The sequence below is a fragment of the Geminisphaera colitermitum TAV2 genome, assembly GCF_000171235.2.
GTDB classification, from domain to species: domain Bacteria; phylum Verrucomicrobiota; class Verrucomicrobiia; order Opitutales; family Opitutaceae; genus Geminisphaera; species Geminisphaera colitermitum.
Genome location: NZ_ABEA03000149.1, coordinates 1 through 44,778 on the forward strand (window position 1 = coordinate 1; position 44,778 = coordinate 44,778).

38 protein-coding genes are annotated in these 44,778 nt (G+C 60.9%); 22 read left to right on the forward strand and 16 right to left on the reverse strand.

The window, feature by feature from the left end; translation table 11 throughout:
- The 4 genes from OBACDRAFT_RS16680 to OBACDRAFT_RS26825 form a co-directional block, all read left to right on the forward strand.
- A partial coding sequence (locus OBACDRAFT_RS16680) for a glycosyl hydrolase 115 family protein (protein WP_043587610.1) occupies positions 1-1,476 on the forward strand: 1,476 nt, incomplete at its 5' end.
- A gap of 37 nt (positions 1,477-1,513) precedes the next feature.
- On the forward strand, positions 1,514-2,731 hold the full coding sequence (locus OBACDRAFT_RS28430) for a TolB-like translocation protein (RefSeq protein WP_157837145.1): 1,218 nt from the start codon (positions 1,514-1,516) through the stop codon (positions 2,729-2,731).
- A 482-nt stretch (positions 2,732-3,213) separates the two neighbouring features.
- On the forward strand, positions 3,214-4,236 hold the full coding sequence (locus OBACDRAFT_RS16700) for an AraC family transcriptional regulator (protein WP_081722136.1): 1,023 nt from the start codon (positions 3,214-3,216) through the stop codon (positions 4,234-4,236).
- Between the two features lie 106 nt (positions 4,237-4,342).
- Positions 4,343-6,073 carry a carbohydrate binding domain-containing protein gene (locus OBACDRAFT_RS26825; RefSeq protein ID WP_157837146.1) on the forward strand — a complete coding sequence of 577 codons (1,731 nt, stop codon included), beginning with the start codon at positions 4,343-4,345 and terminating at the stop codon, positions 6,071-6,073.
- Here the strand turns inward: OBACDRAFT_RS26825 and OBACDRAFT_RS16710 are convergent.
- On the reverse strand, positions 5,954-8,770 hold the full coding sequence (locus tag OBACDRAFT_RS16710) for a hypothetical protein (protein WP_043587618.1): 2,817 nt from the start codon (positions 8,768-8,770) through the stop codon (positions 5,954-5,956). The two genes, OBACDRAFT_RS26825 and OBACDRAFT_RS16710, sit on opposite strands and share 120 nt — an antisense overlap.
- Positions 8,771-9,093: 323 nt before the next feature.
- Between OBACDRAFT_RS16710 and OBACDRAFT_RS16715 the strand changes: the two genes are divergently transcribed.
- The gene (locus tag OBACDRAFT_RS16715; protein WP_043587620.1) at positions 9,094-10,434 is read left to right on the forward strand and encodes a hemolysin family protein; all 1,341 of its coding nucleotides are present in this window, start codon (positions 9,094-9,096) and stop codon (positions 10,432-10,434) included.
- Positions 10,435-10,790: 356 nt separating this feature from the next.
- Here the strand turns inward: OBACDRAFT_RS16715 and OBACDRAFT_RS28435 are convergent, their stop codons facing one another.
- Entirely contained in the window at positions 10,791-11,219 is a 429-nt protein-coding gene (locus OBACDRAFT_RS28435; RefSeq protein ID WP_157837147.1) for a hypothetical protein, read from the reverse strand.
- A 319-nt stretch (positions 11,220-11,538) separates the two neighbouring features.
- Between OBACDRAFT_RS28435 and OBACDRAFT_RS16720 the strand changes: the two genes are divergently transcribed.
- Complete coding sequence (locus OBACDRAFT_RS16720; RefSeq protein WP_043587622.1) at positions 11,539-12,420, forward strand: tRNA threonylcarbamoyladenosine dehydratase; 882 nt, start codon at positions 11,539-11,541, stop codon at positions 12,418-12,420.
- A 19-nt stretch (positions 12,421-12,439) separates the two neighbouring features.
- On the opposite strand, the gene OBACDRAFT_RS16725 is transcribed toward OBACDRAFT_RS16720, so the two are convergent.
- The 6 genes from OBACDRAFT_RS16725 to OBACDRAFT_RS16750 all read right to left on the reverse strand — a co-directional run bounded on the left by OBACDRAFT_RS16725 (position 12,440) and on the right by OBACDRAFT_RS16750 (position 18,473).
- Entirely contained in the window at positions 12,440-14,200 is a 1,761-nt protein-coding gene (locus OBACDRAFT_RS16725; RefSeq protein WP_081722137.1) for a TolC family protein, read from the reverse strand.
- Positions 14,197-14,445: an FmdB family zinc ribbon protein gene (locus OBACDRAFT_RS16730; RefSeq protein WP_043587654.1), complete on the reverse strand. Its 249-nt coding sequence runs from the start codon at positions 14,443-14,445 to the stop codon at positions 14,197-14,199. Before OBACDRAFT_RS16730 ends, OBACDRAFT_RS16725 begins: the two co-directional genes overlap by 4 nt.
- A 156-nt stretch (positions 14,446-14,601) precedes the next feature.
- Positions 14,602-16,410 carry a phosphoenolpyruvate--protein phosphotransferase gene (gene ptsP, locus OBACDRAFT_RS16735; RefSeq protein WP_052362160.1) on the reverse strand — a complete coding sequence of 603 codons (1,809 nt, stop codon included), beginning with the start codon at positions 16,408-16,410 and terminating at the stop codon, positions 14,602-14,604.
- Positions 16,411-16,535: 125 nt separating this feature from the next.
- Positions 16,536-17,342 carry a 4-(cytidine 5'-diphospho)-2-C-methyl-D-erythritol kinase gene (locus tag OBACDRAFT_RS25655; RefSeq protein WP_232767286.1) on the reverse strand — a complete coding sequence of 269 codons (807 nt, stop codon included), beginning with the start codon at positions 17,340-17,342 and terminating at the stop codon, positions 16,536-16,538.
- Positions 17,260-17,496: a hypothetical protein gene (locus tag OBACDRAFT_RS30035; protein WP_052362162.1), complete on the reverse strand. Its 237-nt coding sequence runs from the start codon at positions 17,494-17,496 to the stop codon at positions 17,260-17,262. Before OBACDRAFT_RS30035 ends, OBACDRAFT_RS25655 begins: the two co-directional genes overlap by 83 nt.
- 62 nt (positions 17,497-17,558) lie before the next feature.
- Positions 17,559-18,473: a diaminopimelate dehydrogenase gene (locus tag OBACDRAFT_RS16750; RefSeq protein WP_043587623.1), complete on the reverse strand. Its 915-nt coding sequence runs from the start codon at positions 18,471-18,473 to the stop codon at positions 17,559-17,561.
- A 299-nt stretch (positions 18,474-18,772) separates the two neighbouring features.
- Between OBACDRAFT_RS16750 and OBACDRAFT_RS16755 the strand changes: the two genes are divergently transcribed.
- On the forward strand, positions 18,773-19,906 hold the full coding sequence (locus OBACDRAFT_RS16755) for a LacI family DNA-binding transcriptional regulator (protein ID WP_052362169.1): 1,134 nt from the start codon (positions 18,773-18,775) through the stop codon (positions 19,904-19,906).
- Positions 19,907-19,916: 10 nt separating this feature from the next.
- Here the strand turns inward: OBACDRAFT_RS16755 and OBACDRAFT_RS16760 are convergent, their stop codons facing one another.
- Positions 19,917-20,471: a Uma2 family endonuclease gene (locus tag OBACDRAFT_RS16760; RefSeq protein ID WP_043587625.1), complete on the reverse strand. Its 555-nt coding sequence runs from the start codon at positions 20,469-20,471 to the stop codon at positions 19,917-19,919.
- 326 nt (positions 20,472-20,797) lie between these two features.
- Here OBACDRAFT_RS16760 and OBACDRAFT_RS16765 point away from each other — a divergent pair, with 326 nt between their 5' ends.
- The 6 genes from OBACDRAFT_RS16765 (at position 20,798) to OBACDRAFT_RS16790 (ending at position 27,555) form a co-directional block, all read left to right on the forward strand.
- Entirely contained in the window at positions 20,798-21,697 is a 900-nt protein-coding gene (locus OBACDRAFT_RS16765; protein ID WP_043587627.1) for a hypothetical protein, read from the forward strand.
- Between the two features lie 41 nt (positions 21,698-21,738).
- Positions 21,739-22,467, forward strand: a complete 729-nt coding sequence (locus OBACDRAFT_RS16770) for a type II secretion system protein (protein ID WP_043587629.1) — start codon at positions 21,739-21,741, stop codon at positions 22,465-22,467.
- Positions 22,464-24,320, forward strand: a complete 1,857-nt coding sequence (locus OBACDRAFT_RS16775; RefSeq protein ID WP_232767287.1) for a right-handed parallel beta-helix repeat-containing protein — start codon at positions 22,464-22,466, stop codon at positions 24,318-24,320. Before OBACDRAFT_RS16770 ends, OBACDRAFT_RS16775 begins: the two co-directional genes overlap by 4 nt.
- Positions 24,321-24,531: 211 nt before the next feature.
- Positions 24,532-26,496, forward strand: a complete 1,965-nt coding sequence (locus tag OBACDRAFT_RS16780) for a DUF1565 domain-containing protein (RefSeq protein WP_232767288.1) — start codon at positions 24,532-24,534, stop codon at positions 26,494-26,496.
- Between the two features lie 122 nt (positions 26,497-26,618).
- Positions 26,619-26,978: a hypothetical protein gene (locus tag OBACDRAFT_RS16785; RefSeq protein ID WP_043587632.1), complete on the forward strand. Its 360-nt coding sequence runs from the start codon at positions 26,619-26,621 to the stop codon at positions 26,976-26,978.
- Complete coding sequence (locus OBACDRAFT_RS16790) at positions 26,944-27,555, forward strand: DUF6036 family nucleotidyltransferase (RefSeq protein ID WP_052362163.1); 612 nt, start codon at positions 26,944-26,946, stop codon at positions 27,553-27,555. The genes OBACDRAFT_RS16785 and OBACDRAFT_RS16790 overlap by 35 nt, the downstream gene beginning before the upstream one ends.
- A gap of 351 nt (positions 27,556-27,906) precedes the next feature.
- On the opposite strand, the gene OBACDRAFT_RS16795 is transcribed toward OBACDRAFT_RS16790, so the two are convergent.
- Positions 27,907-29,442, reverse strand: coding sequence for a glycoside hydrolase family 88 protein (locus OBACDRAFT_RS16795; protein ID WP_043587633.1), 1,536 nt, complete (start codon positions 29,440-29,442; stop codon positions 27,907-27,909).
- Positions 29,443-29,478: 36 nt separating this feature from the next.
- Positions 29,479-30,702, reverse strand: coding sequence for a nucleoside monophosphate kinase (locus OBACDRAFT_RS16800; protein ID WP_043587634.1), 1,224 nt, complete (start codon positions 30,700-30,702; stop codon positions 29,479-29,481).
- A 454-nt stretch (positions 30,703-31,156) separates the two neighbouring features.
- On the opposite strand from OBACDRAFT_RS16800, the gene OBACDRAFT_RS16805 reads away from it, so the two are divergent.
- On the forward strand, positions 31,157-32,278 hold the full coding sequence (locus OBACDRAFT_RS16805) for an FtsX-like permease family protein (RefSeq protein ID WP_043587665.1): 1,122 nt from the start codon (positions 31,157-31,159) through the stop codon (positions 32,276-32,278).
- Between the two features lie 253 nt (positions 32,279-32,531).
- A complete protein-coding gene (locus OBACDRAFT_RS16810; protein WP_081722138.1) occupies positions 32,532-33,302 on the forward strand; it encodes an ABC transporter ATP-binding protein in 771 nt (256 codons plus the stop codon).
- Between the two features lie 24 nt (positions 33,303-33,326).
- On the opposite strand, the gene OBACDRAFT_RS16815 is transcribed toward OBACDRAFT_RS16810, so the two are convergent.
- A complete protein-coding gene (locus OBACDRAFT_RS16815; protein WP_043587635.1) occupies positions 33,327-34,799 on the reverse strand; it encodes a phytoene desaturase family protein in 1,473 nt (490 codons plus the stop codon).
- A 248-nt stretch (positions 34,800-35,047) separates the two neighbouring features.
- Here OBACDRAFT_RS16815 and OBACDRAFT_RS16825 point away from each other — a divergent pair, with 248 nt between their 5' ends.
- On the forward strand, positions 35,048-35,248 hold the full coding sequence (locus OBACDRAFT_RS16825) for a hypothetical protein (protein WP_052362164.1): 201 nt from the start codon (positions 35,048-35,050) through the stop codon (positions 35,246-35,248).
- 115 nt (positions 35,249-35,363) lie between these two features.
- Entirely contained in the window at positions 35,364-36,773 is a 1,410-nt protein-coding gene (locus tag OBACDRAFT_RS16830; protein WP_043587638.1) for an FAD-dependent oxidoreductase, read from the forward strand.
- Positions 36,774-36,961: 188 nt separating this feature from the next.
- Here OBACDRAFT_RS16830 and OBACDRAFT_RS26830 read toward each other — a convergent pair.
- Positions 36,962-37,725, reverse strand: a protein-coding gene (locus tag OBACDRAFT_RS26830) for an IS5 family transposase (protein ID WP_088179262.1) whose coding sequence is annotated in 2 segments (ribosomal slippage) — positions 36,962-37,353 and positions 37,353-37,725 — 765 coding nt in all. Because the reading frame shifts where the segments join, the coding sequence is not laid out codon by codon here.
- A gap of 185 nt (positions 37,726-37,910) precedes the next feature.
- Between OBACDRAFT_RS26830 and OBACDRAFT_RS16845 the strand changes: the two genes are divergently transcribed.
- The 3 genes from OBACDRAFT_RS16845 (at position 37,911) to accC (ending at position 40,761) form a co-directional block, all read left to right on the forward strand.
- Positions 37,911-38,414, forward strand: coding sequence for a thioredoxin family protein (locus tag OBACDRAFT_RS16845; protein ID WP_052362165.1), 504 nt, complete (start codon positions 37,911-37,913; stop codon positions 38,412-38,414).
- A 362-nt stretch (positions 38,415-38,776) separates the two neighbouring features.
- Positions 38,777-39,274, forward strand: a complete 498-nt coding sequence (gene accB / locus OBACDRAFT_RS16850; RefSeq protein WP_043587640.1) for an acetyl-CoA carboxylase biotin carboxyl carrier protein — start codon at positions 38,777-38,779, stop codon at positions 39,272-39,274.
- Positions 39,275-39,396: 122 nt separating this feature from the next.
- Positions 39,397-40,761, forward strand: coding sequence for an acetyl-CoA carboxylase biotin carboxylase subunit (gene accC, locus OBACDRAFT_RS16855; protein WP_043587642.1), 1,365 nt, complete (start codon positions 39,397-39,399; stop codon positions 40,759-40,761).
- 31 nt (positions 40,762-40,792) lie between these two features.
- Here accC and OBACDRAFT_RS16860 read toward each other — a convergent pair whose 3' ends face one another.
- Together OBACDRAFT_RS16860 and OBACDRAFT_RS16865 are read right to left on the reverse strand one after the other, a co-directional pair.
- Complete coding sequence (locus OBACDRAFT_RS16860; RefSeq protein WP_125068189.1) at positions 40,793-41,602, reverse strand: HAD family acid phosphatase; 810 nt, start codon at positions 41,600-41,602, stop codon at positions 40,793-40,795.
- Positions 41,603-41,705: 103 nt separating this feature from the next.
- Positions 41,706-43,151: an amino acid permease gene (locus OBACDRAFT_RS16865; protein WP_043587644.1), complete on the reverse strand. Its 1,446-nt coding sequence runs from the start codon at positions 43,149-43,151 to the stop codon at positions 41,706-41,708.
- A 141-nt stretch (positions 43,152-43,292) separates the two neighbouring features.
- Between OBACDRAFT_RS16865 and OBACDRAFT_RS16870 the strand changes: the two genes are divergently transcribed.
- A complete protein-coding gene (locus OBACDRAFT_RS16870; protein WP_043587646.1) occupies positions 43,293-43,610 on the forward strand; it encodes a HesB/IscA family protein in 318 nt (105 codons plus the stop codon).
- Positions 43,611-43,649: 39 nt separating this feature from the next.
- Here the strand turns inward: OBACDRAFT_RS16870 and OBACDRAFT_RS16875 are convergent, their stop codons facing one another.
- Positions 43,650-44,324, reverse strand: coding sequence for an HAD-IC family P-type ATPase (locus OBACDRAFT_RS16875; protein WP_332835129.1), 675 nt, complete (start codon positions 44,322-44,324; stop codon positions 43,650-43,652).
- On the opposite strand from OBACDRAFT_RS16875, the gene OBACDRAFT_RS16880 reads away from it, so the two are divergent.
- A partial coding sequence (locus OBACDRAFT_RS16880) for a metal-dependent transcriptional regulator (RefSeq protein WP_332835128.1) occupies positions 44,255-44,778 on the forward strand: 524 nt, incomplete at its 3' end. The two genes, OBACDRAFT_RS16875 and OBACDRAFT_RS16880, sit on opposite strands and share 70 nt — an antisense overlap.

Sequence of the window (44,778 nt, forward strand, 5' to 3'; positions counted from 1 at the left end):
GAGACCCTCCTCCGACTCCGCGGCAACCTCATCATCCCCACCTCCTTCAACGACCTCACCAACCCCGCCGAAGCCGCCATCATACGCGCCGCCATCCGCCGCGGGCTCTACGTCTCGCACCACCACGTCGAACCCCTCGGCGTCTCCCATTTCGCCTACGAAACCTGGTGTTTAAAAAACAACTACACCGACGCCCCCTTCTCCTACCGCGAAGCCCCCGACGTGATGCGAGCCTGCTGGCGCGCCCACGCCCAACACTGGCGCGACATCGCGGGCGACCGCGTCATCTGGCAAGTCGGCCTCCGCGGACGCGGCGACCGCCCCCTCTGGAGCCACGACCCCGACGCCCAAGCCCGCGCCGCCGAATTCATTGCCGCCGCCCTCGCCGACCAACTCGACATCATCCGCTCCATCGACCCCCGTCCCATCCCCCCCGCCACCCTCACCCTCTGGCTCGAAGGCGCCAGACTTGTAGCCAACGGACAACTACAAGTCCCCTCCGGCGTCACCTGTGTCTTTGCCGACGACCACATCACTCAGGAACTCCAACGCGATTTCAACGTCCTCCCGCGCAACCCCCACGAAACCCGGGGAGTCTATTATCACGCCGCCGTCTGGCCCTTTGGCCCCCACCTTGTCCAAGGCCCCCCCCCCTCCAAAATCGCCCGCATCATCCGTCAACTCCTCGACCAAGGCGACACCCACTACGCCCTCCTCAACGTATCCAACATCCGCGAACACGTCATGGCCGCGCAGTGCTTCATGGAACAAATCAGCGCGCCTTCGGCGGCGAACATCCAACATCCAACATCGAACAACAAAAACCAACCCGCAGACAACAAAGACCAAAGCGCGGACGCCCCCCATTCAGCTTCGAAGATTCGGGGGTCGGAATTGGATGTTCGATGTTCGATGTTGGACGTTGGATGTTCGTCGCACAGCGACGCCGCTTATCTCGCCAGTTGGTCCCCCCCCGACCTCGCTCCCTTTCACGCCAAACTCCTTGCAGCCATCCCTGACGTCTCCCCCGGCTTCCGCCTCTACGACGGCGCCGCTCGACGCTTCATCTACGACGAAGTCCACGCCCTCTCCACCAACACCCCCTGTGCTCGCAGATACTTCTCGCCCGACATTCTTGAACGACTCGACAACGCCACGCAAAACCTCGCCACACTCCTCGACGAACTCCACGCCCACACACCAAACGTTGCTCCACGCTACCGATCCTTCTTCGCAACCAACCTCCTCGCCCAAACCACAATCCTCCTCGGCCTCTACCGCGCTCTGACCGCGCTCCTGCAACCCAACTCGCCCGATTTCGACGCCGCTGCCGATTCACTCCGCTTTGCACTCACCGCATTCCCCATTGGCGAAACCGGACGCTGGCGCGGCTGGTATCGTGGCGACACCAAAATGGCCCTCGCCCACCTTCTCTCCCGCATCGAGTCACTCGCCACCTCCGCTCTCCCCGCCTGACCGGATGAAACCAGAACCAAAATCAGACTCGAAACAAATGGACGACGATCCGCTCGCTCCTGAAAACATCGCCGCCCGTTTTCCAAGGATTGAGGTGCCAAGCACCAACCGGGCAGCCTATCAGCTGACATCAGGCAACGCGACGAATTACCCGCTTTATTATTTTATCCCGTCGCTTAGCCGTGATTCGCGCTATCTTGTTCACCACCGGGCAGGCGACGGTCAGGTGCAGTTGCACCGGCTCGATCTTCTCACGGGCGAAAATCTCGCCCTGACTGCCGCCGACGACCCCAACGCCGGCTGGATGCCTTGGGACAACGATCCCGGCAAAGGAATCCTCGATCACCGCAGTGTTCTGAATGTCGCGCGTAACGAGGTGATTTATTTCGCGCACGGCGAGGCTCACGCAGTGCATCTGGATACATTGGTGGACCGCTTCCTTTTCCGTCTCCCGGCAGGACGCATTGCCACTGGCCAGAACTGTGTATCCCCCGACGGACGCTTCTTCTTTTACATCCATCACGACGCCAGGCTTGAGGCGCTGATTCATGCCACCAAACCTCATGCCCGTCATTTGTCTGTGGGCACTGAACTCGTCCGTTATGATCTGGACTCGGGCGAAAGCCACCTAGTCATTCGCCTGAACAGCCCCTTTCACCATGTCCATCCCTGCGGTGACCATCACCTGGTCTTTTCCAGTCCTGCGCTTGAGAAGGCTCCCCTCATGACCGATTATGACGGTGGCTGGTTCACCCAATTGAGAACACAGGATGGTGAAGGCCGCACTACATGCCATTATGCTGCCACCCAAAGAGGCCTTCACTATGAGCTGACAGGCCATTCGCCCACAAAAACAGGTTTGCTATGCCCAAGCACCCATCGGCGTTGCGAATTTTCCTGTCCACCGATGGAAAGCCTGCACGTCGGCTTTGACCCTCAGGGCCTTCGCTTCACCGTTGACGGACTGCAAGGCGATTCCGGGCGGGCCTTGTATAGCCTGGCCAATCTGTCGCCGAAAGGTGAACCCGAATGGTCACTGCTATGCGGCCCATGGATCAACTACGGAACATCCGGCCAAAAAACCCACAGCCATCCACGCTTCACTCCCTGTGGACGCTGGATACAAATGGTCGCCGGCGACCCCGCCAGCAAAACCAACCATATTTTTCTCCTCAACGTCAGCGACGTGCCGCCATCGCGTGGTTTACCCGCTTATGCCGCCGAGTCGGATATCTCGAACATAAATCAAAAATAATCTGCCGCAACCTGACCTGCTGAAACCACCGCCGCCAAACACTCCCGAATTACGACCATAGTTAAATCGGAAGTCCCCGAACAAGACCGCGCACCCATCAGACAAAAACCCGCCTACGGACTCGGCGGACAACTCGAAGGCACTGCCGTCTGGATTTCTAAAAACAACCTCACTCCCATATTCAACATCGGACTCGGTCTCGACCCTGTATTCATAAGTGCGATACTGATGATCTGGCGCATATGGGTAACTGTTGAAATGGCGGCAGGATGCCGGCGCTCCCAAGAACCGTCTGTCAAACAACGGGAAATGACACCCCTTTCCTGAAGGGATGCAGCTTATTACCCCAAGGCTCCAGAACGGTTTTTGGATTGTCCCTTTGGAAATCCCGCAACATGCCGTGTTCGACACACACGCCAAATCCTGGCCGGCACCTGTGCAGTCGCGAGACCAGACACACATCACCCTACACTCCCCCCCCCATGGGTCGCATCCTTTACACCATTGACCGCCTTCCACCGCCGCTCCTCCTCGCTGAAGAACGCCTCACCACCATCCCTCGCGGCGAACGCCTCGTCATCCCCAATCTCCACATTGCTCCCGATCGCCGCGCCAAGATTATCTTCTTTCTTCAAGCCGATTTTGAAACATCCGTTGTCGGACGCCCCCCCTTGCATATTCGCACTGGCGACATCCTCTTCGTGCCCCTGCGCGTCATGCAGACCTACCGTGCCATGCGAAACGTCGAAACCACCACCCGCACACTCCGCCTCGTTCTCTCTCCCGCCTCCACGACGAGTACCGACTCCACCCTCGCCGACGCCTTCCGCGACATCCGCCACCTCCCGCACGGCATGACCCCGCGCCACCACGAACTCATCCATCAATTCCGTTCCGAGATCGAAAATACACGCCCCGCCCGCCGCCTCATGACCGGCGCCCTTGCCCTCGAACTCCTCGTCGAATCCCTCCGCTGTATCCATGAATTCATCACAAACAAACACCCCGGCACCACCGACCTCCCGATCGACATCCACATCCGCCGCGCCAAAGAGTATATCCTCGAAAACTATGAAAAACCGCTGACCCTTGCCGACATCGCCCGGAGCACCCGGCTCAGCCGCGAACATCTCGCCCGCCTCTTTCACCAGACCACCGGCCACACCGTGTTCGACTACCTCACGCGAATTCGCATTGAGGCCGCCAAAAGCCTCCTTTGCGACACCACCCACTTCGCCAACCAAATCGCCACCCTCTCCGGTTTCAGTTCCGAGCCCCTCTTTTACCGCACGTTCAAGAAGCATACCGGATTCACTCCCTCGGTCTGGCGCCGCAACATTCTCAAAAACTCCGAATTTGAGCCCGGCCTGCGCTATCAACCTGCCCGCATCACCGAAGCCACTCCTGACAAAGAGGAAGTCGGAAATGAATTGGACCGGGCCAAAGCCATTGCCCGTCGCGCCGAGTCCCCCCCTCCCCCCCTGCCTCGCCGCAACATTGCGTGATTGCCTTCCCGCGCCGCGCGCCGCGCATCCAAGGTATATCAACCACAGTTAGTAATTCCAACCTCTGGTTAGTGACACTCCGCCACGAAACTGATATAGTCGGGGCATGATCCCCCTCGTTGGACCCAGACTGTTAGCCTTTCTCGTTTCCACCCTTTCCATCGCCTCCGCCGCCACTCTCTCCGTGGCTGCTCCCGCGTCCGACGGCGCGACGGCAGACGAGTTCCCCTTCCACGGCGGTTTTCCCTTTCACATCCCCGCCACCGGCACTCAACCCGGCACCGCGCCCTACGACCTCATACACCCCGCCCCACCCGCTCAGGCCGACACCCCCATAAAAATTTACGGCGACCAATTCATCCGCGCCGACACCGGCAAACCCTTCCGCTTTTGGGGCACAAACCTTAACTTTTCCGGCTGTTTTCCCGAACACGAAATTGCCGACCGCATTGCTGCGCGCATGGCCACCCTCGGCATCAACATCGTTCGCTTTACCCATATGGACCAACGCCGCTTCCCCGGCGGCATCTGGCACCGCGACTCCCCCGGCGCCTCCAACGCTTGGAACGAAAATAACATCGCCCACGAAACCTTCGACCCCGAAGCCGTTGACCGCCTCGACTACTTCATCGCCTCCCTCAAAAAACGCGGCATCTACACCAACCTAAACCTCAAGGTCTCGCGCTATATCACCCCGGATTACGACGGCCCCGACTTCCCTCAACCCGGCCCAAACGAAACCTATCACAAAAAAAGCAAAGGCTTTGACCAATTCTACACGCCCGCCATCGCCGCGCAAAAAGACTACGCTCGCCGCCTTCTCACTCATCGCAATCCCTATACCGGCCTGACCTACACCGAGGACCCCGCCGTCGCCATCGTCGAAATCAACAACGAAAACGGCATCCTCTGGGCGTGGAATTACAAAATCCTCGATAGCATCCCCTCCCGCTTCATCGGCGAACTCGCCGCCCGCTGGAACACCTGGCTCCGCAACCAATATTCCACTACCGAAGCACTCCGCGCCGCATGGAATCCGGCGAGTGGCGGGAGTGGCGCAGGCGTCTCGCCCGCTGGGAACGCCGAGCCCCAGCTCGGCACCCATAGCGCAAGCAACCTCTTAGAAAACATCCCCCCTACCCTCTTCACTGCCCAAAAAGCCCGCGCCACGCTCGTCCCGCTCTCGGCTGCCGATGACACCGACGATTCCGTCCCAACCTCCCGCCGCCTCACTGTCACCGACCTACCCGGCGCCACCGCATGGCACATCCGCTGCAACTATCCCGTCACGCTTTCGCCCGGCGCCACCTACTCGGCAACACTCCGCCTCCGCGCCAATTCCCCGCAAAAAATCAAACTCCGCCTCCGCGCACCGGGAGACAGCAAGGATATTGTCCCCGCCCGCACCCTCAATCTCGCCACCGAATGGAAAAACCACGCAGTCACTTTTAGTGTTCCTAAAAACGCGGACACATCTGCCGACATCAACGCGAACCTTTATCTTGAAGCAGGCATCTCCGGCCTCGTTCTCGACATCGACTCCGCCTCCCTCACGCCGGGCTCCGGTGACGCTCACCTCGTCGGATTACCTCCAGGCCAAGGGCTCATCTCCGAAAGTGGCGCGGGCGTCCCGCCCGCAGTCCCTGAAGCGGGCGAGACGCCCGCTTCGGAACAGAATGCGGGCGGGAGGCGTGCGCCATTCCGACCACAAACTCGCTCACCGCAGGGTCGCCAGATAGGCTTCGAGGGCGCGGATAAATTCGTGCCGGACGAGATAGGTGGACGGAGAGAGACGCGCGGCGTTCGAAAAATGCTCGGAAACCGTGTCGCCGGGTGACTTGGCAAGGTGTTCACGCGCGGCCTTGAGAGGCCACACGGTTTCGGGAGCGGCGATGGCGGCAAGACGGCGGTTGGTTTTGTCGAGTTGGCGCCAGAGGCGGGCAAGGTCGTTGACGCGGGAAAAGTCGGGCTGGGTGTAGAGCCCGGCAGGATCGAGTTCGCTGATCTGCATGACCACGTCGTCGCACTCGCGCGCGCTGAGGTCGAGGTAGTCGAGGAGCGGAGCCAGACGGTGCCAGGCACCGAGTTGCAGGGGGTCGATGCGCACGGTGTGCTGATAGAGCTGGCCGGCCTCGGCGAGCTGGCCCTGCTCTTCGCGGAGGATGCCCATGAGAAGGGAGATTTGCGGGCGGTTGGGTTGCACGAGCGCGATGCGGTCAAAGGTCTGCTCGGCGATGCGTTGCATGGCGGGATCACCAAACAGGCGGACGTTGGGCGCGCACGGGGTGCCAAGCCGGTTGATGCTGTCGGGCATGAACTCGCAAGCGCGGCGAAAGGTCGAAAGCGCCTCGTCGTTGCGGCCCTGCAAACCGAGTTCCAGCGCGGTGCGCCAGAGGGTCGGGTAGCTCTTGGGGAAGAGTTGCAGCGACTCTTGATAAATATCCAAGGCGCGGCGTTCGAGACCGGCCTCGCGCCAGCGGTCGGCAGTCTCGGAGAGGCGCGCGGCCTTGACCACTTTGTCCATCAACTCGGCGGTCGGCAGGTCGTCCTTGCGCCGCAGGGCCTCGGCCACGAATCCGTAAACTCTCATGCGGTCGCCGGGGGGCTGGCCGCAATCGGCGGGATCAATGCCCACGGCCTGGCGCAGCGTGGCAAGCGCGGCCTCGGTGTCGCCGAGCATCATCTCGACCTGCGATTTCCAGACGAGGGGACGCGATTCGTAGCGGTCTTGCCGGGCGAGTTGGTCGAGCAGGGGCCGGGCTTCAATGCCGGCGAGGGCGAGCCAGCTTTCGTAAACGGCGTCGATGGACGGCGTGACGGGCAACTGCGCTTCAAGGATACGGCGCGCGGCGGCTTTGTTATTCTGACCGTCTTGGGCAACGAGCACGCGGGCCACATACCAAGCGGCGGGCTTGCCCGCAGAGGTCGCGCCGGTGCGGATGAGGCCGGCGACGTCCGCCACGCCCCAGCCCGGATCGTTGGTGAGAAGGGCGGCGGCCTCGCTCCACTTTTCGAGCGCGACGAGGGCCGCGAGGCGGTCGGTGAGGAGTTGCTGGCGTTCGGCGGCGGTGAGCGTGATGGGGGGGGAACCGTCATCGAGTGCCTTCTTGGCCACGGCAAACGCCTCGGCGGGGCGTTTAAGTGCGAGCAAGCGCTGGGCGAGGGCACTGGACGCGGCGGCGTAATTCACCGGGTAAACCCAAGGGTCGGCACCGCGGCGCAGGTCGGTGAGGCGGCGAGCGGCGGCGAGAGCTTCGTCAAAGAGCGCGTTGTCCCCTTGCAGATCGGCGATGGCGAGGAGTTGGTCGGCCACGGCGGCTTGCTCGATCCGGACATCGGAGAGGGCTTGTTTTTCCTGGAGCAAGGCACGAAGGCGTGCGATGCCGGGGGCGGGATCGGCGGCGGCCAACTCCGTCGCGGCCAACTGGCGGCGGGCCAGAAAACGCGCGATGGCGGGCAGTGTCTCGTCATCGGACACCTGGCGGGCCGCCACCACAAAGGCGGGCACGCGGCCAAGCTGCACGGAGGCGCGGTAAAAATAGTCCCAAACCACAGGCGATGGCGTGCGACGGACGATGCTTTGCAATGTCAGCCACCAAGCGTCCAGGCGGTTGGAGCGGACGATCTCGTCGCGCAAGGGCGCGGGAATTTCGATCACGGCATCGCGCGGCAGGCTGGCGACAAACTTGATGGCATCGTCGGTGCGGTTGCCCAGCACCAAGGCTGCCAGATAATAAGAGCGGGCGGCGGCATAGCCGGTCTGGTTTTCGTTGTTGTCCGGGAAACGATTTTTCAGCGCTTCAAACAGCGCCACTCCCTTTTGGTCACGATCCCGATCCGCCACCAGCTTCCACTGGGGGACGGGCAGCGTGGCGACGTTTTCCAGCGCGAGCCGCCGGGCCAGCGCGGCGGTTTCCTCGCCGCGGGGCGTGTTGAGGACGACGGGGAGCTTGAGGCCGCGTGTGAGCAGGGCTTCGGCGGTGCCGGGGGAGAGGAGTTTGACGAGGTCGGGCACGTCCACGACAGGCGGAGTGTCCGGGCGCACGGTGCGCCCTTCGGCGTCGGACAGGGCTTGGTTGAAGCGCCGGGCGCGGTCACGCGGGGAGAGTTCGGCGGCGGGGATGGCGGCGCGTTGCAGGGTGCGCAGGGCGGGGGCGGAAGCGAGGGGTTCGCGGGGAAGGCGATCCTGAATGTCGTTGGCGATGGAGGCGCGGTCACCATTGAGATAGGCGAACAGCCACACGCCGGCCTGCAAACGACGTTGCGCGACCGAACCCGTCTCGGCCCGCGCGCTGGTCTCCGCCATGGACTGCCAGAGGATGGGCCAGCGCGTCGGTTCGGGCAGTCGCTGCAAGAGCACGGAAAACTCGGGCGACACCCCGCCGGGCTCGGAGGGCTCGGAGACCCGCCCCCCCGCGTAACGCTCAAACTGGCGCAGCCACGCGGAATCGTCTCCGGAGGTCTGGGACCTGGCGACGGAGGCGGCAAACGGCATTGCAATAAAAACAATAACAACAGGAACGACCCATTTCATAGCGCGATAGCAGCAGGGGTGAACGTGGGGGGACTTGAAGAGGGCAACAAGGAGAAGTTTTGGATTTATTGCCTGAATGGCAAAAGGAGGAGAAGATGGAGGTGCGACCGCTGGCAAGTGACAGTTAATGATTAACAAGACTACACCTCTACGACACTTTTCTTACAAAGTTAAAAGGAGCGGCGGAGGTCGGGGATGCGACTCAAGGTAATGTCAGCGGACAGCGTTATTGGTGGAGGGCGGGTCTGACATCACTTCGGCGGTCTGCCTCCTTATTCAGCACTGGACGAGCGGGCAATCCCCCGCACGCTGACGGCGTCGCAATGCATACATTTTTAGGAATCACCCTGGAGGTGATCGTCGTTCTCGCTCTCGTCGCTGCCAATGGCTTCTTCGTCGCCGCCGAGTTTGCCCTCGTCAAAGTGCGCACCAGCCAACTCCGCCCCATGATCAAAACCGGCGGCTGGCGCGTGAAACTCGCCATCGCCGCCACCGAAAAACTCGATGCCGCCCTCTCCGCCACCCAACTCGGCATCACCCTCGCCAGCCTCGGCCTCGGCTGGGTCGGCGAACCGTTCATCGCCCACCGCATCGCCCCTCTGCTCGGTCACTTCGGCATCACCTCGCCCGCCTCCGTCAGTTCGGTGTCCATTGCCATCGCGTTTTTTGCCATCACCTTTCTGCACATTATTTTTGGCGAACTGGCGCCCAAGTCGCTCGCCATCCAGCGCCCCAAGGCTGTGTCGCTCTTCACCGCCGCGCCGCTCATTGGCTTCTATTACCTGCTGTTCCCCTTCATCTGGCTGCTCAACGGCACCGCCAACCTCTTCCTGCGCTGGGCGGGGCTCGACCCGGCGGGCGAGGGCGAACACGCCTTCAGCCGCGAAGAACTCGAATACGTGCTCAGCCACGCCCGCCATTCGCATCCGGGGGATACGCTGATTAACAAACTCATGATCCGCTCCCTGCGCCTGCGCGAAGTCCAGGCCCAGCAGATCATGCGTCCGCGCGAACAGATCGCCGCCCTCTGGTACGACAAGAGCAACGAGGAAAACCTGCGCATTGCCCAGGTCAACGGACATAGCCGTTTCCCTGTTTGCCGCGGCACGCTGGACGACGTCGATGGCATTCTCCTCGTCCGCGAATGGCTCTGGCAAATTCACGCCCTCGGCATTGATGCGTCCTTTGAACCCTTGGTGAGACCCGCGCTCACGTTCACGTTGCAGACGCCGATTCACACCATGCTCGAACTCTTCCGCACCTCGCGCAACCACCTTGCCATCGTGCTCGACGCCGAAGGCAGGACGGCGGGCATCGTGGCCTTCGAGGACGTGCTGGAGGAGATCGTGGGCGACATCCGCGACGAATTCGACATCGAGAACGGCCCCATCTTTGACGTCGGGGAAAAGTTCATTGTGGTCAGCGGCGCGCTAACGATGCGCGAATTGCAAGCCGAGACGGGCTGGACGTTTGAGTGGTTGCCCAAGGAAACCGTCGCCATGTGGACACACCGCCATTTCGGCAAATTCCCCCATCGCGGCGAGACCGTCACCGCGGGCGAATTCATCATCACCGCTCTCGACGTCCACGCCGAACGCCTGCGCCGCATAAAAGTGCAACGTCAGGACCCGCCCGAACCGAGCATCGAGGCCGGGGAGATTTGACGCCCTTCCCCCCCCCCCCCGCCGCCTGCAATGGCTCAATTCCGGGTGGGGAAAAACATCCTTGAGATGAACCATGTGAGATGGCGGATAACGAAAGTCAAAGAACCTTTAGAGCATTGTCGGTTCAATTTGTCGCAAGATTTAAAAGATCACGCAGAGACGCAGAAAAAAACCATGCTACTAAGTATAATTAAATTAAAAATATTACATTTCCCTTCCTCTGCGTTCTCCGCGCCTCCGCGTGAGACAAAATAAACCGAAAATGCTCTAGAATACCTGCGTAGCAACAATCGCATTGGCTTTAGCGACTGGTTAGGCTCCGTCTTATCGCTTTCAAATCCGAGATTTTATCATCTCTATTCCAAAATAAATTTACGAGCCAACTTTAATAAATAAAGAACAAACAAAATCCCCCCTCCCAGAACAAGTCCGATAAGAGCAAAACCACATACTGCATACAATATCGCGCCAACCCATCCCCAAAACGTATTCTTCTGAATTGGCTCTGTTTCTCGTGGATCGCCTTCTACTCTAACAACTCCGGCAAAGCTAGAAAAATGTAATGATATCCTTGATTCACCTTTCTCTAGTGCTTCATCAATCGCATTCCTCAATGCATTAAGGCCTTCTTTGTTTCCTGCGATGCAATCTTCATACTCCTCCCTATTATCATTACATAACCAAGGATTCCCTGTTCTATACTTAAATTTTTTCGAGCTAGCATCTTCGTCTTTTCGCTCCAACCCGATCTCTTCACTTTCAGTTTTATTTCCAGTGGTCTTCATGATTTTCAGCCTAACAGTAGTGATATCCCTCGCCCAATGATATGCTGTGCAGTCCACGAAGATGAGGACTTGATGACTCCAAGGGCATTACTCCGAAGTCTGCCACAATAGACAGTGACCTCCTTCGGATGGGATGTGAGGTTGAGGTTGGGATCATCGGCGGCTTTGTCTTCTTTTGCATTTATTCATGACTGGCAACGTTTGAGTTTCAGCTTCCCACTTTTTTCCCCACTCGCTGGCGTCATCCGAACTCGAAGGGGCTGACTTTCGGCTTTTCGCCGCCCGGCTCCAGTTCGCATGATCGACGGCTCTTCCGCTCATGCCCACGTCCACGACTCCCGTTCCCGACAACAACTCTGATTATTACGACCGCTTCGGCGGGCTGGCGCGGCTTTATGGACGCGAGGCGTTGGAACGGTTGCGCGCGGCGCACGCCTGCGTGGTCGGCGTCGGCGGCGTCGGGTCGTGGTCGGCGGAAGCTCTCGCGCGCAGTGGCGTCGGGGCCATCACGTTGATCGACCTCGACGACGTGTGCATCACCAACGTCAATCGCCAACTCCCCGCGCTCGACGGGCAGATCGGGCGTCCCAAGGTCGCGGCGCTCGCCGACCGTATCCGCCTCATCAATCCCACCTGCCGCGTCACGCCAGTAACCGAGTTTTTCACCGCCGCCAATGTTTGTGAATTGCTCGGCCCCCTTCCCCCCCCCCCCCCCCCTTCCGCATCAGACAGGGTTGCGGACGCGCTTCGCTTTGCCGTCGTCATCGACGCCATCGACAACGTGCCCAACAAGGCCTTGCTCATCGCTTCGTGTGTGCGACGCGGCATTCCGTGCGTCACAACCGGAGGCGCGGGCGGCAAGCGCGACGCCACCCGGCTGCGCACGGGCGACCTCGGCGAATCAGGCGGTGACGATTTGCTCAAACAGGTCCGCAAAACGCTGCGCCGCGAACACGGTTTCCCGACGGGCGAACGTGTGCGGTTTGGCGTGCGTTGCGTGTGGTCGGACGAGAGGCCGGTGTTCCCTTGGGCCGACGGCACGTGTCGCGCGGAGGCGGAGCCGGGGGGACGGTTGCGGCTCGATTGCGCGAGCGGTTTTGGCACTGCCGTGTGGGTGACAGCCGCCTTCGGCCTCGCCGCCGCCCAAGAAGGCGTCGCCGCCGTAATGTGTCGTCAGGGGGGGGGACTTAAATCGATTTAAATCGAGTTGAGCCGGCGGGTTATTTGCCGTTGCGGCCGTTGCCGTTGGTGGCGGGTTCGATGACGGCGATGTTGTAACGTGAAAGGGAGCTGGCTTCGAGGCGCGAGAGTTCGCAGAGGGCAAGGCGCAGATTGATGCGCGATTGCAGTTCGTTGACGCGCGCGGTGTCGAGATCCTCCTGCGATTCCTGCACGCGACGGAAGGTGGTGAGGCCGGAGTCGTAGCGGGCTTTTTCAAACTCATACTGGCGTTCGCTGAGCTTGGTGGCGAGGGTGGCGATGCGCACGGATTCGCGGTTGGTGTCCACGGCGCGGACGGCGGCACGGACTTGCACGCGGAGGTTTTGTTCGAGTTGGTTGAGACGGGTTTGCTCGCGGGTGAGGGCGAGCACGGACTGGCGGTATTGGGCGCGCTCGGCTTTCATGCCCCAGGGGAAGGTGAGGGTGAGGTCCACCTGCCAGTCGTAGCGGTCGCCGTTGAAGGTGCGGCGGGCGGCATCGGTGTAGCTGTCGTCGTCGGCGTTGTAGCCGAGCGCTCCGCCGAGGGCGAGGCCGGGGCGTTTGTTGCTGGCGGCGGTGGTGACGTCGAGCCGGGCCTGTCGGATGCTCAGGAGGATGGCGCGGTATTCGGGGAAGTTGTCGAGGGCGAGTTTGTAGGAGCGGTCGATGGTGACTTCGGGGATGGCGGCGTCGGGGAGCGTGAGCGCGCCGACTTCCATGCCGCCGGGTTGGTCGCCAAAGAGGGCAACGAGGGTGTCCTCGCGGTTGCTCACGATTTGCTCGGCGTCGAGGATGTCGCGGCGGGAGTTGGCGAGGGTCACCTCGGCTTGCAGGACTTCGAGTTCGGTGCCGACGCCGGCTTCGAGGCGGCTTTTGTTTTCATCGAGGAGGCGTTCGGCGACTTTGAGGCTGAATTCGCGCACTCCAAGCAGGCCGCGCGCGTAGAGGAGGTTGTAGTAGGCGCTTTCCACGTCGCGCACGACGGCGAGGACCGCACCGGTGAAATCGAGTTCGGCAATGTCGTTGCCGAGGCGGGCGCGGTTGATGCCGGCGAGGTTGACTTCGCGGCCCGCGCCTTTGAGCAGGGGCTGGCTGATGGAGAGGGCAACGTCGCTGTTGTAAATGGAGTTGTAGCGCGAGTTGGTGGACGTAGGCCAGGGGTTGGTGTGGTTGCGGTTGAGGGAGCCGCTCAAGGAGGCGGTGGCGCCGGTGCTGATTTTTTGGGAGACGGCGAGGCGGGTGTCGTTGCCGTTGTTTTTTGTGGAGTTGCCCGTGCTGCTGGAGGTGTTGCGGGCTTCGCCGTAGGCGGTGGAGGCGGTGAGTTGGGGCGAGAAGGTGGACTCGGCAATGGGGAGGTTTTCGCGGACGCTCTCCGTCGTGTAACGTTGGATGCGGAGGTTGAAATTGGAGGCCAGGGCGCGTTGCACGCACTCTTCGATGGAGAGGGGGACGCCTTGGGGGGAACGCGGGGCGAGGGCGAGCGCGGCAATGACGGGGTCGGTAATGGGTTGGTCGGGCGAGGCGGGGGTGGCGGCGGGGGCGGGCGGGACTTTGGGTTCGGGCGCTTTGGCGCTGGGGGCGGGAATCGCGGGGGAATCGGCCACGGCGCCGGCAGTCGCGGCGGCGGTGGGCGAGGTGGAGGCCGGGGGGGCGGGGGGGGGGGGGAGGGGCTGGCCGCCAGCAGAGGCTGAGGGGGAGGCCAGAGTCAGCGTGGCGAGAAGAATGATGCCGGGGAGGGTGCGGCAGGCATGGATTGAGGCTCGGTGGAGGGAGGTGGTCATTGTTTTTCGTATTCTCCGGCTGCGGTGCGTTTGAGCACGGTGAAGCCGGCTTGTTTGGCGTCGGTGACGGACAGTGGTTTGAGAAGTTTCGGCGTGTTTACGGTATGAACGGCTTCGCGGGTCACGGGCTGGCCGCAAGTCGGGCAATGGGTCAGTGCTTCGCCGCCAGCAGAGTGCCGGTAATCGAATCCCGTGCCGCATAGCTTGCAGGGAGATTGTTTCGGGACGTAGCGGTAAACAGGCATAAAAACGGGAAACTTGCCGGGTATCGGGCCGACACTCAACGCTCAAGACGCGCTGTTTGTCCGGGAAATTCAGAAATTCACCACGAGATGCTACGCAGGCGGAGCAAGGAGCGGCGGTTTTGATGAAGGCCGCCACTCAATGGCTCAATGAGGCGCTCATCCGCTGCCATTCGCCATTCGTAATTTGCCATTCGCAATTTCTTCCGGCACCCGCTCGCGGTAAAACTCCACGCAGCGCCGGTAAATCTCCGACGGCGACTCCATCTGGAGCGCATCGGACGCCAGACGGCGCGCGTCGGCCATGCGCATCGAGCGCACGACGTTTTTCACGGCGGGCAACAACGGCGGCGTCATGCTCAACTCGTCCACGCCGATGCCGAGCAGCAACACCGCCAGCACCGGATCGCCGGCCATCTCGCCGCACACGCTCACCTTGATCCGCGCCGCATGCGCCGCGTCCACGATCTGACGCAACGTGCGCAACACCGCGGGATGCGTCGGCTCGTAAAGATGCGCGATGCGGTCGTTGAGGCGGTCGATGGCGATCAGGTATTGAATGAGATCGTTGGTCCCGATGCTGAAAAAATCGCACTCGCGCGCCAGCAAGTCGGCCGTCATGGCGGCGCTCGGAATCTCGATCATACTGCCCACTTTCACGGCCTCGTCGAACGCCTCGCCCTTCTCGCGCAGTTCGTGTTTGCACTCGTCGAGGACGGCGTTGGCGCGCCGCAGTTCATCGCGCCCGCTGATCATCGGGTACATGATGTTGACGTTGCCATGCGCGCTGGCGCGGAGGATGGCGCGAAGCTGCGCCTTGAACAGGTCCACGTGATCGAGGCAGATGCGGATGGCGCGATAACCGAGGAACGGGTTGTCCTCGCGCGATGAAAGGACCGCGCCGGCGGACATCAGCTTGTCGCCGCCCAAATCCATCGTGCGGATCGTGACGGGCGCCGGGGCCAGCTCGGCCACAACCTGGCGGTAGGCGTCGTATTGCTCATCCTCGGTCGGCACGCTGCTTGAGTTGAGATAAAGAAATTCCGAACGGTAAAGCCCCACGCCCTCGCTATGATACTCGCGCACGAGTTTGAACTCGTCGCTTTTCTCGATGTTCGCGCGCAACGGCACATCCACGCCGTCGAGCGTGACGGAAGGGAGCTTGGCCGCCTCAAGCAGACGTTGCTCGTAGCTTTTTTTCTGAAGCTGAATCTGGCCGTAACGAAAAAGTGTTTTTTCCGACGGGTTGACGATGACCAGCCCTTCGTAGCCATCGACGAGAACGATGTCGCCCGTCTTGATCCGCGACGTGAGGTCGCGCGCGCCGACCACGGCGGGCACACGCATGGAACGAGCAACGATGACGGCGTGGCTCGTCTTGCTGCCCGTGTCGGTGACGATGCCCAGAGCCTGCGAACGGTCGATGCCGGCGGCGTCGGAAGGCGAGATGTCGTTGGCCACCACGATGCGTTTTTCGACGAGCTGGCTCAGCGTCTGCGCCGTGCGGCCAAGCAGGGTGTTGAGCATGCGCTGGGCGACGTCGCGGATGTCGCTCGCGCGCTCGCGCAGGTACTCGTCGTCGATCTCGGCAAAGGCCTTGATGTAGCGCTGCGCGATCCGGTTGAAACACGACTCGATGTTCTGCGAAGTCTTTTCGAAATCGCGGATCGTCTCCGTAATCAGCGCCTGATCCTCCAGCACGAGCAGGTGCGCGTCAAAAATGCGGGCCTCGTCCGGTCCCAGATTTTTTTCCACCACCGCCTGGGTCTTCTGGATCTGCTGGCGCGTGGTGACGAGCGCATGATCAAAGCGGGCGATCTCGTTGGCATGCTTTGCCTGATCGACCTCGTAGCAAGGCACTTCAACCTCGCTTTTGATGTAGAGGAAGGCCGGGCCATACGCGATGCCCTGCGAGGCTGGGATACCTTGCACCGTGTATTCGGACTTCGGACTGCTCTCGGAGGACATGCGGCATGGACTTTTGCCGCGGCGTTGGTTGTGCCGGGCGCAAGCAAAATGAAATCACGCGCACGCCAAGCCAACCGGTCAACACGGTTTTGCGGCCCCTCCCTGTCCTTCCGGGAGGACGATTTTCAACCCACGGTCGTTTCCGTGCTAAACACCTCCGGTCCCCACGCCTCCCGGATCGTCGCCGTGATCTCCGCCACCCGGGCGGGCCCCGCGCCCGGCTCCAGCAGGGCGAAACACGCGCTGCCGCTGCCACTCATTCGCACCGCCGCCAGACCATGACGGGCGTGCAACCGCTCCAACAATACAGGCAGGGCAACGTGTTTGGTGAAGGCGACACGCTCCATGTTGTTGTAAAGCAAATCGGCGGCATCTGCACCACCATCCCCCAGCCACGCCGCCAGCCTCGCCTCCGCTTCGGCGGCGGGCAGATAACAACCGCCGCGCGCCATCTCCAACTCCGCCATCCGCCGGTAAGCCCAAGGGGTGGACACCCCAAACGCCGGCTTGAACACCAGCAGCCTCCGCCCGCGCAACCGCGCCACGGCCGCCTGCGCCAACGGCTCCACACGCTCGCCGCGCCCGCGCATCACGACCGGCCCGCCATGCAGAAACAACGGGCAATCCGACCCAAGCTGCCCCGCCAGCGGAGCCAGCGCCGCGTCCGCCAACGGGTATCCGTGGAGGGCATTGAGCGCGCGCAGCGCCGCCACGGCATTGCTGCTCCCGCCGCCCAACCCCGCGCCCATCGGGATGCGTTTCTCCAGCGTAAATTGCACACTGCGCGGCTGCCTCTGCGGAGCCAGCGTCGCGTCAAACAACCGCGCCGCCTTCAAAACCAGATTCGACTCATCCAACGGCACGCCCTCCCCCCCCCCCCCCCCCTGCCGTCGTCGCCGCCGCGGGAACACACGCCAGCGAATGACCTTCACCGCCTGCGTCAGCCGCCGCCCATTCCGCGTGCAACGTGTCGCCAAACGTCAGCGGCGCTACGAGCGACACCAGATCATGAAACCCATCCGCCCGCCGTCCCGTGATGGCGAGGAACAGGTTGATTTTCGCAGGACTGAAAACGGTGACGCGCATGTGAATAGGAGAGGAGCAGCGTGGAGTTGAGTGGTGAGAAAACAAAGGTGCCGCGCCCTTCCCTACACCAACGTCTTGACCAACTCCTCGCGTTCGCCGGGCAGCAAATCCATCGGCGCGATTTCCGGCATTGTGTAGGCTCCGGGCCTCAGACGACGCGCAGCGGCGCGGCCACACGCCACCATGATCTGCGACGTGAGCGCCGGGTTGTTGATCGTCATGCGAAACTCGAAAAGCTGGTTGTGCGTGCGTCCGCTCACGCCCTTGCGCTCCATGCGCACGCCGTGCCCCACATCCTTGAGCGCGTCGATCGACGGCACGGCAAACACGCGCGTGTCGTCGTTTTTAAAATACTCGTCCTCCTTGATCGCGCGCTCCACGGCGGCGAACTCCGCCCCTGTATCCAATTCCACATACACCATGCGCCGGTGCACGCCCGTGCCGGTCGGGATCGTCATCGAAAGCGCATCGCGCACGCCAGGCTTGGACTTCGCGCAAACCGAGTGCCCCATGCTCATGCCGGGGCCAAAATTCGTGTAAGTGAGCCCGCGCGGCGCCATCGCCAGCAGCAGCGAACGCAGCACGGAATCGCTGCCCGGATCCCAGCCCGCCGACACCACCGCCACGCTTCCATGCGCCTTGCCCAACGCATCGAGCGACTGGCGCAAGTCCCACAATTTCTGTCCATGAATGTCGAAGCTATCCACGGTGTGGATACCACGTTTCAGGTAGAGCGGAGCCGTCTCCGGAATGCTGCGCGTGGGACCGCACAGCAGCGCCACGTCCACCTTGCCGAGCGCCGCCACGTCATCGCTCACCGTGACGCCTGCCAGTTCCGGCGGCAAAGCCTGTCCGGCTGCCGACGCCTTGCGCCGCACGACGCCCGCCAGCTCCATGTCCGGAGCCTCCTGCACGGCTTCGACGGCGAAACGCCCGATGTTTCCATAACCAACCACTGCGATGCGGATTTTGCTCATAGGTAAAAGGGGATGGCATGTAGCACATTCTCCCCCGTCACGGGAACGCCAATGTGATGTCAGATATGGAGTGCGGCGATTCATCGCCGCTTTGACGGCCGTTTTAACGGCCCGCCCCTCCCTGCCGCAGAGCGACACGATAAATCGTGCCGCCCAAAGCGGTGATGAATCACCGCACTCCAAAAAACACGACTCCGCCTCGTCAGTCACAGGCATCGGTTTGAGCCGCCCCCCCCCCCCCCCCCCCCGCGCACATTCGATGTTGGACGTCGGGTGTTCGATGTTGGATGTATTACGACATGTCCGCCGCCGCCACACCCGCCGCCGCAGTCACCACACCGGCCATCCGCCTCAAGGACGTCGCCGCTGCCGGCGGCGTATCGGTGCAAACCGTGTCCCTTGCCCTGCGCAACCACACCAGCATCCCGCCCGGAACCCGCGCCCGTATCCAAAAACTGGCGGCAAAACTCGGCTACCGGCCCGACCCCAACATCAGCCAGCTCATGGAACGCGTGCGCGGCAAAAAGCCCTCCGCTATCGGCACCGTCCTCGCCTACCTCACCGCCCACCGCGAACGCCTTGCCTGGAAACGCGAGCCTACCCAGCGCGATTACCACGACGGCGCCTTCCGCCGCGCCACCGAACTCGGTTACCAGCTTGAGGAATTTTGGCTGCGCGCCCCCGACATGACCGAGGAACGCCTATCGCGCATCCTTCGCAATCGCGGCATCGAAGGCGCAATCATCGCTCCGCTGCAAAACCCCGGACACCTCTTCCAGAAATTCCAGTGGAAACACTTTTCCGTTGTAGAACTCGGCTACTCGCTCCTCAGCCCCGTGCTGCACCGCTGTTGCAACCAGCAATTTCAGTCCATGACGCTCCTCCTTCGCCGCCTCCGTGAAGCCGGTTACCAGCGCATGGGACTCGCCATGGCCCCCGGTCAGGATGAACGCGTCAACCACCACTGGCGCGCCGCCTACCTCACCAGCCAGAGCCTCATGGGACTCGCGACCGACTCCGCCGCACCCGCGCCTGACAGTGCCGCCGTTCCGATGTTTTTCGGCAACGACGCCACCTGGACACGTCCCGCCTTTGCCACCTGGCTGCGCACCCACGAACCCGACGTCATTGTCACGGTTGGCACCGACATTCAACGCTGGCTCACCGAACTCGGACTACGCACGCCGACCGACGTCGCCCTTGCCAACGTCGATCTCAACGAGACGATGCCCGGCATCACCGGCATCAATCAAAACGCCCTGCAAGTTGGAGCCGCCTCTGTTGACCTGCTTCTCTCGCAAATGCGCACCGGCGAACGCGGCCTCCCCGGCATCCCCCGCACGCTCATGGTTGACGGCGATTTCGTGCAAGGCACGACCACCCGGCCCGCTCCGGCAAAACGCACCCGCGCCCGCACACGCACCGCCACCTGAATCCGGCAAATCACTCCACAAACACACGTTCCAGACGGAGCGCAAAACCGGGCAAAATCGACGTCGTCAGCGTGCCGTTTTTTGGAAGCGTGAAAGCCGGAGTCTGCGAGTTTTCCGCCAGATGCCACACACTCACCTGATGCGTGGCGGGATCCACGACCCAGTATTCAAGAACTCCAGTGCGCGCATAGATCTCCTTTTTCAGTCCGAGATCAAGATGTGCCGTGCGCGGCGAAAGAACTTCCACCACGATATCGGGCGGCCCGCTCGCCCCCTCGTCAGTAAGAAATGGATACCGCTCTTGTGAAAAAAAACACACGTCGGGCTGATAAACATTGAGATCCGTCAAGAAGACATCGAACGGTGCGATGTAGGCCTTCCCGGCAGGGTTATTATCGAGATAGAATTTAAGGGCATAATAAATCTCTCCTGCCACGGTTTGATGGAAGCGATTGGGTGCCGGTGCCATGAAAAGGTCTCCTTCAACGAGTTGATATTGCGGTCCGACATCGGGAAGACCCCGGTAATCGTGAACGGTAAGCGGGCGATGAGTGACCAGTTGCATGACTCCGCAAGATGTCGCCATTCCTGCGTGCGTCAACCTCACCCAACCAAACGTGACTCAATCGGGAAAAAGGCGCATCTCCTCCCCCCCCCCCTCCGTGAAAGGACGAAACCATTCCCAACAAGCATCAAATCAGCCCCCAGATTCATCGACAGTTCTTGCCCTTCCCTTCTTTCAAAATCTCGAACCGGGAACTCACTTTATCATAAAACCCCGAAAGACTGGAAACTCTCCAATGGCGATGCCATCGTGCCCGCCGTTGCTCGTTTAGCACACCCATTCACCCGCCTGTTTTTGCTATCAATCCAACCATCATGTCCTCTCTTATGAAAACCCAATCCATCCTTCGTTTATCCGCGTCCCTCCTCGCCGCGTCCCTTCTCGCTACGATCTCCGCGCCAGTCACCAAAGCAGCACAGGTCTTTGGAACCGATTTCTCCACCGCCGACGGCTATTCCTCCGGTGCGCTAGATGGGCAGTCCGGCTGGTCCGTCACCCTCGGAGGTTCCCCCACGCGAAACTCCTTTTTTATCGCCGAATCCAGCACAGCAGTCCCCCAAACACCCGCTGGATTAGCCGTGCATCCCGCTTCTCCAAGTGGCAGCGCCAACCTCCTCTGGATTGGACCCAGAACGGCGAACGCTACCAGCAGCTACCAGAACTCCGCTGTCCTCAAATTTGCTGAATCTCCCAACCTTCTAACGGAAACCTTTTCCGTCTCACTCGATCTTTACGTCGGCCCACAATACAACGGCGACTCGGGAGCCGTCTTCAATTTCGGGGTAGCGCAAAGCAGCACTTCAAGCAAAGCGCCTCTCTTTCGCCTGCACAGCGGGGGAAGCGCTGGAACCAATGTAAGTCTCCGGATACGAGATGACGGCACAGATCTGACCGGTTTGGCTTCCCTTGCCCAAGAAGCGTGGTATCGCTTCGAGCTTATCGTCATTCCCGGAACAACTGCTGGCTCAGGAACTTACGGACTTTCCGTTTCCACACTCGATTCTTCCGGTAGCGTCACAAACACGGTATTTTCAGGTTCCGGTTACGCTTACAGTGGTGTGAGCAACGGCTTCGGTGCCATAAGAATTGGCTCCGTCAGCCAACGATCCGATTTCTGGATCGACAGCATTACCGTTGCCACGACTGCCGTCCCTGAACCTGCCGCCGTCGCCGCTGTATTTGGAACTCTGATACTCCTCGTCGCTCTCCGCATGCGACGCCGCTGACACCCCAGTCCACCCCGCTTCCCCCTCCCCCCACACACGCCATGAAGACCCGCGCGTTCACCCTGATCGAACTTCTCACCGTGATTGCCATCATTGGCGTTCTCGCGGCCATCATTATCCCCACGATTGCAAGCGTGCGCAACACGGCACGAAACGTCCAATGCATCAGCAACCTCCGGCAGATTGCCCAAGGTGCTCAACTCTGGGTTGCCGACAACCGCGGACGCATGCCCGACGCCAAAATCTGGGGAGCCGCTGACAACTCTAACCCCTACAGCATCCGTCCCTACCTCGCCGTCACCGGAGCCAAAACCGCCACGACCGTTTTCACCTGTCCCGAATCCTTCCGGCTCCATCCCGATCCCTACAACGGCCTCACAGAAAACCTCCGCACCTACAGCATTAACGAATACGCCTGCGGCAGCCTCAACGAAAACAACAATCATTCCGACCTTGCCGGAAACGCCAAGCTTATCAACCAAGTCCGCAATCCCAGCAAAACCAGCCTCTTCATGGACGGAAACCTCGAGACCGAGGGTGGCCAAGTGTACACCTACCTCCATGTAGACCGAGCCCGCTCCATCTGGCAGGATGAAAACGGCAAACGCTTGGGCCTCCTCGCCGTTCACAAAGGCAAACTCAACGTCGCCTTCATCGACGGACACGTTGAAAACCGTCACCTCTCCACCATCCCGACGAGAGACAACGCTGAAGGTTCCTACGACTACAACAAAGCCAAAAAACATCCCTTCTGGGGAACCAATCAATGACGCCCCCCCCCCCCTTCAGTCTGCTGCTGGCGAGCCTCTGTATTTGTTTATCGACTACACATACCACCTCCGCCCACCCCCTGCACGTTGACGCCGCCAACGGCAACGACCGCCGCGACGGCCTCACCCCCGCCACCGCCTTCCGAACAATCCAACACGCCGCCGACCTCGTTCAACCCGGCGACGAAATCATCATTCACCCCGGCATCTATTTTGAACACGTAACCCTCGCCGAAACCAAACGCGGCACCCCCGACGCCCCCATCACCCTCCGCGCCGACAGCATTGCGAAAAATCGCGTCATTCTCAGCGGAGCCAACCCCGCCATCCGCACTGGAAAAATCCGCTGGCAACTCGTCGATCCCGACACCCAACTTTACGCCGTCCCCTACGCCGGTCCCAATCCGGCCCGCGTCACTTACGATCACGTTGACCTTTTCCCCTACGCCGACCGCGACGCACTCAACACCTTCACCCTCCGCCTCTCCGACGCCACCGACACCGCCGCAGCAAGCACCGCGCCCGGCCCCCGCCACGGATTTTATTACGAGGAGACCGGATCGACACCAAAACTCTATCTCCGCCTGCATCCATCCGGCCAATACGGCTCCACCGACCCCAACCAGCACACCATCGCTGTATCGCCCCGACGAATACGCGGCACCGGAATCAACATCGCCGCCAAAGGCCCCGCGCACATCATCATCGAAGGCATCACCTTTGAAACCCCCGGCGACACTGCCATCGCCACCACCGCCAGCAACATCACCATCCGCGACAACTGGTTTTTCGGCGCCCCCTACGCCGTCCGTGGCAACAACCGCGGCGAAGCCCGTAAACCCGACGCCGCCCCGCACGCCACCGCCTCCGACATCATCATCGAACACTGCGAATACACCGAACTCTCCTCTTGGAACGACGCCTCTGAACTCCTCCGCGAACTCAAACTCCAACCCGGTCAACGCGCCACCTGGCCCACCATTTGGCACCGCAAAACCACCGGACGTTACGGCCTCCCCAAAAACACCAAAAACTACGAAAACGGCATCGCCGTTCGCATCGGACGCGGCTGGACCCTCCGCAACAATTACATCCACAACACCTTTGAAGGCCTGGCCAACGACGGCATGGGCAACGCCGTTGATGTCAGCATCCACGACAACCTTTTCGCCCGCATCTGCGACAACGCCATCGAAACCGAAAATCACTCCCGCAACGTCCGCATTTACCGCAACCACTTCCTCGACGTTCTCGAACCCTTTTCCTACCAACCCGGCGGCGGACTCCCCTGGCCCGGCCCAATTTATTTTTACCAAAACATCATTGAAAACACGCCCGAAGCGGCCCGCCTCTGGCAAGCCTCTCTGAATGGTGGACGCGGTGTATTCAAAATCGGGATATCGCTCAAAAACTGGAATAACGGACGCAATGCCGACGTTCCCAAATCCCCGCTCATTGCGCCGCCACCCGGCCTCTTCTTTTTCAACAACACGATCAACTTCCCCGGCGGACGCCTTTTCACCCTCATGGGCAGTCGCAACGTCCCCATCCAGAATGTTCACTTCGTCCGCAACATCATCGCCACCGATTTTGTTCTCTCCACCGACCCCGCCACCGACCTGATCCCCGGTTTCTTTGATTTCCAACAAAACAAAGTGTCCCCCGCCACCTCCGGCCAGCCCGGCCCCGGCCCGCTTGTCGCCGGCCCTGCCACTCCCGCCGATGCGAATGCAGAAAACCCGCTCGCCAAACTCCCTGCCGACCTCTCCCCCCCCCCCCTCCCCGACATCGGTGCCCTGCAACCCGGCGACACATGGTTCCCTCCGCGTGTCGGCCCGCGCGAGACCCCATGACCGCCCTCCCCAAGGCGCTCCCCCAAACGCATCATTGCCGATTGTGGCGCGGGCGTCCCGCCCGCTGTAGGGGCGTCGCTTGCGACGCCCGCGCCAGCCGGACAGACCTATCGAATACCAGAAGAGCACTCGCAGGCCAAAACGCAGTCGCGGGCTTCGCAAGCGAAGCCCCTACAACAGAGTGCCGCGGGCGTCCCGCCCGCAACGTGTCATGGACATCGTTGCCGTCCATGATTCCCCAACAATACTTGCCGATCCTACGTTCAGCAGCACCGCACCTTTCGCATTTCACCCGACATCCTCAATGTACCGCATCCTCATCACCGCGCTCCTGATCCTCGCCCCCCTCGCGCACGCCGCCAGCATCTGGCACGTCAACGCCGCCACCGGCAACGACACAGCAGAAGGCCATTCCACCGACGCCCCCCTCCGCACCATTCAAGCCGCCGTCGCCCGCGTCCAACCCGGCGACACCGTGCTCGTTGCCCCCGGCATCTACTACGAACACGTCACCATCCCCGCCACCATCCGAGGCACCACCGACGCTCCAATCACGTTTCGAGCAGCCACACCCGACACCTCGAAACACATACCACACGCCACCCTCATCACAGGAGCCGATCAACGTATCCGGAAAAACAACACAACATGGGAACTCGTTGACCCTGACACCCACCTCTATCGCACAAGCCTCCCCCCCCCCCCCCCCCCCGTCATCGGCGGCTGGCCTGCTCGCGTCCTCTACGACAACACCGACCTTTATCCCTACGCTACACTCGAAGCCCTAAAAACATTTCAAAACAAAGACGCCCCCGGCCCCCTTCACGGATACTTTTACGACGAAGCCACCAAACACCTTTATCTCCGTCTTCACCTGCGTCATGCCAAAGGCGACCTCAACCCCGCGCACCACACCATCGCCGTCGCCCCGCCAACGGGAGGCGGCTTTGAAGGAACGCTCATCAACCCAAACCAACCCGCGCACTACAACATCGGCATCCTCGGCGAAAACCTCGCGCACATCCGCATCGAAGGCTTCACATTCGAAACGCCCGGCGTTGCTGGCATCTACACTGAAGCCTCCGATGTCACCATCACCGACAACTGGTTTTACGGCTGCCGCACCGCCGTCTCTGGCAACTATCAGGAAACCCTCATCGATCCGGCCAAAGGTTACGCCTTCAAAAACCTCCGCCACGACCCCGCCACACTCGATCACGTTGCTGCGCGCATCGTCATGCGCCGCTGTTTTTTCACCCAGTATCCAACATTTGAGGACATTGCCGACTGCATCGCCCGCCTCCCCGCAAACATCCCCTCTGGACGAGCCGGACGTGCTGTGCGTTACGGTGCCATGTGGCACCGCAAAAGCGTCAGCAGCGGACTCCCCTCCGAACACTTCAAATACGAAATCGGCATCGCCTGCCGCATCGGACGCGACTGGACCATTGAGGACAGCGTGATCGTCAGCGCCTTCGAAGGCCTATCCTGCCACGCCGTGGCCGGCAGTGAAAACCTTACCGTGCGCCGCAACCTCTTTGCCCGCATCGCCGACAACGCCGTGGAAACCGAAGACTGGGCGCGCGGCATGACTGTCACCGAAAACCTGATACTCGACACCCTTGAACCCATTTCCTGGCAACCCCTGCGCGGCCTCCCCTGGCCGACCGACATCGTCATCACCCGCAACACCATCGCCAACACTCCCGCCCACACCGATTACTGGAAACCGGTGCTGCCTGGACGCGGCGTATTCAAAATCGGTGCCGCGCTCTCCAACTGGAGTATGATAGCGAACATGGCCGGAGTACCCAAGACCCCGCTCACGCTCGGTGGACGCGGCATCGAAATCAGCCACAACCTCGTTTATTTCCCCGGAGGACGCCTCTTCACCTTGATTGGCGATCGTAACGTATCCATTCCTGAGATACGCTTGCACGACAACCTCCTCGCCACCGATTATTTTATGGATGCCACTGGCGGCTCCAAAAACGAACTGAACCCCGGCCATTTCACGCTCGCCCGCAATGTTGTCATGCCTGCCCGCGCCGGTGTTCCCGGTCCAGGCAAAATCGCTGCCGGTCAGGACGGCCAACAACTCCCTGACTTGGACAGCCTTTCCCGTTTCGATTTCGCCAACGGCGACCTGACAAAAATCCCCTGGCCTCCGCGCTGAGTCGCAATCCGTTTGATATTACCATCCTGATCGTTGACGACACGCGTCTCCCTCATCTGACTATTGTGAACGGACAACACGCCATCTCCCGCCATCCTCCACCTGCCTCCCGCCGACAGCCCATGAATCGCCACACCGAAGCCCGACTGCTCGAATTCTGTGCCAGCCAGCACCGTCGGTTTTCCGCGCAAGCGTGGGTCGCCTTTCCCGAAAAAAACGGCTGCTTCTTGCCACCGACTCCCTCAACACATCCCCCCCCCCCCCCCGCAAACCTAGGCGGTGGCGCTGCATTTCTGGCCAACACCGGCTGGTTCGGACACCGGCAGGAATTGCTCGCCATCGCTGAAACCCTCTCGCCCGGGTCCACCGGGAAATTCACAAACCTCGCTGCCGCCACCCGGTTCGATTGTCCCCGCTTCTCCGGGATGCTCCGCGCCTGCCTCGCTCATGACGCCCAATCCCCCCAGCCAAGCCTTCCCTGAACTCACAGCCGCACTCTCCCGCATCCTTGACCGGCTCGATGCCTCCCTGCGCGAAAGCGGATACGATGGCGAACCCGTTGCCATGTATCTGGCCGACGGTCTGGCCGTAAACTATTACTGCGGTTCGCGCTACACCGGGGACATTGATGCCTCGTTTTCCCATCGTTTCCTCCTGCCCGCGGATGGACTCATCACCGACTACGCTCTCGCCGATGGTGAGAAACGTTTTTTGTATTTTGATTACAATTACACCGACGTGTTCGCGCTCATGCACGAATGCCACCAGGAGGATTCGATTGAGTGGGCCGGCATCGGCAACGAGCGGCGCAAAATCCATCTCCGCGTGCTCGCCCCCTTGGACCTGGCCGTGTCAAAAATCGCCCGTTTTTCCGAACAGGATCGCGCCGACATCCGCGACATTGCCCGTGCCTGCCAACTCCGCCCGGAAGCCTTGCGCCAGCGTGCCGAAGAAGCTCTCGCCGACTTCATCGGCAACAAGCGTCCCGTTCTGACCAACATCGACCTCGCCGTGCGCGACATCACACAGCCCATAAGGACGGCGCCAACGCCACAGTAGAGCATTTTCGGTTCAATTTGTCGCAAGATTTAAGAGATCACGCAGAGACACAGAGACGCAGAGAAAACCCATCTTACTAATTATAAATAAATTAGATCAGTTTCATTTAAACTGTAGCCATTTGATACCTGGTAGGGAGGCCTCTCCGAGGCCTCCGCCGTGCGTGGTATGAGAATGCGAAACTCGTAGGTGATTGGAGCGTGGTTTCGGAGGCCTCGGAGAGGCCTCCCTACCGTTAAGACGACGGCTATATCTCAACTTAAAATGCTCTAAAAACATTACATTTCCCTCCCTCTGCGTTCTCCGCGCCTCCGCGTGAGACAAAATAAACCGAAAATGCTCTAAACGGTCTCAATCCTCCCGCACTGCCACGCCGAGTGCCGCCGCGAGCTGGCCCATGAGGCCCATCGCCATCGGCGAAAGAACCCGATATGGAGCGCGTTGCAAGGACTCGCCGCCGCGGTTGCTTTGCGCGGTCCCATCAAGAAAACCATCGGGAGTCAGGTGCGGCAACAATCCCGCCCAACAACGTTCCGCCGCCATCCGTGCGGCGGTCGCCGTCACTCCTGAACCCTCATCCGCTCCGGCAAACAACCCCAATCGCACGCCCAGCGCGAGCGCGGCGGCGATGCCGGCAGAACCGGACGAGTCGTCGGCGGTGTCCTCGCCGCCATCCAAATAACAGCCCCACAAGCCCGTCGCCCGCTGGTATCCAAACGCCCACGACGCGGCGGCGCGGAATTCGTCACGCAAGTCACGCGTATCCACAAGTTGGCTTCCATCCCCGGCAGGCGGGAGCTGTTCGAGCGTGCGCACCAAGCCAAGCAGATACCACGCCACGCCGCGCGCCCACGAACGGAAGGTACGGGTGTCGTTCGGATGATGACGGAGCCAGAGTCCATCTGGACGGCGCAGGCGTTCACGGCGCTGGCGCAGGACGTTGGCCGCGAGATTCGCCAGCGCGACGTCACGACGCTGCGCGGCGATCACCGCCAGCGGATACGCAATCGTGTAGCTCCCCTCCGCCGTGTAGCTCTCCGGCACACAAAAACTGCCGTCCGCATTCAAATGTCCGCGGTAGTAGGCAAGCAGCATGTCGAGCAACGGATGCCCGGGATGCCGCTTCGCCAAAACCGCAAACGGAAGCGTTCCCTCGATGCCGTAGATGCGTCCGTCGCTGGGCTGGCCGCGGGGGTTTTCGTAAACAAGCCGGTTGTCCGGCGTGATAAAGAGGGCGAGGTGCGCGTCGATGGCGTCGCTCCAACGCGTATCCATTTTCCCATTTTTCTCCCCGCTGTCCGCCAGATTGAGAGCGTGCAACGCATCGAGCACGCAACCCTCCATCCACCCGAACGTCTGCACCGAAGCCACGGAGCCAAGCAGCCGGAAAAACGCCGCGGTTTTATTTCCATTCTCATCCGCATTGGTTCCCGCCGCCGGAGCCAAATCAGCCAGCAGGTGCGGCTCCAGTGGTTTTGCGCCATCAGGAAGTCCGGGGGAAAAAATCCAGAGCGGCGTGGTCGCCTGTGTCAGCGTGAGTCGCACGCCTTGCGCAAGCGCGGCGGCGAAAGTGCCCGCGTTGAGCTGGATTTGCCACGGTTCCAGAGAATGCGAGTAGCGCAGGTCAAACTGCCCGATCATCGCCCCGGTGCGCGCGAGGCTGGCGGTGATGATTTTCCGCTCCCGGTCGTCCACCGAAACGCTGATCCGCAGCCATCCGCCGCGCGATGTCGCGGCAGCCACATCCGCATTCGCCCACGTGAGCACTACGCTCCCGCCGGCAAAGGAATCGGACGGCGGCAGCAGTCCGATGGTCGGCCAGCCAAAGGGAGCGCGGAGCGGAGCTTGCGGTGGGATTCCAGCGGTGTTGACGGTGGCGATGAACATTATTTCGGACGGGGGGGGGGGGGGGGGGGGCGGGGATCAGTTGCCCCGCCGGATTTCCGAGCCATGGAAACGGATGTGGGTGCGAAAAACCTTTTTCACCCGGCAGTGAACCTTGCCCGTCGTGAGGTCGATGCGATCCGACATCTCGATACGATGCACATCCACGACGGCGTGGTAGCCGCGCTCGGAAAACACGTCGATCAGCATCGCCATGGCCAGCGGATCATCCAGCAGCAGATCCTCGCTGTTGATGAGGGCCTTGCCGGAAATCGCGTGGCGGATGATGATCGGCATCATCTTTTTTTCGATAAAGGAGATAACCTTGGAGAAAAGCGTCCCGTGATTGAGCGCGTAGTCGTCGAGGCGCTTGACGAGTTCCTGCCGCGCATGGACCACAATCTCATCGGCCACCGGAATGGGGCGCAACTGGTCGCACGTCAGCGGGTCCAGTTCCAGCGAACTCTGATATTGGAGTTCCTTGAGAATCTCCTGATCCACGTCGGCAATCTCGCCGTGGGCGCTGACGCAGTGGTAGTGGAAAATTTCCTTCAGCGACTGGAGCGCCTCCCACGTCTGCTCCTTGAACACGCGATAACGACGTTTTGCCAACTCCACATCGTAGTCGGTGGGACGCTCCTCTTGAAGCTCGCCGATGCCGGTGCGCCGCACCTCCTCGTTGTATTGCTTGATCTCGCGCCCGCGCTGAAGCTGGCGCTCAACCGACGTCTTCTCGTCAACAAACAGCACCATGATCTGGATCGTGGGCTGGCGAAAATGCATCGCGAGCGGAGTGCGGTAAAATTCCTGGCGCAAACCGTGCATTTTCTCGGCCAGCATTTTGAGGCATTCCACCTGCACCTTGGTGCGCGGGAACCCGTCAAGGATGACGCCGTCGCGGTATTCCCGGCGGAGCAGGTGGCGGAACAACAGCCCGATCACTTCGCGGTCGCCCACCATGCCGCCCGAGTCCTTGATTTTCTTGGCCTCGGGCGTGTCGAGCAACGAACTGACGACGAGCGGGGGGCAAGTCAGCCCGCGGGTTTTGAGGATGAAACCGGTATGCGTCCCCTTGCCCGAGCCGGGAGCGCCGCCGAGAAGGATGATTTCCTTGGGGAATCGCAGGTTCTCGCGGCCATACTCCGCCTCCAAATGGCGCCACACATCGTCAAAGATGATTTGCGCGTCCTTGATTTCGAGATCCTTATGAGGGCCGCAGCCCGCCGGTTTGGCGTTTTTGGATTCCGGAGCAGGGTTGTTCATGGATGATTTTGGTGATGAGCTTTTGATCTGAGGGAACGGTAATTTCCGCACGTCCGCCGAGTTGCGCAAAGCGAAAAATAAAGGGAACTTTTTTTCAAAAACACCGTCTCAATCCACATGCTCTTGAAGCCCCGACGGACCGCGAGAACAGAATGATCCAAAAAGGATCGCCAACTCCCGCAATCCGCCAGACATCAAGACATTGTATGTGTTCTTTTGGTTGTAGGTTTCTTAGGATTCCTGGAGGTGCGACCTCCGGGATTGTTAGTTGAAGCTGGACCTGAAGGGGCCGTCCGAGTGGACGACCCCTTCTTGGTTTTCAGGTGGTTCTGTGCGGGCGGGGTCGGCTTTGTGCTGTCGGACACCGCGAAACCGAAAAAAAGCCGTGCAATCCGCGCCCGGGAAAAATCTCATGGCCACGCTCATGCTCCCTCCTGCCACATTGCCCGCCTCCATGTTCCGCCGCATGGTTCTGCGCGCACTCACCAACCGGCTTCGCCGAGTCTCCGTGGTTTTCGCCGCCCTCACCGTGGGCACCGCCATCGTCTGCGCCATGGCGGCCGTTTACTTCGACATCAATGCCAAGATGAGCCGCGAATTGCGCACGTTTGGGGCCAATTTTTACCTGGGCTCCGCGCAGGCCGACACACTCTCCCAAGCCACTTATGCGGACATCCTCCGCGAAGCCCCGCCCGGCCTCATTGTCGCCGCCTGCCCCTATCTCTACGGCACGGCGCGCGCCGAACTCTCGCGCATCGCCATTGTCGGCGCCAGCTTCGAGGCCTTGCGCCCGCTTTCGCCTTACTGGCAGGTCAACGGCTCCTGGATCGGTGTCGATTTCGATGATCGCAACGCGATGATCGGCCAAAAACTCGCCGCCAAACTTGAAGTCCAGCCCGGCCAGAGCGTCACACTCCTGCGCGACGGGGCCACGGAGAAAAAAACCTTCGGCATCAAGGGCGTCGTCGAATCCGGCGATGCCATCGACAACCTGCTCATCGTCAGCCTCGAATCCGCGCAGACCTGGCTTCACCAGCCGGGTCGCATCACGCACGCCCTGCTCCGCCTCGCCACCGACGACCCTGCGCGCGCTGACGCGTGGGCCGCCGATCTCAAGCAACGCCACCCCGAACTCGATGCCCGCCCCATTCGCAAAGTCTCGGCCTCGGAAGGCGGCGTGCTCGAAAAAATCAAGGGCCTCATGGGCCTCGTTTCGCTCGTCATCCTCGTGCTCTCGACCCTCTGCGTGAACACCACGCTCACCGCCATCATCAGCGAACGCACCAAGGAATTTGCCCTGCAAAAAGCCCTCGGGTCGAGCAACCGCGCCATTGTCCGGCAGATCCTCTGCGAGACGGCTGTCATCGTGGCCGCGGCCATCCTCGCCGGTTCCGGCCTTGGCTGGCTGCTGGCGCAAGTGCTGGGCCGCGCCGTCTTCGCCTCCAGCATTGATTTTCGCGCGCCCGTGCTCCCCATCGCCATTACTCTCTCCATTGTCGTCGCCTTCATCGCCGCCATCGTTCCGACACGCCGCGCCATGCAAATCGAGCCCGCCGCCATCCTCAAAGGTGAGTGATTTTTTAACCACTAATGCACACTAATAGACACTAATGCAGCCATATACCTACCTGGTAGGGAGGCCTCTCCGAGGCCTCCGCAACCACGCCCCAAACATCTATGAGTTTCGTATCCACCTTCACACTACGCACAGCGGAGGCCTCGGAGAGGCCTCCCTACCAGGCAGGACATGACTGCATCTCAACTAAAAATGTTCTATGCTCATTAGTGTGCATTAGTGGTTAAAAAATCCGTTCCTGAATCCGCATCCCATGTCCGACAACACCAGCATCGTCCCCCCTCCCCCCCCCCCCCCGGCCACCACGCCGCAGCGCGAAGTCGTGATCGAAACCCGCGCCCTCACCAAACGCTTCGGCACTGTCACCGCGCTCGATCACGTGGACCTCAAAATCCGCCAGGGCGAATTCCTCGCCTTCATGGGCGCGTCCGGCTCGGGCAAGACGACGCTGATGAACATCCTCACCTGCCTCGACACCCCGACCGATGGCCACGTGCTGGTGGATGGCGCCGACCTCGCCACGCTGGACGATGAAGGCCGTCGCGTGTTTCGCGCCGAAAAGATCGGTCTCGTTTTCCAGCAATTCCACCTCATCCCCTACCTCAGCGCCTTGGAAAACCTCATGCTCGCGCAGCACTACCACAGCATGGCGGATGAAGCCGCCGCGCGCGCCGTGCTCGACAAGGTCGGACTCGGCCACCGCGTCACGCACCTCCCGCACCAACTCTCCGGCGGCGAACAACAACGCGTATGCATCGCCCGCGCCCTGGTCAACGAACCGCGTTTCATCTTCGCCGACGAACCAACAGGAAATCTCGACGAGGAAAACGAACGCATCGTGCTCGGACTCCTGCGCGAACTCCACCAGCAAGGCCGCACCATCATCATGGTCACGCACAACCCCGATCTCACCTGTCACGTGGACCGCGTCGTGCGCCTGCACCACGGCAAGATCGTGACTGACGTGGCCACCTGCGCCGCCAACTGCCCGATTCTCCCCGCGCGCACCGGCCCCGCGAAATGACGCCGACGGCGGCGTCCGGCGAAATTACGCGTTCGCCGCCGCCTTCAGTTCGTGCAGGTAGCGGTCGATCTTGTTGGCCGTGATGACGCCGTAGTTGATCGTGCCCAGCCAGCCCGACATGATGATGCCCACGCTGCCCGCGTGGTAGAGACCGGGAAGTTTTTCGCTCAGGCTCATCGACACCGGCAGACCCTCGAACTTGGTGCCGAACGAAGTGCCCTGCGTGTGCGTCGTGTAACGCTCGATCGTGCGCGGAGTGGCCGCCTCGCGCCAGTCGATCTTCTCGCGCACGCCGGGAATGAACCGCTCCAACGACGTGACGGCCTCCTCGATCAAGCGCGTTTTGTGCCGTTCGTAATCCTCCTCGCTCATCTGCTCCCAGTCCGGGTAACGCCCGTTGAGCGAGGCAACCACCGTGTAGCGGTCCGAGCCGGGGCGCGTTTCCGGATAATACACCGAGAACGTGCGGCTCGTCGTGTGCAGGTCGGTGATCTCCCGCGGGCTGTAACGCTCCGCCGCCGACGTGAAGACGAGGTCGCCAATGTGCGGAATTGTCTCCCCTTTTCGGATACCGAGGTAAACCTGGCACGAACTCGTGTTGACGCGCACCGCGCGCGCCTGCTCCACGAAGTCCGCCGGGAAATTTTCCTCACCGGCCAGGCGGAAGATTGTGTTCTTGATGTTGGCGTTGGAGAGCACCGCCTTGGCACGAATCACGCGGCCCGTGCTGGACACGATGCCACACGCGACCTTGCGTTTGCCCCCCCCCCCCCCTGCGTCAGGCATGTCGCGCTCCTCGACGAGAATGCGCTCGACGAGCGCCTTCTTGCGCAGTTCCACGCCGTTCCTGCGCAACTCGTCGCACATTTTCTCGATGAGCAGATCCGAACCGCCGCGAAACGTAAAAACCCCCGCGCCCATGAAGTTGCTGAACACGATGCCAAACGTGATCGCCGGGTCCTCCATCGTGGAGCCGTTGGCGTAGGCGATTGGCTCCATGAGCAGGCGATGCACGTCGTCACGTCCCGGGAAAAACCGTTCGAACATCTGCCCGGTCGTCTCCGGGTTGTTGTCGTAGTAATTCATCTCGCGCAGGTGCTCGTAGAACGCCTCGACTTGGGCGCGATCCACGCGGAACTGCTCCACCAGCACCCGCGTGTAGTCCTCGCGCGTGAACGTCGTCCACACATCCATCTGCGGATTGACGAACCGGATGTCCTTCAGTTGCACGATCGAGTCGGCGATTTCCTTCGTCCAGTAGCGGCGGCAGCTTTTTATCATGCCGCTGGGAAACCCATGCAGCGAGATGTCGAAAATATGTCCGCCCTTGCGCGTAAACCACGTGGCCAGCCCGCCGAACTGGTAATGATGTTCGATGACGAGCACCCGATGCCCTGCCTTGGCGAGGACGTTTGCGCCGGTGAGTCCGCCAAGTCCGCTGCCGATCACGATCACGTCGTATTCATCGGCGACACCTTTTAACCAGTCGTAAGCCATGGTTCGTTAGGAAAAAATTAGAAAAAAATCGGAGGAAAATTGGGAAAACCGCCGAGTGAAAAGCCCGGCCCGGTGAGCGCAAGGGCGGTTTTGCACGAAACCCGCCCGGAGGCGGATAACCGGACCCAGATCAGAGCAAAAATTAATACGTTGCATTCAATCCGGTTTTTTAATGCATCCGCAAAAGAAATGTTCGCCATCATTGATGGAACCGTATTTGAAATGTGTCGTCTTAACCCCTTTCAGCCATGCTTCCCCCACCACGGTTAACCCGAGAGATTCTTGATGAAGATCTGCAAATCATACGTGCGACGCTCGTCGTTCTTCATGACGACCTGCACCGGCTGTCATCCGATGCCGGCGACGCGGTGAAACGCGCGCTCGCCTCCATTGATGAGGCCCGCTCCGCCGTCACTTGCTCGCAAACGGCCGACATCGCAAACGGCTGACACCAGCCGTCCCCCCCCCCCCCCGCCGCCGCCGTTTGTTTTCTCCATGCCTTCGTCGGCATTCTCACGCTGTCTTTGTTTCCCTGAATGACAGGGCTGCCCCACGCTTGGCGGCATGTCTTTCATCAATGAGCCAGCCCGCTCCATTCCCGTCAGCCACGAAGCCGACATCTGCGTCCTCGGGGGCAGTTGCACGGGACTTTTCGCCGCCGTTCGCGCCGCCCGACTGGGTGCGCGCGTCGTCATCGTGGAAAAGGACAACTGCTTCGGTGGCATCGCCACCACCTCCATGGTCAACGTCTGGCACTCGCTCTGGAGCACCGACGGCCAGCGTCAAATCATCGCCGGGCTGACCTCGGAAGTCATTGAGCGCCTTGAACACCGCGGCGCGCTGCGTCGTTACGAAAAGACCAACCCGTCCACCGGCTTCGCCTTCAACTCCGAGGAACTCAAAATCGAACTCGATCAACTCGCGCTCGACTCCTCCCGCCCCTCCCGCCCGACCGGCGGTGCCGCTGGCGGCGGACGACTCGAAATTCTGTTTCACACCGTTTTTGTGGCCCCCTCCGTCAACGACGACGGACGCCTCGAAGCCGTTTTTATCGAAAACAAATCCGGCCGCTCCGCCATCAAGGCCGCACTCTTCATTGATGCCACCGGCGACGGCGACCTCGCCCATCGCCTCGGTTGTCCGTCCTACACCGCCGTCCACACGCAACCCTCCACCGCCTGCGCCCGTTTCAGCGGATGGGAAACCCTCGGCGACTACTCCCATCGCTACGGCGAACTCCTCCGCCAGCACGGTCCCGACTACGGACTCCCCGCCGGCTTCGCCTGGGGCTCCGACACGCCCGCCTCGCGCACCCACATGCTTGCCGCCACGCGTATCCAGAATATCGATCCGGCCAACGCCGCCGACCTCACGCGCGGAGAGATTGAAGGCCGCCGCCAGGTGCGCGCCATCCACGACTTGCTTCGCCGTGCCGTGCCCGGCTCCGATCTTCGCCTTGAGGCGCTCCCCGCCCGGCTCGGCCTGCGCGAATCCCACCACATCCGCTGCGCGTATCAACTCACCGGAGACGACGTGCTCGGCGGCCGTTCCTTCGACGACACCATCGCCCAAGGCAGTTATCGCGTGGACATCCACCACCAGGAAAAACCCGGCATCACCCTGCGTTACCTTGACGGCACCGAGACCTACAACGTCCCCGGCCATCCCCAGGTGCGCGGTCGCTGGCGTCCGGAAAATACGTCCGCCGCCACGCCGGACCCCGTGTATTACCAAATCCCCTACCGCTCGCTTCTGCCCCAGGGAGGCCACGACAACCTGATCGTGGCCGGCCGCATGCTTGACGCCGATCCGGTGGCCAACGGTGCAATCCGCGTAATGGTCAATCTCAACCAGACCGGCGAAGCCGCCGGCGTGGCCGCAGTGCTGGCACTGCGCGACGGAACCGGTTTCCCGCAAGTTGATCCCGTCCGCCTTCGCGCCGCGCTCCGCGATGGCGGCTCGACGCTGGAATAAACCTAAGGGAGGTTCTAAAAATTCATTTTTGCACAGAAGATAACCAAGGAAACGAAGATGAAAACAGGGAGCATAATTTGTTCTAAATTATTTATTTCTAATATTTTATTAAAAACAAAAATTCCACTTCAATTGATTGTCTTCGTTACCTTCTGTGCAATTTTTAGAACCTCCCCTAGGGCGTGTAGTCACGAGATTGAAGCCCAGAGGATGGCACACCTGAATTGGACGGCAGCGAGGAAAGAGGAGGCTCGTTTTGCGTATCGGGTTGCGATGCCGCGCCATTGCTTGAGTCGTAGGAATGCATTTTCTACCAGATGCCTGATCCGATAAAGATAAGGGTCATATTCGCGTTGTTCTATGCGATTGGTCTTTGGAGGAATCTGCGGGCAGATGCCTGCGGCCTGCGCCATTTCGATGATGGCGTTGGTGTCATATCCCTTGTCGGCGATCAGATGGTCTGCGGCAATGCCTTCAATCAACCTGCCAGCCTGTGTGCAATCAGCCGTGGAACCCGCTGTAACAATGACTCGCACCGGCATACCATGCGCATCCACGGCCAAATGTAGTTTGGTGTTTCGCCCCCTTTTGTCAGACCGATCGCCTCGTTTCCACCTCTGGCTCCCGCCGCATGCGGATGGATTTTGACATGACTGGCATCAATCATCAGCCACTCAAAATCGGGCTCGTTCATCAGTTCCGACAACAGGCGCTCCCAATGCCCCTTGTCTCTCCAGCGACAAAAACGCCTGTGCGTGTTGCTCCACCCTCCGTAATCCTCTGGAAGATCCCTCCAAGGCGCACCAGTGCGTAAAATCCACAGAACCGCGTTGAGGAACTTGCGGTTGTCCTCCGCCACCCCTCCCCACGCTCCTTTCCTTCCAGGTAGCAGCGGCTCCAGAACGCTCCAAACTCGGTCCGAAATGTCGTGACGGTGTTGATCTTTCGCCATGCTGACATTCTCCATCACAAAAAAACTCAGTCAATCTTATCTCGTGACTACACGCTCTAAAGAGATGCTATGAAAATCATTTTTCTCATGCAGAGACATCGGAGACCAATCCGCTCATTCATGGGTTGTTAATCTGACCGGGGAATTTGCCTCGGTGGAGATCGTGAGGGATTTTGGTTGTCGCCATGACATCCAAAACGTTCCTGCCGACTCTCGCATTCGCTGCTACGCTCATTGCCCTCATGGGCTGTTCCGCGAACGATAACGACAGCACCGACGACCACGCACCCGCCCAAGTCCAAGCCATCTGGCTGACGGACTACCCCGCCGCCGTCCAACAAGCCGCCGCCGAAAAAAAACGGCTGCTGCTTGATTTCACCGGCTCCGACTGGTGCCACTGGTGCATCCAACTCGACAAGGAGGTTTTTTCGCGCAAGGCGTTCGTCGATTATGCCACCCAAAACCTCGTCCTTGTGAAACTCGATTTCCCCGCCGACAAGCCGCAAAGCGACGCCCTGAAAGAGCAAAACATGACGCTTGCCCGCAAATATGAGGTCCAGGGTTTCCCAACCATCGTCGTGCTCGACTCCAGTGAAAAAGAACTCGGCATGCTCGGCTACCAGCCCGGCGGACCTAAAAAGTGGATCGAATCGCTCGAAAAACTGACCGGCCCGGCGAACAGCTTTTAGTGCCTTTAAACTCTGGAGGGCGGGTCTCCCGACCCGCCCTCCAGAACGAAAATCGCCCGCGAAAACAAAAAAATGGTAAAAACCGCTATTTCTTACCAAAAACGCCCTGTTTTCGCTAAAATCCTCCAAAAAATCGTCAAAAAATGAGAAAAATAGGGTGTTTTTAATATTTTCCAATGCCCGCTCTGGCGCACTTCGCGGCAACGCAGGACCATCGAAATTAGCTTAAAACCGGTCATTTTGATGTGATTTTGCGTTAAAATTGGTGGTTGCTTTGAAAAAAACATTACCTTTGAACGCAAATCTTCAAAAGCTGACTAACATCGTTTGTTACGTTTCGCTCAATTCAACCCAAGCCTACCTTGGACCTAAAACAAATCACCAAACTGATTGATCTGATGAAGCACTCTGATCTCACCGAATTTTCGGTCGAAGAAGAGGGTTTGAAACTCAAGATCTGTCGCTCATCCGGTTCCACTTCAGCCATCCCTTCGGGCAGCGCCGCCCCCATCCCAGTGTTATCCGTCGCGCCCGTCCAGCAACCTCCCGGAACTGCCTCCGCACCGGCGTCGGCTTCTGACGCCTTCCCTTCCGCCTCCCCGGCAACCGACGAAGCAGGCATCACTTATATCAAATCCCCCATGGTCGGCACGTTCTACCGCGCCGCCTCGCCGGAGAGCAAAGTCTTCGCCGAACCGGGCACCAAGGTCGTCGAAAACTCCGTGGTCTGCATCATCGAGGCCATGAAGATCATGAACGAAATCCAAGCCGAGACCAAGGGCACCATCATCGAAGCCCTCGTCGAAAACGGCCAGCCCGTCGAATACGGCCAGCGCCTGTTCAAAGTGAAACAGGGCTGATGACATTAACCACTAATGCACACTAATAGACACTAATCAGAAACCCTGAAGTGCCTTATTTTAAAAAAGTTAATCCATTAGTGTTCATTATTACCCATTAGTGGTTAAAACTCTCTTTTCCCATGATTCAAAAGATCCTGATCGCCAATCGCGGTGAAATCGCCCTGCGCATCGTGCGTGCCTGCCGCGAACTCGGCATCAAGACCTTGGCCGTTTACTCTGAGGCCGATGTCCAGTCGCTCCACGTCCAACTCGCCGACGAAGCCATCTGCATCGGCGGGCCGCGCGGAGCCGACAGCTACCTGCGCGCCGACCGCATCATCGCCGCCGCCGAAATCGCCAACGTGGACGCCATCCACCCCGGTTACGGTTTTTTGTCCGAAAACGCCAAATTCGCCGAGCAGTGCGAATCGTGTAACATCAAGTTCATCGGCCCCAAGTCCAAGTCCATCCAGATGATGGGCGACAAGGCCGTGGCCAAGGATACGGTGCGCAAGGCCAAGGTGCCCATCGTCCCCGGCTCCGACGGACCGATCGAAAGCGAAGCCGAGGCGATCAAACTGGCGCGCAAGATCGGCTATCCGGTCATCATCAAGGCTGTGGCGGGGGGGGGGGGGCGGGGTATGCGTATCGCCCACAATGACGTGTCGCTGGGCAAGGAGTTTAACGTTGCCCGGTCGGAAGCCGAAAAAGCCTTCGGCAACGGCTCGGTTTACGTCGAAAAATACATCGAGAAGCCGCGTCACATCGAATTTCAGATCCTGGCCGACAGCCACGGCAAGGTTGTCCACCTCGGCGAACGCGACTGCTCCGTGCAACGCCGCCACCAAAAGCTGATTGAGGAATCACCCTCGCCTTTCCTCACGCCTTCGTTGCGCAAGGAAATGGGCCGCCACGCCGTGCGCGCCGCCGAGGCGGCGAGCTACGAAAACGCGGGGACCATCGAGTTTCTGGTCGATGCCAAGGGTAAGTATTATTTCATCGAGATGAACACCCGCATTCAGGTGGAACATCCGGTGACCGAGGAAGTTACAGGCATCGACCTGATCAAGGAGCAGATCAAGGTGGCGATGGGCGAAAAGCTTTCGTTCGACCAGGGCGACATCACATTTACCAAACACGCCATCGAGTGCCGCATCAACGCCGAGGACCCGGCGCGCAATTTCGTTCCCTCGCCCGGCACCATCGGCCTTTACTACGCGCCCGGCGGACACGGCGTGCGCGTGGACAGCCATGTTTACAGCGGCTACGTGATCCCGCCCTACTACGATTCGATGATCGGCAAGCTCATCGGCTACGGTTCGAGCCGCAAAATCGCCATCGAGCGCACGTATCGGGCATTGAGCGAATATCTGGTGCGCGGCATCCGCACCACGATCCCGCTGCACAAGGCGATCATGAGCGACCCGACTTTTATCGAGGGCAAGGCGACGACGGCCTACATGGAAGAATTTTTCGCCCGCACGCCGACGGATTTGTTCATGTGAGGCGAAGCAAGCCTGGTTGCCCGGCTCGCGCTCACGGTGGCAGAGCCGGCAGCCTGAAGGCGCGTTCGATGAACGGCCCTTCGGTGTCCTCGGGTTGGTCGCCGATGGCGGCAATGATCTTGCCGCCTTCAAAAACCAGTTCGCGGCGGGCATCCGCTTTCCACAAACTCGTGTCGAGCGCGGCAAATCGCGCAGGCCGCATGACCAGCTTGGTATAACCGACATACCCGGCGGCGCGCAGATTCCGTTCCGTCGCCTCGCGCAGGTCCGGGTCGGTCCGCTCGCTGATAAAGACCACCTCCACCTTGCGCGCCAAGGCGAAGTGAAACAGATCAAGAATCGGAGCGATGACCGGAGCCGAGGCACGTTGGCGCCACGCATCGCGCGCCGCGTTACCCACTGCGTTGCCTCCTCCCGTGTCGCCGTTGCTCCATTGGAAATCGACTTCGCGCAACCCCGGAAAGTTGGAAAGCGCGGTGTCATCCACGTCGAGCACGAGAACGAGCCGTTCTCCGGCGCGTCGCGGCTGGCCCGCGCGCAGATCAATCCACGCCTTGGCCCGCGTGGCGATCTCCGTGATGTCGTGCAAATAAGCCCCGCTCTCATAATACGCGATGGCATCGCCCGGCGTGAGCGATGACGAGCGGGCGCGAGACGTGCCGTCAGAGCCACTACCGTGCCCGGTGGAGACAGCGGTGTGGCAACCCGGGCCGACGGTCAGCACGACCAGTCCGGACAAAACGAGCAATGAAACCAAGGCGGCGGTGCTCATGACTCTGGCACCGGCGGCAGCGGCGGCTTCGCAAGCGATGCCGCGATCGATGGCAGGCGATGTAGGCATGGTGTAAATCAAACAAGGTTGCCCGGTAAATTCAACTCTTCGGCTTCTGCCGCGGACTCATGCCGCGAATTACGACGCGATGCAACCATCGCGTCGCACACGCTCACTTCGCGTCTGCCAAACCGATTGCGTCCTGTTTCGACGAACGGATTTTCCAGCCAATCCAGAGCAACAGCAACCAGGGCGGAATCAAGACCACCGAGGTCCACATGCCGGCCAGCGTAGCCATGATGACGAGGATGAAACCCACGAACGCCAGACACAGGTAATTGGTGAACGGCGCTCCCCACGACGGGAAGCGCGATACATGCGCCTCGCGCTGCTTGGCTTGACGGAATTTCAGATGCGTGAAGCTGATCAACGCCCAGTTGAGCACCAAGGCAGCCACCACCAGCGCGATCAGGTATTCGAGCGCCTTGGCCGGCATCGCGTAGTTGATGAGCACGCCGATGCCCGTGCCCGCCGCAGAGACTGCAATGGCCACCACGGGCACGCCGCGCTTGTCGAGCTTGAGCATGGCGCGGGGCGCGTTGCCCTTCATTGCCAGCCCGTAAAGCATGCGGCTGTTGCAATACACACCGCTGTTATAAACGGACAGTGCCGCCGTAAGGATCACGAAATTGAGGATGTGAGCCGCGTTGGGGATATGCATCTGCTTCAGGATGAGCACGAACGGGCTCGCCCCGTAACTGTCGCCCGCCTGCCCTGCCGCCACGATGTCAGCCGCCATTTGCGTCCAAGGCTTGAGCATCAGCATCACGGCCACCGCGCCCACGTAGAAAATCAGGATGCGGAAAATCACCTGGTTGATCGCCTTCGGGATCGTCTTGTAGGGCTCGGCCGTCTCCGCCGCGCTCACGCCCACCAATTCCAGACCGCCGAAGGAAAACATTATTATCACCAACGCTATACAGAATTCCTTAAAGCCATTCGCGAAAAACCCTCCGTGCTCCCACATGTTGGACACCTTTGCCTCCGGTCCCGCCCCGCCCGAGAACAGCAGCCACCCGCCAAACACGATCATGCCGATAACCGCCAGCACCTTGATGATGGCGAACCAGAACTCGGCTTCGCCGAAGATTTTCACGTTGGCCAGATTGATCGCGTTGATCAGCACAAAGAACACCAGCACCGGTATCCACTGCGGCATGTCGGGCACCCAGTAATGGATGTATTTGGCCACCGCCGTCAGCTCCGTCATGCCCACCAGCACGTAAAGCACCCAGTAATTCCAGCCCGACATGAACCCGGCAAACCCGCTCCAATACTTGTAGGCGAAGTGGCTGAACGACCCCGCGACCGGCTCCTCCACGATCATCTCTCCGAGCTGGCGCATTATCAGGAACTCAATGATACCGCCAATCAAGTAACCGAGCATCATCGCCGGGCCAGCCAGTTTAATGACACCTGCCGAGCCGAGAAACAGCCCGGTGCCGATCGCACCGCCAAGGGCGATGAGTTGGATGTGACGGTTTTTGAGCCCGCGTTTGAGCGTGCCGTCAGCATTGTGAGTCTGGGAATTGGGTGCGGAGGAGGGAGATCCGTGCATTGCAAAATCAACACAGGAGAACGGCTGTTAATCAACATCAGATAAACCCCCGATGCGCAGTGTGTCGGACGGGGAGTGGCGCGTATCCCGCCCCTGACGCTCCGTTTGACACCCGCCGCGACCCGCGCAACTTGCCTCGTCATGATCACGCTCAGCCCGCGCGCCGCCGACCAAATCCGCCAGATGCAACGCGACAACGCCGCCACCGGCCAGCCCCTCCGCGTGCTTGTCGAGGACGGCGGTTGCTCCGGCCACCAATACGGCATGTCGTTCGACGACCCGCGTCCCGATGACACCCGCATGGAGAGCGAAGGCGTGCCAATCGTCGTTGACCCTGCCAGCCTCAAGCACCTCGACGGCACCCACATCGACTTCGACGACGGCCTCCAAGGCCGCGGCTTCGAGATCAAGAACCCCAACGCCAAAAACACCTGCGGCTGCGGCAAGTCCTTCGGCTGACCACCGCGCCCTACCGCCGCCCCCGCTCACACCCAGCCCTCAGCCCCTCTGCCATTTCTCCCCTGCGCCGCGCAACAACCGCAGCGAATTGGCAACCACCAGCAACGTCGCCCCCGTGTCCGCCAGAATCGCCAGCCACAAGCTCGCGTACCCCAGCAACGTCATTACCAAAAACACCGCCTTCAACCCCAGCGCGAACGCGATGTTAAACCGGATGATCCCCAGCGCCCGCCGTCCCATGCGCACCGCATCGGCGATTTTTCCCAGATCATCCTTCATCAACGCGATATCCGCCGTCTCGATTGCCGCGTCCGACCCCGCCGCCCCCATTGCGATAGCCACGCTCGCCGCCGCCATCGCCGGCGCGTCGTTGATCCCATCGCCCACCATGCCCACGATCCCATGACGCTCGCGCAACGCCGTAACGCCCGCCACCTTGTCCTCCGGCAACAGACCGCCCCGCGCCTCGTCGATTCCCGCCTCGCGCGCGATCGCATCGACCGTGCGCTGGTTGTCCCCGCTCAACATAACCAGCCTCCTCACGCCCGCCCCATGCAACGCCGCCACCGCCTCCCTCGCCCCGGCGCGCAACGCATCCCCCAGCGCCAGCACGCCGGCAACCCGCCCCCCCCCCGCCCTCTCCCATGCACGCCTGGCGAGACGCCGAGCGCGAAATCGTTGAAGACATCCTGCGTGCCCTCCTCGAATGCGAATACCAGCGCCACACCGCCACCGACGAACACCTCGCCGGCCTCGTCGGCACCTCGCGCGAAACCGTCCTCCTCGCCCTTGCCCGCGCTGGCGAAGCCGGACTCGTCACCACCAGCAGCACCACGTCCGTCCCCTTCCCCGTCCCCGTCCCCTTCCCCGTCCCCTTCCCCGGCTCCGCCCCGGCCATCGCCACCGAACACGGCTGGACCCTCCAGCCCGCCGGACGCGAAATCGCGCTCCTCATCATGCGCGCCCACCGCCTGGTCGAAACCCGCCTTGCCCGTGAATCCGGCCTCCAGCCCGAACGCTGGCACGCCCTCGCCCACGCCGCCGAGCACCGCCTTACGCCCGACGAAGTCAACCGCCTCGCCGACCAGCTCGACAACCCCCGCTTCGATCCCCACGGCGACCCCATCCCCACCCGCGAAGGCCGCTGGCCCGGCGCCGAAGGCCGCGC

Coding starts and splice junctions, on each gene's coding strand:
- OBACDRAFT_RS28430 (WP_157837145.1), top strand. CDS start 1,514: ATGGACGACGATCCGCTCGCTCCTGAAAACATCGCCGCCCGTTTTCCA.
- OBACDRAFT_RS16700 (WP_081722136.1), top strand. CDS start 3,214: ATGGGTCGCATCCTTTACACCATTGACCGCCTTCCACCGCCGCTCCTC.
- OBACDRAFT_RS26825 (WP_157837146.1), top strand. CDS start 4,343: ATGATCCCCCTCGTTGGACCCAGACTGTTAGCCTTTCTCGTTTCCACC.
- OBACDRAFT_RS16710 (WP_043587618.1), bottom strand. CDS start 8,770: ATGAAATGGGTCGTTCCTGTTGTTATTGTTTTTATTGCAATGCCGTTT.
- OBACDRAFT_RS16715 (WP_043587620.1), top strand. CDS start 9,094: ATGCATACATTTTTAGGAATCACCCTGGAGGTGATCGTCGTTCTCGCT.
- OBACDRAFT_RS28435 (WP_157837147.1), bottom strand. CDS start 11,219: ATGAAGACCACTGGAAATAAAACTGAAAGTGAAGAGATCGGGTTGGAG.
- OBACDRAFT_RS16720 (WP_043587622.1), top strand. CDS start 11,539: ATGCCCACGTCCACGACTCCCGTTCCCGACAACAACTCTGATTATTAC.
- OBACDRAFT_RS16725 (WP_081722137.1), bottom strand. CDS start 14,200: ATGACCACCTCCCTCCACCGAGCCTCAATCCATGCCTGCCGCACCCTC.
- OBACDRAFT_RS16730 (WP_043587654.1), bottom strand. CDS start 14,445: ATGCCTGTTTACCGCTACGTCCCGAAACAATCTCCCTGCAAGCTATGC.
- ptsP (WP_052362160.1), bottom strand. CDS start 16,410: ATGTCCTCCGAGAGCAGTCCGAAGTCCGAATACACGGTGCAAGGTATC.
- OBACDRAFT_RS30035 (WP_052362162.1), bottom strand. CDS start 17,496: ATGCGCGTCACCGTTTTCAGTCCTGCGAAAATCAACCTGTTCCTCGCC.
- OBACDRAFT_RS16750 (WP_043587623.1), bottom strand. CDS start 18,473: ATGAGCAAAATCCGCATCGCAGTGGTTGGTTATGGAAACATCGGGCGT.
- OBACDRAFT_RS16755 (WP_052362169.1), top strand. CDS start 18,773: ATGTCCGCCGCCGCCACACCCGCCGCCGCAGTCACCACACCGGCCATC.
- OBACDRAFT_RS16760 (WP_043587625.1), bottom strand. CDS start 20,471: ATGCAACTGGTCACTCATCGCCCGCTTACCGTTCACGATTACCGGGGT.
- OBACDRAFT_RS16765 (WP_043587627.1), top strand. CDS start 20,798: ATGAAAACCCAATCCATCCTTCGTTTATCCGCGTCCCTCCTCGCCGCG.
- OBACDRAFT_RS16770 (WP_043587629.1), top strand. CDS start 21,739: ATGAAGACCCGCGCGTTCACCCTGATCGAACTTCTCACCGTGATTGCC.
- OBACDRAFT_RS16775 (WP_232767287.1), top strand. CDS start 22,464: ATGACGCCCCCCCCCCCCTTCAGTCTGCTGCTGGCGAGCCTCTGTATT.
- OBACDRAFT_RS16780 (WP_232767288.1), top strand. CDS start 24,532: ATGGACATCGTTGCCGTCCATGATTCCCCAACAATACTTGCCGATCCT.
- OBACDRAFT_RS16785 (WP_043587632.1), top strand. CDS start 26,619: ATGAATCGCCACACCGAAGCCCGACTGCTCGAATTCTGTGCCAGCCAG.
- OBACDRAFT_RS16790 (WP_052362163.1), top strand. CDS start 26,944: ATGACGCCCAATCCCCCCAGCCAAGCCTTCCCTGAACTCACAGCCGCA.
- OBACDRAFT_RS16795 (WP_043587633.1), bottom strand. CDS start 29,442: ATGTTCATCGCCACCGTCAACACCGCTGGAATCCCACCGCAAGCTCCG.
- OBACDRAFT_RS16800 (WP_043587634.1), bottom strand. CDS start 30,702: ATGAACAACCCTGCTCCGGAATCCAAAAACGCCAAACCGGCGGGCTGC.
- OBACDRAFT_RS16805 (WP_043587665.1), top strand. CDS start 31,157: ATGTTCCGCCGCATGGTTCTGCGCGCACTCACCAACCGGCTTCGCCGA.
- OBACDRAFT_RS16810 (WP_081722138.1), top strand. CDS start 32,532: ATGTCCGACAACACCAGCATCGTCCCCCCTCCCCCCCCCCCCCCGGCC.
- OBACDRAFT_RS16815 (WP_043587635.1), bottom strand. CDS start 34,799: ATGGCTTACGACTGGTTAAAAGGTGTCGCCGATGAATACGACGTGATC.
- OBACDRAFT_RS16825 (WP_052362164.1), top strand. CDS start 35,048: ATGCTTCCCCCACCACGGTTAACCCGAGAGATTCTTGATGAAGATCTG.
- OBACDRAFT_RS16830 (WP_043587638.1), top strand. CDS start 35,364: ATGTCTTTCATCAATGAGCCAGCCCGCTCCATTCCCGTCAGCCACGAA.
- OBACDRAFT_RS16845 (WP_052362165.1), top strand. CDS start 37,911: ATGACATCCAAAACGTTCCTGCCGACTCTCGCATTCGCTGCTACGCTC.
- accC (WP_043587642.1), top strand. CDS start 39,397: ATGATTCAAAAGATCCTGATCGCCAATCGCGGTGAAATCGCCCTGCGC.
- OBACDRAFT_RS16860 (WP_125068189.1), bottom strand. CDS start 41,602: ATGCCTACATCGCCTGCCATCGATCGCGGCATCGCTTGCGAAGCCGCC.
- OBACDRAFT_RS16865 (WP_043587644.1), bottom strand. CDS start 43,151: ATGCACGGATCTCCCTCCTCCGCACCCAATTCCCAGACTCACAATGCT.
- OBACDRAFT_RS16870 (WP_043587646.1), top strand. CDS start 43,293: ATGATCACGCTCAGCCCGCGCGCCGCCGACCAAATCCGCCAGATGCAA.